At 69.7% G+C, this 56216-nt stretch carries 52 protein-coding genes (2 of these 52 cut by a window edge); 32 read left to right on the forward strand and 20 right to left on the reverse strand.

Translation table 11 applies throughout. From position 1 onward, the window contains the following. From QTI33_RS01395 to QTI33_RS01405, 3 genes are all read left to right on the forward strand, one after another. A protein-coding gene (locus QTI33_RS01395; protein ID WP_286503935.1) for an autotransporter outer membrane beta-barrel domain-containing protein crosses the window boundary here: on the forward strand, nt 1–3131 show its 3' portion. It extends 241 nt beyond the left edge of the window; only the last 3131 of its 3372 coding nucleotides appear in the window; its start codon lies off the left edge, out of view; the stop codon is at nt 3129–3131. Nucleotides 3132–3227: 96 nt separating this feature from the next. Further along, entirely contained in the window at nt 3228–3644 is a 417-nt protein-coding gene (locus QTI33_RS01400) for a hypothetical protein (protein WP_286503936.1), read from the forward strand. A 19-nt stretch (nt 3645–3663) separates the two neighbouring features. After that, complete coding sequence (locus QTI33_RS01405) at nt 3664–4461, forward strand: enoyl-CoA hydratase/isomerase family protein (RefSeq protein ID WP_286503937.1); 798 nt, start codon at nt 3664–3666, stop codon at nt 4459–4461. Between the two features lie 12 nt (nt 4462–4473). Here QTI33_RS01405 and QTI33_RS01410 read toward each other — a convergent pair whose 3' ends face one another. Next, entirely contained in the window at nt 4474–5571 is a 1098-nt protein-coding gene (locus QTI33_RS01410) for a M14 family metallopeptidase (RefSeq protein ID WP_286503938.1), read from the reverse strand. Nucleotides 5572–5598: 27 nt separating this feature from the next. Further along, complete coding sequence (locus QTI33_RS01415; RefSeq protein WP_286503939.1) at nt 5599–6885, reverse strand: MFS transporter; 1287 nt, start codon at nt 6883–6885, stop codon at nt 5599–5601. 125 nt (nt 6886–7010) lie between these two features. On the opposite strand from QTI33_RS01415, the gene QTI33_RS01420 reads away from it, so the two are divergent. Further along, the gene (locus QTI33_RS01420; protein ID WP_286503940.1) at nt 7011–7910 is read left to right on the forward strand and encodes a LysR substrate-binding domain-containing protein; all 900 of its coding nucleotides are present in this window, start codon (nt 7011–7013) and stop codon (nt 7908–7910) included. Here QTI33_RS01420 and QTI33_RS01425 read toward each other — a convergent pair. Both QTI33_RS01425 and QTI33_RS01430 read right to left on the reverse strand, forming a co-directional pair. After that, entirely contained in the window at nt 7901–8551 is a 651-nt protein-coding gene (locus tag QTI33_RS01425) for a glutathione S-transferase (protein ID WP_286503941.1), read from the reverse strand. The two genes, QTI33_RS01420 and QTI33_RS01425, sit on opposite strands and share 10 nt — an antisense overlap. 59 nt (nt 8552–8610) lie before the next feature. Then, the gene (locus QTI33_RS01430) at nt 8611–8937 is read right to left on the reverse strand and encodes a hypothetical protein (RefSeq protein WP_286503942.1); all 327 of its coding nucleotides are present in this window, start codon (nt 8935–8937) and stop codon (nt 8611–8613) included. Nucleotides 8938–9047: 110 nt separating this feature from the next. On the opposite strand from QTI33_RS01430, the gene QTI33_RS01435 reads away from it, so the two are divergent. From QTI33_RS01435 to QTI33_RS01450, 4 genes are all read left to right on the forward strand, one after another. After that, on the forward strand, nt 9048–9710 hold the full coding sequence (locus QTI33_RS01435) for an alpha/beta hydrolase (protein ID WP_286503943.1): 663 nt from the start codon (nt 9048–9050) through the stop codon (nt 9708–9710). Nucleotides 9711–9805: 95 nt separating this feature from the next. Beyond that, nucleotides 9806–11383, forward strand: a complete 1578-nt coding sequence (gene gshA / locus QTI33_RS01440; protein ID WP_286503945.1) for a glutamate--cysteine ligase — start codon at nt 9806–9808, stop codon at nt 11381–11383. Nucleotides 11384–11504: 121 nt separating this feature from the next. Continuing rightward, on the forward strand, nt 11505–11885 hold the full coding sequence (locus QTI33_RS01445) for a response regulator (protein ID WP_286503946.1): 381 nt from the start codon (nt 11505–11507) through the stop codon (nt 11883–11885). 82 nt (nt 11886–11967) lie between these two features. Beyond that, entirely contained in the window at nt 11968–12885 is a 918-nt protein-coding gene (locus QTI33_RS01450; protein ID WP_286503947.1) for an SDR family NAD(P)-dependent oxidoreductase, read from the forward strand. Nucleotides 12886–12906: 21 nt separating this feature from the next. Here the strand turns inward: QTI33_RS01450 and QTI33_RS01455 are convergent, their stop codons facing one another. After that, nucleotides 12907–15036, reverse strand: coding sequence for a hypothetical protein (locus QTI33_RS01455; protein WP_286503948.1), 2130 nt, complete (start codon nt 15034–15036; stop codon nt 12907–12909). A gap of 13 nt (nt 15037–15049) precedes the next feature. Continuing rightward, on the reverse strand, nt 15050–15409 hold the full coding sequence (locus tag QTI33_RS01460) for an HPF/RaiA family ribosome-associated protein (protein WP_286503949.1): 360 nt from the start codon (nt 15407–15409) through the stop codon (nt 15050–15052). Between the two features lie 155 nt (nt 15410–15564). Here QTI33_RS01460 and ylqF point away from each other — a divergent pair, with 155 nt between their 5' ends. The 13 genes from ylqF (at nt 15565) to QTI33_RS01525 (ending at nt 28854) form a co-directional block, all read left to right on the forward strand. Beyond that, nucleotides 15565–16527: a ribosome biogenesis GTPase YlqF gene (ylqF, locus tag QTI33_RS01465; protein ID WP_286503951.1), complete on the forward strand. Its 963-nt coding sequence runs from the start codon at nt 15565–15567 to the stop codon at nt 16525–16527. A gap of 113 nt (nt 16528–16640) precedes the next feature. Beyond that, nucleotides 16641–17684, forward strand: a complete 1044-nt coding sequence (locus tag QTI33_RS01470) for an aldo/keto reductase (protein WP_286503953.1) — start codon at nt 16641–16643, stop codon at nt 17682–17684. A 131-nt stretch (nt 17685–17815) separates the two neighbouring features. After that, nucleotides 17816–19045, forward strand: coding sequence for an ABC transporter substrate-binding protein (locus QTI33_RS01475; RefSeq protein WP_286503955.1), 1230 nt, complete (start codon nt 17816–17818; stop codon nt 19043–19045). 78 nt (nt 19046–19123) lie between these two features. Next, nucleotides 19124–19999, forward strand: coding sequence for a branched-chain amino acid ABC transporter permease (locus tag QTI33_RS01480; RefSeq protein WP_286503956.1), 876 nt, complete (start codon nt 19124–19126; stop codon nt 19997–19999). Nucleotides 20000–20006: 7 nt separating this feature from the next. Then, the gene (locus QTI33_RS01485; RefSeq protein WP_286503957.1) at nt 20007–21950 is read left to right on the forward strand and encodes a branched-chain amino acid ABC transporter ATP-binding protein/permease; all 1944 of its coding nucleotides are present in this window, start codon (nt 20007–20009) and stop codon (nt 21948–21950) included. 10 nt (nt 21951–21960) lie between these two features. Continuing rightward, nucleotides 21961–22683: an ABC transporter ATP-binding protein gene (locus QTI33_RS01490; protein WP_286503958.1), complete on the forward strand. Its 723-nt coding sequence runs from the start codon at nt 21961–21963 to the stop codon at nt 22681–22683. A gap of 131 nt (nt 22684–22814) precedes the next feature. Further along, nucleotides 22815–23771 carry a Bug family tripartite tricarboxylate transporter substrate binding protein gene (locus tag QTI33_RS01495; RefSeq protein WP_286503959.1) on the forward strand — a complete coding sequence of 319 codons (957 nt, stop codon included), beginning with the start codon at nt 22815–22817 and terminating at the stop codon, nt 23769–23771. Next, a complete protein-coding gene (locus QTI33_RS01500) occupies nt 23768–24934 on the forward strand; it encodes a CaiB/BaiF CoA transferase family protein (RefSeq protein ID WP_286503960.1) in 1167 nt (388 codons plus the stop codon). The genes QTI33_RS01495 and QTI33_RS01500 overlap by 4 nt, the downstream gene beginning before the upstream one ends. A 28-nt stretch (nt 24935–24962) precedes the next feature. Beyond that, the gene (locus tag QTI33_RS01505) at nt 24963–25736 is read left to right on the forward strand and encodes an enoyl-CoA hydratase (protein ID WP_286503962.1); all 774 of its coding nucleotides are present in this window, start codon (nt 24963–24965) and stop codon (nt 25734–25736) included. 54 nt (nt 25737–25790) lie between these two features. After that, complete coding sequence (locus QTI33_RS01510) at nt 25791–26726, forward strand: LysR family transcriptional regulator (protein ID WP_286503964.1); 936 nt, start codon at nt 25791–25793, stop codon at nt 26724–26726. Between the two features lie 79 nt (nt 26727–26805). Further along, complete coding sequence (locus QTI33_RS01515; protein WP_286503965.1) at nt 26806–27231, forward strand: ester cyclase; 426 nt, start codon at nt 26806–26808, stop codon at nt 27229–27231. Further along, a complete protein-coding gene (locus tag QTI33_RS01520; protein WP_286503966.1) occupies nt 27228–27845 on the forward strand; it encodes a TetR/AcrR family transcriptional regulator in 618 nt (205 codons plus the stop codon). Before QTI33_RS01515 ends, QTI33_RS01520 begins: the two co-directional genes overlap by 4 nt. A 73-nt stretch (nt 27846–27918) precedes the next feature. Next, nucleotides 27919–28854, forward strand: coding sequence for a M14 family metallopeptidase (locus QTI33_RS01525; protein ID WP_286503967.1), 936 nt, complete (start codon nt 27919–27921; stop codon nt 28852–28854). Nucleotides 28855–28888: 34 nt separating this feature from the next. Here the strand turns inward: QTI33_RS01525 and QTI33_RS01530 are convergent, their stop codons facing one another. Genes QTI33_RS01530 through QTI33_RS01545 form a run of 4 tightly spaced genes read right to left on the reverse strand, consistent with a single transcriptional unit; the run spans nt 28889 to nt 32243 of the window. Next, nucleotides 28889–29248 carry a HepT-like ribonuclease domain-containing protein gene (locus QTI33_RS01530; RefSeq protein WP_286503968.1) on the reverse strand — a complete coding sequence of 120 codons (360 nt, stop codon included), beginning with the start codon at nt 29246–29248 and terminating at the stop codon, nt 28889–28891. Then, nucleotides 29245–29535 (reverse strand): nucleotidyltransferase family protein, encoded by a 291-nt coding sequence (locus QTI33_RS01535; RefSeq protein WP_286503969.1) that lies wholly within the window; start codon nt 29533–29535, stop codon nt 29245–29247. Before QTI33_RS01535 ends, QTI33_RS01530 begins: the two co-directional genes overlap by 4 nt. 33 nt (nt 29536–29568) lie before the next feature. Next, on the reverse strand, nt 29569–30432 hold the full coding sequence (locus tag QTI33_RS01540) for a M23 family metallopeptidase (protein WP_286503970.1): 864 nt from the start codon (nt 30430–30432) through the stop codon (nt 29569–29571). Between the two features lie 8 nt (nt 30433–30440). Further along, nucleotides 30441–32243: a glutamine--tRNA ligase/YqeY domain fusion protein gene (locus QTI33_RS01545; protein WP_286503971.1), complete on the reverse strand. Its 1803-nt coding sequence runs from the start codon at nt 32241–32243 to the stop codon at nt 30441–30443. A 134-nt stretch (nt 32244–32377) separates the two neighbouring features. Between QTI33_RS01545 and QTI33_RS01550 the strand changes: the two genes are divergently transcribed. Beyond that, nucleotides 32378–32728, forward strand: coding sequence for a hypothetical protein (locus QTI33_RS01550; protein WP_286503972.1), 351 nt, complete (start codon nt 32378–32380; stop codon nt 32726–32728). A 77-nt stretch (nt 32729–32805) separates the two neighbouring features. Here the strand turns inward: QTI33_RS01550 and QTI33_RS01555 are convergent, their stop codons facing one another. From QTI33_RS01555 to QTI33_RS01580, 6 genes are read right to left on the reverse strand one after another with little or no spacing between them, the layout of a single operon-like run. Further along, nucleotides 32806–33627 (reverse strand): LytR/AlgR family response regulator transcription factor, encoded by an 822-nt coding sequence (locus QTI33_RS01555; protein ID WP_286503973.1) that lies wholly within the window; start codon nt 33625–33627, stop codon nt 32806–32808. Between the two features lie 4 nt (nt 33628–33631). Continuing rightward, entirely contained in the window at nt 33632–34693 is a 1062-nt protein-coding gene (locus QTI33_RS01560) for a sensor histidine kinase (protein WP_286503974.1), read from the reverse strand. Further along, nucleotides 34690–35724: an alpha/beta hydrolase family protein gene (locus QTI33_RS01565; protein ID WP_286503975.1), complete on the reverse strand. Its 1035-nt coding sequence runs from the start codon at nt 35722–35724 to the stop codon at nt 34690–34692. The genes QTI33_RS01560 and QTI33_RS01565 overlap by 4 nt, the downstream gene beginning before the upstream one ends. Further along, entirely contained in the window at nt 35721–36014 is a 294-nt protein-coding gene (locus QTI33_RS01570; RefSeq protein WP_286503976.1) for a 2TM domain-containing protein, read from the reverse strand. The genes QTI33_RS01565 and QTI33_RS01570 overlap by 4 nt, the downstream gene beginning before the upstream one ends. Before the next feature lie 24 nt (nt 36015–36038). After that, on the reverse strand, nt 36039–36560 hold the full coding sequence (locus QTI33_RS01575) for a DUF6622 family protein (protein WP_286503977.1): 522 nt from the start codon (nt 36558–36560) through the stop codon (nt 36039–36041). Nucleotides 36561–36602: 42 nt separating this feature from the next. Continuing rightward, nucleotides 36603–37016 (reverse strand): DUF2306 domain-containing protein, encoded by a 414-nt coding sequence (locus QTI33_RS01580; RefSeq protein WP_286503979.1) that lies wholly within the window; start codon nt 37014–37016, stop codon nt 36603–36605. Between the two features lie 216 nt (nt 37017–37232). Between QTI33_RS01580 and QTI33_RS01585 the strand changes: the two genes are divergently transcribed. From QTI33_RS01585 to QTI33_RS01620, 7 genes are all read left to right on the forward strand, one after another. After that, nucleotides 37233–38525, forward strand: coding sequence for an efflux RND transporter periplasmic adaptor subunit (locus QTI33_RS01585; RefSeq protein ID WP_286503980.1), 1293 nt, complete (start codon nt 37233–37235; stop codon nt 38523–38525). A gap of 10 nt (nt 38526–38535) precedes the next feature. Beyond that, a complete protein-coding gene (locus QTI33_RS01590; protein WP_286504527.1) occupies nt 38536–41649 on the forward strand; it encodes an efflux RND transporter permease subunit in 3114 nt (1037 codons plus the stop codon). A gap of 22 nt (nt 41650–41671) precedes the next feature. Further along, the gene (locus QTI33_RS01595) at nt 41672–44962 is read left to right on the forward strand and encodes an efflux RND transporter permease subunit (protein ID WP_286503982.1); all 3291 of its coding nucleotides are present in this window, start codon (nt 41672–41674) and stop codon (nt 44960–44962) included. Further along, on the forward strand, nt 44959–46416 hold the full coding sequence (locus tag QTI33_RS01600) for an efflux transporter outer membrane subunit (protein WP_286503984.1): 1458 nt from the start codon (nt 44959–44961) through the stop codon (nt 46414–46416). Before QTI33_RS01595 ends, QTI33_RS01600 begins: the two co-directional genes overlap by 4 nt. A 175-nt stretch (nt 46417–46591) precedes the next feature. Further along, entirely contained in the window at nt 46592–47236 is a 645-nt protein-coding gene (locus tag QTI33_RS01610; protein ID WP_286503986.1) for an aspartate/glutamate racemase family protein, read from the forward strand. Continuing rightward, nucleotides 47236–47913, forward strand: coding sequence for a GNAT family N-acetyltransferase (locus QTI33_RS01615; RefSeq protein ID WP_286503988.1), 678 nt, complete (start codon nt 47236–47238; stop codon nt 47911–47913). The genes QTI33_RS01610 and QTI33_RS01615 overlap by 1 nt, the downstream gene beginning before the upstream one ends. Before the next feature lie 58 nt (nt 47914–47971). Next, the gene (locus QTI33_RS01620; RefSeq protein WP_286503990.1) at nt 47972–48796 is read left to right on the forward strand and encodes an undecaprenyl-diphosphate phosphatase; all 825 of its coding nucleotides are present in this window, start codon (nt 47972–47974) and stop codon (nt 48794–48796) included. Nucleotides 48797–48820: 24 nt separating this feature from the next. Here the strand turns inward: QTI33_RS01620 and QTI33_RS01625 are convergent, their stop codons facing one another. Genes QTI33_RS01625 through mutS form a run of 3 tightly spaced genes read right to left on the reverse strand, consistent with a single transcriptional unit; the run spans nt 48821 to nt 53168 of the window. Continuing rightward, nucleotides 48821–49627 (reverse strand): alpha/beta hydrolase, encoded by an 807-nt coding sequence (locus QTI33_RS01625; protein WP_286503992.1) that lies wholly within the window; start codon nt 49625–49627, stop codon nt 48821–48823. A 35-nt stretch (nt 49628–49662) separates the two neighbouring features. Continuing rightward, nucleotides 49663–50502 (reverse strand): proteasome-type protease, encoded by an 840-nt coding sequence (locus QTI33_RS01630; protein ID WP_286504528.1) that lies wholly within the window; start codon nt 50500–50502, stop codon nt 49663–49665. A gap of 26 nt (nt 50503–50528) precedes the next feature. Then, nucleotides 50529–53168 carry a DNA mismatch repair protein MutS gene (gene mutS / locus QTI33_RS01635; protein WP_286503994.1) on the reverse strand — a complete coding sequence of 880 codons (2640 nt, stop codon included), beginning with the start codon at nt 53166–53168 and terminating at the stop codon, nt 50529–50531. A gap of 214 nt (nt 53169–53382) precedes the next feature. Between mutS and gnd the strand changes: the two genes are divergently transcribed. Beyond that, the gene (gene gnd, locus QTI33_RS01640) at nt 53383–54804 is read left to right on the forward strand and encodes a decarboxylating NADP(+)-dependent phosphogluconate dehydrogenase (protein WP_286503996.1); all 1422 of its coding nucleotides are present in this window, start codon (nt 53383–53385) and stop codon (nt 54802–54804) included. A 4-nt stretch (nt 54805–54808) separates the two neighbouring features. Here gnd and QTI33_RS01645 read toward each other — a convergent pair whose 3' ends face one another. Further along, on the reverse strand, nt 54809–55060 hold the full coding sequence (locus tag QTI33_RS01645; RefSeq protein ID WP_286503998.1) for a hypothetical protein: 252 nt from the start codon (nt 55058–55060) through the stop codon (nt 54809–54811). Between the two features lie 95 nt (nt 55061–55155). Between QTI33_RS01645 and QTI33_RS01650 the strand changes: the two genes are divergently transcribed. Then, nucleotides 55156–55362, forward strand: a complete 207-nt coding sequence (locus tag QTI33_RS01650) for a hypothetical protein (RefSeq protein ID WP_286504000.1) — start codon at nt 55156–55158, stop codon at nt 55360–55362. A 293-nt stretch (nt 55363–55655) separates the two neighbouring features. Next, nucleotides 55656–56216, forward strand: partial view of an O-linked N-acetylglucosamine transferase, SPINDLY family protein gene (locus QTI33_RS01655; RefSeq protein ID WP_286504001.1) — the 5' end (the start) only. It continues 1512 nt past the right edge of the window; 561 of the gene's 2073 nt are visible here — the first part of the coding sequence; the start codon lies at nt 55656–55658; its stop codon lies off the right edge, out of view.

The following is a 56216-nucleotide window of genomic DNA, read 5'->3' on the forward strand; positions in this document are numbered from 1 at the left end:
TCAACACCTCGGTGATCGTGAACGCCGACGCCCAGGTCAGCACCGGCAACCAGACCGCCATCAGCATCGGCGACCACTCCAGCATCGTGATCCACGACAAAGCCACGGTCGAGAACGTGGCGTTGAACGGTTCCAACGGCTTCTATGGCACGGGTGCCAACACGATCGAGATGGGCTCGAACAACACGCTGACCATCGCGCAGGGCGCCAAGGTGCTGTCGAGCGGTTCGTCGGGCACGGCCGAGGCGATCAATCCGGTCGGCAGCGACAACCTGATCATCAACAACGGCGAGATCCGCTCGAGCGCCGGCGGCGGCGCCTTCTGGTTCGAGGCGACCACCGGCCGCAACACCATCGTCAATGGCGCCACCGGCATCATCGCGTTCACCGGCGGCTCGGACAACATCCTGGGTGCATCCGGCACGATGGCCCTGGACTTCACCAACAAGGGCCAGGTGCTGGGCTCGCTGACCTTCGCCGACGGCGACGACCGGCTCACCATCCACGACGGCTCGAAGATCACCGGCAGCATCGACGGCGGCAGCGGCAACAACACGCTGGCCCTCGGCGGCACCGGGGTCGGCACCTTCGACAAGGCGTTCTCCAACTTCCAGACCCTGGTCAAGGAGGACAGCGGCACCTGGACCTACAAGAACCCGCTGCCCGGTTCGGGCATCACCAGCACCCGCGTGGCCGGCGGCACGCTGGTGCTCGGGCTCGGTTCGAACGGGAGCGCCTATGCCGGCACCATGACGGTCGACGCAGCGGGCACGCTCGAAACCCCCGCCGCCTTCGCGCCCCTGGCGATCACCGACAACGGCCTGGTGCGTTTCGCGCAGCCCATCGACGCCAGCTACACCGGCCTGCTGAGCGGATCGGGCGGCATCGAGAAGACCGGCAGCGGCACCCTGACCTTGACCCGCGACCAGGCCATCACCGGCACCACCACGATCAGCGCCGGCACCTTGAAGCTGGGCACGGGTGTCACGGGCGGCACGGCGGGCAAGGTGGACGGGCCGATCGTCGACAACGGCGCGCTGGTGATCCACCGGTCGGACGCCGTCACCTTCGGGGCGCCGATCAGCGGCAGCGGCAGCGTGACGCAGCTCGGCGCCGGGGTCACCACCTTCACGGCCGACAACAGCTACCTGGGCGGCACCACCATCGCGGCCGGCACGCTGCAGCTCGGCAATGGCGGCTTCAGCGGCGGCGTGGTCGGCGCCATCGTCAACGACGCGGCCCTGGTCATCAACCGGTCGAACGCCCTGACCCTGGCCGGCACGATCAGCGGCAGCGGCAGCGTGATGCAGCGCGGCACCGGCAGCACGACCTTCACCGCCGACAACAGCTACAGCGGCGGCACGACCATCGTCGCCGGCGCCTTGCACCTCGGCGACGGCGGCACCACTGGCAGCGTGGCGGGCAACGTCCGCAACGATTCGATGCTGGTGCTGAACCGCTCGAACACGCTGCAGTTGGCCGGCGTGATCAGCGGCAGCGGCGACCTGCTGCAGATGGGCGGCGGCACTTCGCTGCTGTCCGGCGCCAACAGCTACAGCGGCGCGACCACGGTCGCGGCGGGCACGCTGAAGGCCGGTGCGGCGGGGGCGTTGAGCATGGCGTCGGCCCACACCGTGGCGGCCGGCGCGACGCTGGACACCGGCGGCTTCGACCAGGGCGTCGCCTCGCTGCGCAATGCCGGCACGGTCAGCCTGATCGGCGCCGCTGCGGGCAGCACCCTGACGGTGAACGGCGCCTACGTCGGCAGCGGCGGCGTGCTGAGCCTCGGCACCGTGCTGGGCGGCAGCGGCAGCCTCAGCGACCGCCTGGTGCTCAACGGCGTTGGCGCCAGCGCCAGCGGCAAGACCACGGTGCGGATCACCAACCTCGGCGGCCTCGGCGGCCTGACCACCGGCAACGGCATCGAGGTGGTGAGCGCCGTCGGCGGTGCCACCACCACGGCGCAGACCACGCGCGACGCCTTCGCCCTGGCCAATGGCCATGTCGATGCGGGCGCCTTCGAATACCGCCTCTATGCGGCCGACGCCTCGGGGGCGGGGGAGAACTGGTACCTGCGTTCGACGACGACCGTGTCGCCGATGCCGCCGGCGGTGCCGCCGGTGCTCGAGGACGGCAGCACGGGCAAGACCGAGTCGCCGGTCAACAGCGTGCCGACCTACCGCGCCGAGGTGCCGCTGTTCGCCGCCCTGCCGGCCCAGCTGCGTCAGTCCGACCTGGCGATGCTGGGCAACCTGCATCGGCGCGTGGGCGATGAAGCGGCGCCGGCGGCCGGCGATCCGGCGGGCGGCCGCCAGGCCTGGGCGCGCGCGGTCTACAGCGATCTCGACATCCGGCAGGAAGGTCCGGCCTCGGCCCAGAGCCAGGGCCACGTGAGCGGCGTCCAGGCCGGCACCGACCTGCTGGCCAGCGGCGGCTGGCGTGCCGGCCTCTACGTCGGCACGCTCGACGGCAATGTCAACGTGGTCGGCAATGCGCGGGGGCTGATCGCCTCGGTCGGCAGCAACGACCTGAAGTCGCGCTATCTCGGCGGCTATGCGACCTGGATGGACGGCAACGGCCTCTACGCCGACGCCGTGCTGCAGGGCGGCCGCCACAGCTACACCGTGCAGCCGTACGGCAGCCTGAATATCGACGGCAAGGCCAGCAGCCTCACGGCCTCGATCGAGACCGGCAAGGCGTTCGCCCTGGGCGAAGGCTGGACGATCGAGCCGCAGGCCCAGCTGATCCACCAGAGCAGCCGCTTCGACAACGTGCTGATCGGTGGCGCGCTGGTGACGCAGGATGCCGGCGACGGCTGGATCGGCCGCCTGGGCGTGCGCATCAAGGGTGACGTCATGACCGCGGCCGGCCGGCTCCAGCCCTATGGCCGCCTGAACGTCTACCGCGCCAGCTCGGGCACCGACGTCGCGAGCTTCATCGGGCCGGCGGCGAGCACCCCGATCGCCAGCCCGGTCGGCTACACCTCGACCGAGGTGGCCGCCGGCATGACCCTGGCGCTGACCTCCACCACCACGCTCTACGGCGAAATCGGGCAGATCTACAGCGTCAGCGGCGACGCCAAGGTGCAGTCGACGCTGCAGGGCTCGATCGGCATGCGGCTGCGCTGGTAGGCGGGCGGTCCGCGGGGGCCGGGTTTGGGTTCAAATACGCTTCCAGCGGCCGCCCGCGCCGGGCGGCCATCCGAAGCCATCGCCAGACCGGAACCCATGGACCTTTCTCGTACCCGACTTCCCGTTTCCCTCCGGCGCATCGTCGCGCCGCTGCTGCTCGCCGCCGCTGCCTCGGGCGCGCCCGCGCAGCAGGACGCCGACCGCTTTCCCGCCGCGGCGATGAGTTTCCTGGGCGGCGAGCTGCCGGCCATGGAAGCCGCCATCACCGCGCGTGACCGCGACTATTTCGAGGACGCGATGGGCCGGATGCTCGACTTCTCCGACAGCTGGGGCTTCAAGACGCGCGACAACCCGGCGCTGGCGCGCTTCCCGATGTGCACCGACGCGGTGTCGGATTTCCTGGTGGTCGGCATGTGCCGCATCATGACCACCAACTCGGCCTGCGAACCCGGCATGGCGGCGAAGTTCAACAGCAACCTGCAGAAGTGCCGCGAGCTCGCGGCGACGCGCTGACGACCCGAGGGACTGCACCATGGACTACGGCCACTACCGCACCCTGTCGATCAGCCGCCGCGGCGCGGCCGGCGCCGTGCTCGACATCCAGATGCGCGCCGCCAACGGCAAGCTGCCGACGGCCGGGCCCGACGGCCACCGCGAGCTGGCCGAGATCTGGCGCGACGTGGCGGCCGACGACAGCGTGCGCTGCGCCGTGCTGCGCGGCGAGGGCATGGGCTTCTCGGGCGGCGGCGACCTGGCGATGGTCGAGCAGATGGCGCTCGACGACGCGGTCCGCACCCGGGTCTGGAAGGAAGCGCGCGACCTGGTCTACAACCTGATCAACTGCGACAAGCCGATCGTCAGCGCCATGCATGGGCCGGCGGTCGGTGCCGGGCTGGTGGCCGGGCTGCTGGCCGACATCTCGATCGCCAGCAAGACGGCGAAGATCGTCGACGGCCACACGCGGCTGGGCGTCGCGGCCGGCGACCATGCGGCGATCGTCTGGCCGCTGCTGTGCGGCATGGCCAAGGCCAAGTACCACCTGCTGTTGTGCGAGCCGGTGAGCGGCGAGGAGGCCGAGCGCATCGGCCTGGTCTCGCTGGCGGTGGATGATGCCGAGCTGCTGCCGCGTGCCTACGAAGTGGCCGACCGGCTGGCGGCCGGCAGCCAGAGCGCCATCCGCTTCACCAAGTACGCGCTCAACAACTGGCTGCGCCAGGCCGGGCCGACCTTCGACGCCTCCCTGGCGCTCGAGTTCATGGGCTTCGCCGGGCCCGACGTGCGCGAAGGCGTGGCCTCGCTGCGCGAGCGGCGGGCGCCGAAGTTCGCCTGACCGGGCGGCCGCTCAGGCGGCCTTCAGGCCCTGCAGCGTCTGCAGCAGCACCACGCGGGTCTGCCCCAGCACCATGCCCTTCCATTCGTCGTTGTCGCAGTAGAAGGCGTCGCGCAGGTCCTGGCGGATGGCGCGCTGCTGGTCCGCCGGCGCTTCCGGATGGCGGCGCAGCCAGGTGTCGGCGCGCAGCCGGTTCAGCACCTCCAGGTCGGGCAGGGTGCCGAACTCCAGGCCCATCAGCGAGGCCCGGGCCTGCGGGCACTCGTCGTACACCGTCGACACCACCGGACCCGAGACATCGGGCGACGCCGAATTGCCCTCGAAGGGCGCGAACACGTCGGCGCCCCACCAGGCGCGCGCGCGGGCCAGGTCGGCCGCCGCGTTGCGCCCGGGGTAGATCTTCTCGCCGTGGCCGTAGGGACCGAGGCCGGTGTGAATGTCTATCCAGGCGATGTCGGTGGCGTTCGCCGCGTACTTGCGCAGGATCGCACGGACCGTGCGGTTGCTCCACGACGGTCCGGTGCCGCCGTAGAACACGCCGTCGGGCGAGGCGTACTGGCCGGCCGTGACCGCGGTGCGGTAGGCGCGCAGCCCGTGCTGCGCGATGTAGGCGGCCATCGCGGCCTCGTCGGCGGCGCCCGGCGGCCAGCTGGCCGGCAGCACGAAAGGCTCGACCTCGGCGTAGGCCGCGTTGGCCGGCAGCGGCGCATCGAAGGGGATGTGGTTGCGGTTGAGGTCGATGTTGTCTTCGTTGGTCCGGTGCAGGTGCGAGAAGCCGTGCGGGTTCACCGCATGCACCAGCAGCAGCGCGACGCCCGCCTGCGCCAGCCGGGCCAGCAGGTCGGCATCGTGCAGCGTCGCCACCTGGCAGCCGGAGCCGCTGAAGCCCTCGGGGCCATGGGTGCCGGAGCTCACGATCAGCAGCCTGGCGGCGCCGGGCGCGCCGAGCAGCGCGACGTCGGTGGCCAGCGTCTCGCCGAGTGCGCCGCGATGGGCGTCGAGCACGAAGGATTCGACCGTGGCGCCGCTTTCGGCGGCGGCGTCGAGGAACTTGCGCCGGGCCTCGGCGTAGGTGCCCGAAAAATGGCGGGTGGCGGCGGAACTGTGCATCGTGGGTCCTTGGAGAAGCGTTCGGGTTCAGGCCGGCTGATGGGCCCCGGCCGCGTCGATGTCCTTGCCGGTGAAGTCCTTGAGCCACAGCAGGCCCAGCAGCGACACCAGCGTCATCGCGAGAAGGTACCAGGCCGGCGCCAGCCGGTTGCCGGTGACGCCGAGCAGCCAGGTGCTGATGAAGGGCGAGAAGCCGCCGAACAGCGCCACGCCGACGCTGTAGACCAGCGACATGCCGCTGGCGCGCACATGCTTGGGGAACATCTCGGGCAGCATCGTGATCCCCGGCACGGTCTGGATCACCAGCGTGACGCTCAGCAGGCCGACCACGGTGAACAGGACCGCGGGCGTCGGCGACTGGTTGAGCCAGAGAAAGCCCGGATAGATCATCAGCACCAGCGCGATCCGGCTCCAGGCGATCAGCGGCTTGCGCCCGACCCGGTCCGACCAGCGGCCGACGAATGGCGCCAGGCCGAACGACAGCAAGCCCGTCAGCGCGGCGCCGAACAGCGCCACCGTGGGCGGCAGGCCGAGTTCGCGCACTGCATAGGTCGGCATGTAGAAAGTCACGACGTAGGCCGCCGCCGTGCCGCCGACGATGCTCAGGATGGCCGCCAGCACGGTGCGGCCGTGCGCGGTGCAGACCTCCGACAGGCTGCTGCGCCGCAGCTTCGCCTGCGCCGCCGGCGCTTCCACGTCCAGCGATTCCTCGAGGTGCCGGCGGATGTACATGCCGACTGGCGCGATCAGCATGCCGAGCAGGAACGGCACCCGCCAGCCCCAGCTTTCGAGCGCCGCCGGCGCCAGGGTGGCCGAGAGCAGGCCGACCACCACGGCGCCGAGCAGGATGCCCAGGCCCTGGCTCGCGAACTGCCAGCTCGCCATGTAGCCGCGATCGGCCGGCGTGGCGTGCTCGACCAGCAGGGTGGTCGAGGCACCGACCTCGCCGCCGGCCGAGAAACCCTGGATCAGCCGCGCCAGCACGATCAGCAGCGGCGCCGCGACGCCGATCTGGGCATAGGTGGGTGCCAGCGCGATCATCGCGCAGCCCAGGGCCATCAGGAAGATGGTCAGGGTCATCGCCTTCTTGCGGCCGGCCCGGTCGGCATAGGCGCCGATCACGATGCCGCCGAGCGGCCGCATGATGAAACCGACGCCGAAGGTGGCGGCGGTCAGCAGCAGCTGGCCGTAGCCGGTGGAGGTGGGGAAGAAGAGCCTGCCGATCAGCAGCGCCATGAAGCCGTAGACCGTGAAGTCGAAGAACTCCAGCGCATTGCCGATGGTGGTGGCGACGATGGTCTTGCGCCGGGTCATCGGTCGGTTTAGAGCAGGAGCTTTCATCTGGACATGTTTCGTGAGGTTGCCGCGGCCGGATGCTAGGCAAAGCTGGTGCTTGTGAAAAGACAATAATTGTTCTTGATCGATAACTTTTGGTTTTCATGAAGCCCAACCAGCTGCTGGCTTTCGTCGCCGTGGTCGAACACCTGAGCATCCGCGGCGCGGCGCGGACCCTCGGCCTCTCGCAGCCCGCGGTCACCAAGATCGTGCGCGAGCTCGAGCGCGAGGTCGGCGCACCGCTGGTCGAGCGCAGCGTCAAGGGCGTGAGCCTCACGCCCTACGGCGAGGCCTTCGCTCCGCGCGCGCGGCTGCTGCTGGCCGACATGCGCCGGGCCCGCGACGAGATCGCGCAGATTCGCGACGGCGCCACCGGCAAGGTGGCGGTCGCGGTCAGCACGTCGGTGGCGCTCACGATCCTGCCGGCCGCCTTCAAGGCCTACCACGCGCGCCTGCCCGCGGTCGATGTCCACTTCAGCGAGGCGGTGCTGCCCTGGATGCTGGCGCGCCTGCGCGACGGCCAGATCGACCTGGCGGTGGCCCATGTGATTCCCGGCACCCTCGATGCCGCCTTCGAAGCCATCGACCTGTTTCCGGTTCAGCTGGCGGTGGGCGTGCGCGACGGCCATCCGCTCGGCGGCGCGACATCGTTGCGGGAGCTGCATTCGGCCGAATGGGTGCTGCCCGGCGACGGCGAACTGGGCCGCGAGGCGGTGGCGCCGCTCTTTTCCCCGATCGGCCTGACCGCGCCGGCGCGCGTGATCCTCGGCGACTCGGTCACGGTGGCGCTCGGGCTGGTGGGCCACATGGACCTGGTCGGCCTGTTCGTCGAGCCGCTGGTCGGGCTCGCCTTCAGGCACCACGGCATCCGGCGCGTCGCCATCCGCGAGCAGCTGCCGCCGCTGCACGTCTGCGTGGTGAAACTGCGCAGCCATCGGCTGACGCCGGCGGCACGGCACTTCGTCGAGTGCGTGCAACTGGCTGCGAGGGCGCCTCAGGCGTAGCGCGCCAGCATCGCGTCGGTGTTGGTCTTGCGGTCGGCGTTGACCGTGATCACGTGCGGCCGCTGGCCCATGCGCTTCAGGTAGTCGCGCGCGGCGGGCAGCCGCTCGGCCAGCAGGTCGCGCCCGTAGATCAGCCGGGTCGCATTGGCGACCAGCGGCAGGTGCGTGATCGCGGCGCAATCGGCCAAGGTGAACTGGTCGCCGGCGATGAAGGGCGTGTCGAAGCGCGCCAGCTGGCCGAAGGCCGGGATGTTCTTCTCGAGCTGCTGGCCGATCTTCTCCTTGAGGCCGTCGCTGACCTTGCCGCCGAAGAAGGCCTCGGGGTAGAGGTTGCGGGCCACCAGTTCGAGGTGGAGCTCGAGGTAGAGATTGAGCTCGCGCACCTTGGCGGCGGCATAGGGGTCGGCCGGCAGCAAGGGAACCGAACGGTAGGCGGCCTCGATGTACTCGTTGATCGCGGCCGACTCGCACAACATGCCCTGGTCGGTGCGCAGGTACGGCACCTTGCCGAGCGGCGAGGCCGTCAGGTCGGTCTCGCCGATCCAGGCCAGTTCTTCGTCGAAACGGACGTTCTTTTCGAGCAGCGCCAGCTTGACCTTGTTGTAGTAGTTGCTGGCGGCGAAGCCGATGAGTGTCAGCATGCATGTCTCCTTCGTGGGTTCGGCCGCCATTGTGCCGCTCGCGCCCTGGGCCGGCGCCGCTAGCGCAGCGAGCGCCCGAAGCGCCCGGCCGCCGCCGAGGCCTCGTCCTCCGAGCGGACCTCGGCCGCCAGCGGCCGTGCGCCAGCCACCACCGACACGGCGATGGCCTTCTTCGGGCAGATGCCGAGGCAGCTGCATTGCACCACCCGCAGCCGCAGCGGCAGCTTGTGCAGTTCCTTCTTGAAGATCTTGCGCACCTGCTGGGCCTTGAGCTTCGACGGGCCGTTGCTGCGCTTCTCGCATTCGCCGCAGACCAGGGCGACGCCACCGAATTTCGCCTCGACGAGCAGGTCGTCGGCGGCCGCGCGATCGTGGGAGGGGTTCACTGCTTTTCCTTGTTGGCGCGCGAATGCTAGGCCCGAACGGTGCCGGCAAGCGTCAGCCAAGTTGCCGTCCTGCCGGAACCCGGGCCGATTTCTGCGGTAACTTCGGTGCCATGTCACATCCGCCCATCGAAATCGAAACCGGCCCGAACCCCACGGCCACCGTCCTCCTCATGCACGGCCTCGGCGCCGACGGCAACGACTTCGTGCCGATCGCCAACGAACTGGACCTGTCATCGGTCGGCCCGGTGCGGTTCGTGTTCCCGAACGCGCCCGTGATCCCGGTCACCGTCAACGGAGGCTACCGCATGCCGGCCTGGTACGACATCCTGGGCGCCGACCTCGCCAAGCGCGAGGACGAGGCCGGCCTGCGCCGCTCGCAAGAGACCCTCGAGGCGCTGATCGCCAATGAAAAGGCCCGCGGCATCCCGGCCTCCCGGACCGTGATCGCCGGCTTCTCCCAGGGCTGCGCGATGGCCTTCATGACCGGCCTGCGCCACCCGGAGCGGCTGGCCGGCATCGTCGGCCTGTCCGGCTACCTGCCGCTGGCCGACCTGACGGCCGCCGAGCGCCACCCGGCCAACCAGCAGACGCCGATCTTCCAGGCCCACGGCCAGCGCGACGGCGTGGTGGTGATCGCCCGCGCGATCCAGGGCCGCGACACCCTGAAGGCGCTGGGCTACGGGCTCGAATGGCACGAGTACCCCATGGAGCACTCGGTCTGCATGGAGGAGATCGCCGACCTGAACCGTTTCCTCGTCCGGGTGCTGGGCTGAAAACAGGGCGCCGGCGGCGGATTTCAGTCCGCCTGCGCGCCTTTTCCGGTCATGCTACCTTCCGTCCCCACGAAAGAACGATGGGTGATAACTATATGAGTAACTTCAAGGAGCGCCTGGACGCGCTCTCGCCTGCGCGGCTCCGGGGGGTGCGGCGCGGGATCGAGAAGGAAAGCCTGCGGGCGCAACCCGATGGCAAGCTGGCCCTGACACCGCATCCGGCGGCGCTGGGCTCGGCGCTCACGCACCCCCACATCACGACCGATTTCAGCGAATCGCAGCTGGAGCTGATCACCGGCGCCCATGCGGACGTCGATACGGCGCTGGACGAACTGGTGCGCGTGCACCAGTTCACCTACCGCGTGCTCGACGAAGCCGGCGACGAGCGGCTGTGGGTCTCGAGCATGCCCTGCGGCCTGCCGACCGACGAAACCATCCCGATCGGGCGCTACGGATCGTCCAACGTGGGCCGCGCCAAGAGCGTCTACCGCATGGGCCTGAGCCACCGCTACGGGCGGCGCATGCAGACCATCTCGGGCATCCACTACAACTGGTCGCTGCCGGATGTGTCGAGCGAGCAGTACTTCGCGCTGATCCGCAACTTCCGCCGCCACGCGTTCCTGCTGCTCTATCTGTTCGGCGCCTCGCCGGCGCTGTGTTCGAGTTTCGTCGACGGCCGGCCGCACGAGTTGCAGCCGCTGGGCGAGGGCAGCATGCACATGCCGCACGGCACCTCGCTGCGGATGGGCCGGCTGGGCTACCAGAGCGACGCGCAGGCCTCGCTGGCAGTGAGCTACAACAGCCTGGACGGCTACGGTGCGTCCCTGCAGGATGCGCTGACCCGGCCCTGGCCGGCCTACGAAGCGATCGGCATCCGCAACCTGGGCGGCGACTACAACCAGCTCGCCACCAGCCTGCTGCAGATCGAGAACGAGTTCTACGGCACGATCCGCCCCAAGCGCGTGATCTACCCGGGCGAGCGGCCGCTGCACGCGCTGCGCGAGCGCGGCGTCGAGTATGTGGAGGTCCGCCTGATGGACCTCGACCCCTTCGAGCCGGTCGGCATCAACGCCCAGACCATGCGCTTCCTCGATGTCTTCCTGCTGCACTGCCTGCTGTCCGACAGTCCGCCCGACACCCGCGAGGAGATCGCCGACCTGGCCCACAACCAGCACCTGACCGCCGCGCGCGGGCGCGAGCCCGGCCTGCGGCTGCGGCGCGGTGGCCGCGAGGCCAGCCTCACCGAGTGGGGCGCCGAACTGCTGGAGCAGTTCGGCCCGATCGCCGCCGCGCTCGACGCCGCCCACGGCGGCAGCCAGCATGCCGAGGCGGTGCGGGCGGCCGGGCAGGCGCTGGGCGACCCGGCCGTGCTGCCGTCGGCGCGCGTGCTCGAGGCCATGAAGGCCCACGGCGACTCCTTCGTCGGCTTCCTGCGCGCCCGCTCCGAGGCCACCCGCGAGGCGCTGCTCGCGCTGCCGTTCGCCGAGGCGCAGCGCAGCGCCTTCGAGCGCATGACGCAGACCTCGATCGAGGCCCAGAAGCGGATCGAGGCCAGCGACAGCATGCCGTTCGAGATCTACCGCGAGCAGTACGTGTCGCCCGCGCGGCTGGGCTTCAAGAACCACTGGGCCGAGACGCCGGCCGAACCGGTGAGCCAGCGCGCCGCCCTGTGAGCGGCGCATGGGGGTAGGCGGCTGCCTACCCGCATTGGCCGCCATGGCCCACCCGCGGGAGCGCGGCGCCGGGGATGATGGCAACAGAGACACACACACCGTTCTTTGTTGACATCCCACCATGACTTTCAAGACCTACCTGGTCGAAGACAACCCCGTCATCCGCGAGAACCTGGTCGGCTTTCTCGAAGAGATCGTCGATGCCACCGTCGTCGCCCACGCCAGCGGTGAGGACGAGGCCGTGGCCTGGCTGCGCCAGCACGGCGAAAGCTGGGACGTGGCGATCGTCGATCTCTTCCTCGACCAGGGCAACGGGCTCGGCGTGGTCGACGCCTGCCGCCAGCGTTCCGCCCACCAGAAGGTGCTGGTGGTCAGCAACTACGCCACCCCCGACGTGCGCGCCCGCTCGAAGGCGCTGGGTGCCGATGCCTTCTTCGACAAGTCGGCGGAAATCGACCTGCTGCTCGACTACTGCGAGCGCCTGAGTCGCCGAAACGACTGATCCGCCCGCCCGGGCCGCCGGACGGCCAGCTTTCTGGGGTAAAACGCGTCGCGTCAACGACTCCTACGAAAGCACTGAAAGCATGAGCAGCATCGATTTCAAGGGCCGCGTCGCCATCGTCACCGGCGCCGGCGGCGGCCTCGGCCGCCAGCATGCCCTGGCCTTGGCGGCACGCGGCGCCAAGGTGGTGGTCAACGACCTCGGCGGTGCCCGCGACGGCTCCGGCGGCTCGGTCAGCGCCGCCCAGGCGGTGGTCGACGAGATCGTCGCCGCCGGCGGCGAGGCGATCGCCAACGGCGCCTCGGTGACCGACTTCGAGGCCGTGCAGGCGATGGTCGCCCAGGCGGTCGCCGCCTGGGGCCGGGTCGACATCCTGGTCAACAACGCCGGCATCCTGCGCGACAAGAGCTTCGCCAAGATGGACCTGGCCGACTTCCGCCTGGTCGTCGACGTCCATCTCATGGGCGCGGTGAATTGCACCAAGGCGGTCTGGGCGCTCATGAACGAGCAGAAGTACGGCCGCATCGTGATGACCACCTCGTCCTCGGGCCTGTACGGCAACTTCGGCCAGAGCAACTACGGCGCCGCCAAGCTGGCGCTGGTGGGCCTGATGCAGACACTGTCGATCGAGGGCGCGAAGAACGACATCCGGGTCAACTGCCTGGCGCCGACCGCCGCCACCCGGATGACCGAGGACCTGATGCCCGAGGCCGTGCTGGAGGCCCTGAAGCCCGAGGCCGTGGTGCCCGCAATGCTGGTGCTGGCGGGCCAGGAGGCACCGAACCGCACCATCCTGTGCGCCGGCGCAGGCAGCTTCGAGGCGGCCCACATCACCTTGACCAACGGCGCCTGGATCGGCCTCGGCGACGATGCGCCGGAGCGGCTGGCCGCGCGGCTGGCCGAGGTGACCGAGCGCAGTGGCGAGATCGTCCCGCAGAGCGGCGCCGCGCAGGGCAGCAACGAGGTCGGCAAGGCGATGGCGAACGCCGGCCGGCCCTGAGGCCGGACCCGCGGCCCGCCGTCAGCTGAGCCTGAGCCAGCCGGACTCCCAGGCCAGCAGGGTGATGGCCGCCATCAGCGCGAGCGCCGCCAGCGCGGTCGCGACGCCACGCCGGTCGGCGTAGGGGTCGCGACCGAAGCGAAGGGCATGACGCGGCACCTGCGCCGTCTTCGACAGCGAGGCGCCGAGCCGCACGTTGACCTTCATGCGGCCGTTGATCGCCCAGCCGCTGGCGTCGAGGATCGGTCCCAGGCTGCGCTGGCGCAGCTTGAGCCAGGCGATCAGCATGCTGGGTCCCGAGATCGCGCAGACCATGCCGAGGATCGCGATCGGAATCCACTGCCCGAGGTCGATGAACTTGCTGAACAGCGCCACCAGCACCGCGCTGATGCTGCCCATCGCCACTCCGATCGCGGCCACGGTGCCGACGTCGATCCGGCTGCCCGCGGCCAGGCGCGCCGTCGCGGGCGCGGCCGCGCCCGGCACGGCGGCCTTGTCGGCGTTGGCCAGCGTGCTGGCCAGGGTGCCCAGCGTGCCCTGGGCCCCGGCCTCGCTGGCGGCCGCGCGCTTGGCGACCTGTTCCTCGATCAGGCGAACGAATTTCTTGTAGGGCGAGAAGAAGGCCTGCGCGACGCTGGTCGGGTTCTCGATCAGGCGCGTGATGGTGGCGTCCCAGTCACGCCCCTGGCGGTCGTAGAAGAGGCCGTTGCGGCCGACGAACAGGAAGTCGACGTCGCCCGCGGTGAAGGCCGCCACGATGCCCATGGTCCGCCCCTCGCGGCGGCACTCGCAGTAGGCCAGGCAGGTCTTGGCCAGGCCGGCCAGCACGGCGTGCTGCCTGGCGTCCGCCACCTGCACCGTGAGCTCGCAGCTGCGGCCGTCGAGGTAGAGCGTGCCGGCCTGGAAGATCGCCCCCTCGCGCCGGTAGAAGGCCTTGAACGACACGAAGTTGTCCAGCAGCCGCACCAGGTCGCGCTGGAAGCGCAGCAGGCGCTCGAGGTCGACCAGCCGGGCGTTGTGCTGCTCGACGCTCTCGTCCTCGTCGACCAGGGCCATCAGCGCGGCACGGCTGGCGAGCAGCGCCTCGATGCCGGCGCCGTCTTCGGCGGCCAGGGCGTTGGCGGGCTTGCGCGCCAGCCAGTTGCGGCAGGGCGCCAGGCGTTGCTGCAGGGCGACCCACTGGGCTTCGTCCAGGGCATCGGGCGCTGCGCCCAGCAGCGGTGCCAGGGCCTTGCGGCGCAGCTGCTCGAGCGCCGCGGCCCAGGCCGGATTCGCGCCTTCGCGCAGCGGCAGGCTGCGCCCGGGGCGGATCGCTGCCAGGGGCAGCGCCGCCAGGCCGTCGGCCTGCAGGCTCAGGGCCTGCGCCGCCAGCGCCTCGTAGGTCTCGCTGGAGGCGTTGAGCGCGGCCACGGCCTGGATGTCGTAGGCGGCCACGCGGCAGCGGGCGAAGAAGTCGTCGACCTTCTCGCGCACCGCGTCGACGGCCTCGGCCGCCTCGAGCATGCCGCCGCCCAGGCAGGCCGATGCATCGTCGCCGGCCTGCCAGGCGCGCATCGCCTCGGCGTCGGCGAAGAAGGCCTCGGCGCGCTGGCGGTCGATGCCGTCGCGGCCGTTGCGGTCCTTCAGGCTGCCGTGGGTCTGCATGATGCGCAGCAGGGTCCGCTGCACCGCGGCGTCGTCCTTCGCGGTCTCGGGCGTGACCACGCCGTCGCCGTTGAAGCGCATGGCGGCCAGGTGCTCGCTGCGCTCGGTCACCTCCTGCAAGGAAATCCGGCTGGCGCCTTCCCGTCCTGCCAGCGCCAGCACTCGGCGGGCTTCGTCGACCAGCTGGATCGATGCCGCCGGGTCGTCGGCCAGCGCCTCCAGCGCCAGCGTGTCGCCGCCCGCGAGCAGCAGGTCGGGATCGCGCAACTGGGCGCATGCCCATTCGCAGGCGGCGATCAGTTCGGGCGGGCGGATGCGGCCGTCGTGGTCCGTGTCGACCAGGTCGAGGGTGCGGGCATCGAACTCGATGCCGCGCGTGGGGCAGGCCAGCGCGACCCAGAGCTTCTGGTCGAGTTCGCCGATGTGCGCGATGTCGGCACCGCTGCGGATCACCACCTGGTCGACCCCGCCGGCGCTGAAGAATTGCCAGTGATGCGGCTCGGGCATGCGCGCGCCGCCCTTATTCGACCACCGCGTCGCCGTCCTTGCGGATCGAGTCGCGGTGGCGGTGGCCATAGAGGCGGCCCAGGGTGCTGTCGAGCGCGCGCTTGAGCTTCTCGGCGGCGCCGCGGAAGGCCTCGTCGAGGCCACCCGCATGGTGGCTCACGGCCAGCGGCTGGTGGCCGGCGAGGCGGGCTTCCATCGCGCAGCGCTTGTCGGCGCCGCCGCTGGCGGTGTGGTTCTCGTCGCTCAGGTGGATCTCGACGCGCGTGACCTCGGCCGCGAAGCGGGCCAGGGTCTGACGCATCTCGGTGTCGGCCCAGCGCTCCAGGGCCTCCTTGTTCTCGATGCCGTTGCTGGTGTTGATCTGGATCTGCATGGTGAGCGGTCCTTTTCTCGCAAAACCCTACTGTGCCCCGATCGGGGCGGGCGATACGTAAGCATTTGGGCAACGTGGTCGAGGTCGGAATGACCACACGCGCGGCGCGGCGACAATGGCGGGCCGCATCTCGCAGACAGAGAAAGAAACCCCCGATGGCCATCCAGTGGTTCCCCGGTCACATGCACCTGACCCAGAAGGCCATCGCCGAACGGATCAAGGACATCGACGTCGTCATCGAGCTGCTCGACGCCCGCCTGCCCGGATCGAGCGCCAACCCGATGCTGGCCGAGCTCACCGGCCACAAGCCGGGGCTCAAGGTGCTCAACAAGCAGGACCTGGCCGACCCGGCCGGCACCGCGCTCTGGCTGGCCCACTACAACGCGCTGCCCGAGACGCGCGCGATCGGCCTCGACGCCAGCCAGACCACGCCGGCGCGCCAGCTGATCGATGCCTGCCATGCGCTGTCGCCGGCCCGCGGCGGCATGGCCAAGCCGATGCGGGTGCTGATCTGCGGCATTCCCAATGTCGGCAAGTCGACGCTCATCAACACCCTCACCGGCAGCCGCAAGGCCAAGACCGGCGACGAGGCCGGCATCACCAAGCTGGAGCAGCGCATCACGCTGGCCGACGACTTCTACCTGTGGGACACGCCGGGCATGCTGTGGCCGCGCATCATCGTCGCCAAGAGCGGCTACAACCTGGCGGCCAGCGGCGCCGTCGGGCGCAATGCCTTCGACGAGGAAGAGGTGGCGCTGGAACTGCTCGACTACCTCAAGGGGCACTACGCCGGCCTGGTCGAGGCGCGCTTCAAGATCGATCCGATCGGCGCGCTGAGCGACGAAGAGGTGCTCGAGGCGATCGGCCGCAAGCGCGGCGCGCTGCTCGGCAAGGGCCGCGTCAACCTGCAGAAGGCGGCCGAGATCGTGATGAGCGAATTCCGCAGCGGCAACATCGGCCGCATCACGCTGGAGACGCCCGCGGAGTTCGCCGAGTGGCTGGCGGCAGGACAGCTGCTCGATGCCGAACGCGCCGCGAAGAAGGCGGCCCGGGGGCGCAAGAAGGGGTCGGGGCGGCGCGAGGATCCGCTGCCGGATCCGGCGGACGACGCGGCCTGAGCAGCGCTGCGCTCAGGGGAGCGAGCACGAGGGCGGCGTCGCTTCGCGCGGCCGCCTGCACGATCGGCGGGACCCGCCTATGCTCGGCCGCTTCGACACAAGGAGTGTTTTCGATGCGCAACCATCCCCTGGGCCGCACCGGCCTATTCGTCTCCGAGCTCTGCCTCGGCACCATGACCTTCGGCGGCAGCGACGGCATCTGGAGCCAGATCGGCGACCTGCAGCAGGCCGACGCCGAGCGCCTGGTCGGCCAGGCGCTCGACGCCGGCATCAACTTCATCGACACCGCCGACGTCTATTCGGGCGGGCTGTCGGAACAGATCACCGGCCAGGCCCTCAAGAACCTCCAGGTGCCGCGCGACAGCGTCGTGGTCGCCACCAAGGTGTTCGGCGAGACCGGTCCCGGGCCGAACGCCCGCGGCGCCTCGCGCAGCCACATCATGGACGGCCTCAAGGCCAGCCTGAAGCGGCTGCAGCTCGACCATGTCGACCTCTACCAGATTCATGGCTTCGACCCCGCCACGCCGATCGAGGAGACCGTGCGGGCGCTCGACCAGCTGGTGCGCCAGGGCCATGTGCGCTACGTGGGCGTCTCCAACTGGGCCGCCTGGCAGATCGTCAAGGCGCTGGGCATCGCCGAGCGCTGGGGGCTGGCGCGCTTCGAATCGCTGCAGGCCTACTACACCGTGGCCGGCCGCGACCTGGAACGCGAACTGGTGCCGATGCTGAAGAGCGAAGGCGTGGGCCTGATGGTCTGGAGCCCGCTGGCCGGCGGCCTGCTGAGCGGGAAGTACGGGCGCGAGCAGCAGGCCGAGCAGGGCAGCCGGCGCGTGAGCTTCGACTTTCCGCCGGTCGACAAGGACCGGGCCTGGGACTGCGTCGATGCGATGCGCCCGATCGCTGCGGCGCACGGCGTCTCGGTGGCCCAGGTGGCGCTGGCCTGGCTGCTGCACCAGCCCCAGGTCACCAGCGTGATCGTCGGCGCCCGCCGCGCCGAACAGCTGGCCGACAACCTGGCGGCGACCCAGGTGGCGCTGAGCGCGGCCGAGCTGGCGCAGCTCGACCAGGTCAGCCGGCTGCCGGCCGAGTACCCCGGCTGGATGTTCGCGCGGCAGGGCGAGAACCGCCGCAAGCAGCTGGCCGGCGCGCCGGGTTGAGGCGCCGTCCGGCAGGTCCGGAGAAGGATATTTCCTATAGCGGTTTTAGGGTTGTCACTCTCTCCGGAAAACGTCTGTAACGGTATGTTCTGCAGACTACTTTTTCTCGACCCCTATTGGAGACATTCCCGATGCTGTTTCGATTCAAGCTTCTTGCCGTGGCAGGCGCCGTGGCCTTCAGCGCTGGCGCGTTCGCAGCCGACCCGATCAAGATCGGCGTCGACGGTCCGTTCACCGGCGGCTCGTCTTCGATGGGCGTCAGCATGCGCGACGGCGTGCGCCTCGCCACCGAGGAAATCAACAAGAGCGGCGGCGTCCTGGGCCGCCAGATCCAGCTGGTCGAACGCGACGACGAGGCCAAGAACGAGCGCGGCGTGCAGATCGCGCAGGAGTTCATCAACAAGGAAAAGGTCGTGGCCGTGGTCGGCTACATCAACACCGGCGTGGCCCTGGCGTCGCAGCGCTTCTTCCAGGAAGCCAAGATCCCGGTGCTGAACAACGTCGCGACCGGCTCGATCATCACGCACCAGTTCGACAAGGAGCCCGAGAACTACGTGTTCCGCAACGCGGCCCATGACAGCATCCAGGCGCCGATGATCGTCGAGGAAGCGGTCACCCGCCGCGGCTTCAAGAAGGTGGCGATCCTGGCCGACTCGACCAACTACGGCCAGCTGGGCCGCGAAGACCTCGAGAAGGCGCTCAAGGCCAAGGGCATCACGCCGGTGGCGGTCGAGAAGTTCAACATCAAGGACGTCGACATGACGGCCCAGCTGCTGAAGGCCAAGGAAGCCGGCGCCGAGGCGGTGCTGACCTACGGCATCGGCCCCGAGCTGGCGCAGATCGCCAACGGCATGACCAAGCTGGGCTGGAAGGTCCCGATGGTCGGCAGCTGGACCCTGTCGATGGCCAACTTCATCGACAACGCGGGCCCGGGCGGCGACGGCGCGCGCATGCCGCAGACCTTCATCCAGGAGCCCACCACGCCCAAGCGCAAGGCCTTCATCGCCAGCTACCTGGGCACCTTCAAGCCGAAGAACAACCGCATCGATTCGCCGGTCTCGGCGGCCCAGGGCTACGACTCCATCTACCTGCTGGCCGCCGCCATCAAGCAGGCCAACAGCACCGAGGGGCCGAAGATCCTGGCCGCGCTGGAAGACCTGAAGGCGCCGGTCGAGGGCGTGGTCACCACCTACACCAAGCCCTTCGCCAAGGGCGACCACGACGCCATCACCGCCAACATTCCGGTGTTCGGCGAGGTCAAGGGCGGCCGCGTGAACTACGCCAACGCCGACGACATGAAGAAGGCGGCCACGGTGCAGCTGAAGAACAACGCAGCCAACGACGCCCTGCTGAAGCCCTGATCCGCGCCTGCCTGACGGCGCCGCCCCGGATCGCTCCGCGGCGGCGCCTTTTCATGCCAACGCCTCCCGAAAGCCGTCATGCAAATCCTGACCCAACTCATCTTCAGCGGCATCGCGCTGGGCATGATCTACGCCGTCATCGCCTTCGGCTACCAGCTCACCTTCGCCACCTCGGACACCCTCAACTTCGGCCAGGGCGACGCGCTGATGCTCGGCGCCCTGGTGGGGCTCACGCTGGTCACGCTGGGCGTCAACTACTGGCTCATGATCCCGCTGGTGTGCCTGTTCGGCGCCGTGCAGGGGGCCGTGGTCGAGCGCATCGGCGTGCGGCCGGCGATCAAGATCAAGTCGGAATTCGGCTGGATCATGTCGACCATCGCGCTCGGCATCATCTTCAAGAACGTGGCCGAGAACGTCTGGGGCCGCGACGACCTCAAGTTCCCGTCGCCGCTGCCCGAGGCGCCGATCAAGTTCCTCAACGCCAACGTGCTGCCGATGGAGATCCTGGTGGTGGTGGGCGCCATCCTCATGATGCTGGCGGTCGAGCTGTTCAACCGCCGCTCGATCTACGGCAAGGCGGTGGTCGCGACCTTCAACGACCGCGATGCGGCCAAGCTGATGGGCATCAACACCGGCCTGGTCATCACCTTCTCGTATGCGCTGTCGTCGCTGACCGCGGCCTTCGCGGGCGTGCTGATCGCGCCGCTGACCCTGACCGGCGCCACCATGGGCGCGGTGCTGGGCCTGAAGGCCTTCGCGGTGGCGATCATCGGCGGGCTGACCAGCGGCATGGGCATCATCCTCGGCGGCATCATCCTGGGCATCGCCGAGACCACCACCGGCTTCTACCTGAGCACCGGCTACAAGGACGTGCCGGGCCTGGTGCTGCTGCTGATCGTGCTGGCGGTGCGCCCGGCCGGCCTGTTCGGCAAGACCGCGATCAAGAAGGTCTGACGCCCACATGAATACCAAAATCGGACGCTTTCTCCTCGCCCTCGTCGGTTTCGCGGCGCTGCTGCTGTTCCCGATCGGCATCGACAACCCGTACTACATCCACCTGCTCGAGACCATCATGATCTACGCGATCCTGCTGTTCGGGCTGGACATCGTGGTCGGCTACACCGGCCAGGTCTCGCTCGGCCATGCGGGCCTGTTCGGGCTCGGCGCCTACACCGCGGGCGTGCTGGTCTACAAGCTGGGCGCGCCGCTGATGGTGGCGCTGATCGCCTCGATCGGCGTCACGGCGCTGTTCGGCGCGCTGCTGGCCTTGCCGGCGCTGCGCGTCACGGGGCCGTACCTCGCGATGGTCACGCTGGCCTTCGGCACCATCATCCAGATCCTCATCAACGAGATGAGCTTCATCACCGAAGGGCCGATGGGCATCAAGCTCACCAAGCCGCCGCTGTTCGGCCACAAGCTCGACGAGCGCGAGTTCTACTGGCTGGTGGTCGTGATGCTGGTGCTGTCGCTGGTGGTGGTGCACCGCATCCTGCGCTCGCATCTCGGGCGCGCCTTCGAGGCGCTGCGCGGCAGCCCGGTGGCGTCGGACTGCATGGGCGTGTCGGTGTACCGCTACAAGGTCTATGCCTTCGTGATCAGCGCCGGCTTCGCCGGACTGGCCGGCAGCCTGTATGCCTATTCGGAGCAGTACATCTCGCCGAACACCTACAACTTCGAACTCACCGTGCTGTTCCTGCTGGCCGTCATCATGGGCGGGCGCAAGAGCCGCATCGGCGCCATGCTGGGCGCGACCATCATCGTGCTGCTGCCCAAGCTGCTCGACGACGTGGAGCTGTTCCGCTACGTGTCGGTGGCGCTGGCGGTGCTGGTCATGGTGGTGGCGGTGGTGGGCGTGCAGATGAAGCGCGTCACGCCGAAGCAGATGGCCATCCCGGTGGTCGGCAGTATCGCGCTCGCCGGGCTGGCGTTCTGGCTCCAGACCATGACCGACTGGCGGCTCTCGATCTTCGGCGTGATCATGCTGTTCGTCGTCTACTACCTGCAGGACGGCATCGTGGGCTTCGTGCGCAACGCGCTGAACCTGCGCCGGCCCAAGGCCCGGCTCGAGGTCGAGGGCGCCGGCATCGCCCCGTCCGATGCCGTGTCGACCGCCGCCATGGCCGGCGGCCAGCCCGAGGTGCTGCAGGCGGCGGGCGTGCTGATGCAGTTCGGCGGCTTGAAGGCGCTCAACAACGTCGACCTCGTGGTCAAGCGCGGCACCATCCACGGGCTGATCGGTCCGAACGGCTCCGGCAAGAGCACGATGATGAACGTGCTGACCGGCATCTACGTGCCGACCGCCGGTGCGATCAGCTTCGGCGGCCGTTCGCTGGTCGGGCGCACCTCGGCCGACATCGCGCTGTCGGGCATCGCGCGCACCTTCCAGAACGTGCAGTTGTTCGGCGAGATGACGGCGCAGCAGAACGTGCAGGTCGGCCTGCACCACACCTTCCGCAGCAACCTGTTCGATGTCGCGGTCCACACGCCGCGCTACAAGCGCGAGAGCGCAGCGGCGGCCAACCGGGCGCTGGGCCTGCTGAAGTTCGTCGGCCTCGAGGCCTTCGCGGCCGAGGAGGCGCGCAACCTGCCGTACGGCAAGCAGCGGCTGCTCGAGATCGCCCGCGCGCTGGCGCTCGACCCGCAGCTGCTGCTGCTCGACGAACCGGCGGCCGGCCTGACGGCGCCGGACATCAAGGAGCTGATCGCCATCATCCGCAAGATCCGCGAGCACGGCGTGACCGTGATCCTGATCGAGCACCACATGGACGTCGTGATGAGCATGTGCGACACGGTCTCGGTGCTCGACTTCGGCCAGAAGATCGCCGAAGGCGAGCCGGCCGCGGTGCAGGCCGACGCCAAGGTGATCGAAGCCTATCTGGGCGGCCAAGAAGCCGAGCCTGCCTGAGGACATCACGATGCTGACCATCCAGAATCTATCGGCCGGCTACGGCAAGGTGCAGGTGCTGCACGGCGTCTCGATCGAGGTGCCCAAGGGCAAGGTCGTGACCCTGATCGGCTCCAACGGCGCCGGCAAGACCACGACGATGCGCGCCGTGTCCGGCATGATCCAGCCGACCGCCGGCGAGATCACGCTCAACGGCAAGCGCATCGATGGCCTCGAGTCGTACCACATCGCCAAGCTCGGGCTCGCGCATTCGCCCGAAGGCCGGCGCGTGTTCGCCACCATGACCGTGACCGACAACCTCACGCTGGGCGCGTTCCCCCGGCTCACGGGCAGCCGGCCGCGCGGCGACGTCGCGGGCGACCTCGAGCGTGCGCTCGACCTGTTCCCGCGGCTCAAGGAGCGGCGCACCCAGCTGGCCGGCACCTTGTCGGGCGGCGAGCAGCAGATGCTCGCGATGGCCCGTGCGGTCATGCTGAACCCCGAGGTGGTGCTGCTCGACGAACCCTCGATGGGCCTGGCGCCGATCCTGGTGGCCGAGGTGTTCCGCATCATCGAGCGGCTCAAGCAGGAGGGCGTGACCATGCTGCTGGTCGAGCAGTTCGCGGCCGCCGCGCTCGGCGTGGCCGACTACGGCTACGTGCTCGAGAACGGCCGCATCTCGCTGCACGGGCCGGCCGAGAAGCTGCGCAACGATCCGGGCGTGAAGGCGGCGTACCTGGGCAGCGGGCACTAGGTTTCCCGCGGTGGCGGCGGCAGGCATCCATTCCATTCGGAAATGGATGCATGCGAAGCATTCGTTTGTGGGGCGCGGGGGGCGCCACTAGCATCGTTTCCATTCGAGCTTTGCAGAAATGGAGACAGACAATGCAGTGGATCACCGGTTCTCTCCTGGCCGTTGCGCTGGCCTGCCAGCCCGCGCTGGCCCAGTCGCGCGGCGACTACCCCAGCCAGCCCATCAAGATCGTGGTGCCGTTCGGCGCCGGCAGCGCATCCGACACCGTGGCGCGGGTTCTCTCCGAAGAACTGCGCCCCCGGTTCGGCACCATCGTGGTCGACAACAAGCCGGGCGCCAACGGCATCATCGGCGCTTCGTACGTGGCCAAGGCCGCCGCCGACGGCCACACGCTGGTACTGACCAGCAGCGCCACGCACTCGGGCATCGGCGCGCTCTACAAGCAGCCGGGCTACGACCCGATCGCCGACTTCGCGCACATCTCGCGCATCGCGACCATCCCGATGGTGCTCGTGGCACGGCCCGGGGCGCCGTTCAAGTCTGCGAAGGAACTGGCCGCCCAGGCGCGCAAGGCGCCGCTGCGCTACGGCTACGGCAGCGGTTCGGCGCAGATCGCCGCCGCCACCTTCAGCACCATCGCCGATGCACCGTCCGACGCGATTCCCTACAAGAGCCAGCCGCCCGCGATCACCGACCTGCTGGGCGGGCAGATCGACTACGTGCTGGCCGATGCGTCGGTCGTGACCTCGTTCCTGCAAGGCGGCCGCCTCGGCGGGCTCGCCATCACCGGAGCGCGTCGCCTGCCCGAGCTGCCCGCCGTGCCGACGATGGCAGAGGCGGGCTACAAGGACTTCGACCTGGTGGTCTGGGTCGGCCTGGCCGCGCCCGCGAAGACGCCGGCGCCGATCGTCGCCGAATGGAACCAGGAGATCCGGCGGGCGCTGCAGCGTCCCGGCGTGATGGCCAAGCTGTCGCGCCTGGGCATGGTGGCCAGCCCCAATACGGTGGACGAGCACCGGGCGTTCACGGTCGCGCAGCGCGACGTTTGGGTTTCGCGCGCCACCAAGGCGGGCATCGAGCAGCAATGACGGCCGCATCGCCTTTGCCTGCCGCAGCGGCAGGCGCGCTGGACGGCGTGCGCGTGCTCGACCTCACCTCGGTGATCATGGGGCCGGTCTGCACCCAGGTGCTGGCCGACTACGGCGCCCAGGTCGTCAAGGTGGAGCCGCCCGAGGGTGACGTCATGCGCCATGCGGGCGCCAAGGTCGAGGCCGCCATGGGTGCCATGTTCCTCCATGCCAACGAAGGCAAGCAGTCGGTGGTGATCGACCTCAAGTCGCCGGCGGCCCGGGCCCGCCTGCAGGCGATGCTGCCGTCCTTCGACGTGCTGATCCACAACATCCGGCCGCAGGCCATCCGCCGCCTCGGGCTGGACGAGGCCGCGGTGCGCGCGCTGCATCCGTCGGTCGTCTACGTCGAACTCACGGGCTACGGCGACGCCGGCCCGTGGGCGGGGCGGGCGGCCTACGACGACATCATCCAGGCACAGGTCGGGCTGGCCGACCTGCTGGGGCGCCAGTCGGGCGGCGCGCCGATGTACGTGCCGACGCTGATCGCGGACCGCGTGACCGGCCTCACCGCCGCCCACGCGACGCTGGCCGCGCTCTACCGGCGGCGCAGCACCGGGCAGGGCGAGACGGTCCGGGTGTCGATGTTCGAGACCATGGCGGCGTTCGTGCTGGGCGACCACCTCGGCGGCGCCTCCTTCGAGCCGCCCGCGGGGCCGATGGGCTACAGCCGCCTGCTGACCCGGCATCGCCGGCCCTACCGCACGCGCGACGGCTACCTGGCCGTCGTGGTCTACAACGACAAGCACTGGCGCTCGTTCTTCGAACTCGCCGGCGACCTGCAGACCTTCGAGTCCGATCCGCGCTTCCAGACCGCCGCCGCGCGGGCCGACCACTACGACGCCATCTACGCCCACCTCGCCGCCGTGCTGGCGACCCGCCCCAGCGCCGAATGGCTCGCACTGCTGCAGACGGCCGACATTCCGTGCGGCCCGGTCAACGCGATCGAGGACCTGCCGGACGATGCCCAGCTGCGCGCCGTCGGCTTCTTCGACGAGAGTCGCCACATGGCCGGCCACGCGCTGCGACGCATCGCGCCGCGCTTCCGGGCGCCGGGCCCACGGCGTGCCAGCGCGCTGCCCGCCCCCTCGATCGGCGCGCAGACCGCCGAACTGATCCCCTGACCGCCGCTTCCACCGGACACCCGCCAAGATGCCTCCTCTTCAGTATTCCTCCCTCTCCATCTCCGAACATGGCGTTGCCACGCTGCAGGTCGCGAACGGCAGCGCGCTGAACATTCTCGACAGCCCGACCATCCTCGAACTGACGCAGGCGCTGCGTAGGCTCGGCCGCGATCAGGCCGTGCGCATGCTGGTGCTGCGCGGCACGGGCGAGAAGACCTTCATCGGCGGCGCCGACATCAAGGAGTTGGCCGCGCTCGAGCCCGACACGGCGGTCGCCTTCATCACGCGGCTGCATGACCTGTGCGAGGCGGTGCGCGACTTTCCGGTGCCGACCCTCGCGCGGCTGCCCGGCTGGTGCATGGGCGGCGGCATGGAACTGGCCGCTGCCTGCGACCTCCGGATCGGCTCGACGGCGGCCCATTTCGCGATGCCGGAAGTGCGCATCGGCATCCCGTCGGTGATCCACGCCAACCTGCTGCCGCGCCTGATCGGCGAGGGCAACACCCGCTGGCTGCTGCTGAGCGGCAGCGCCATCGACGCGGCCAGGGCCCTGCAGTGGGGCTTCCTGAACGAGATGACGCCGGTCGACGGCCTCGATGCCGCGATCGACCATGCGGCCGCCGAGATCCTGCAATGCGGCCCCGCTGCCGTACGGGCGCAGAAGGCGCTGCTGCGCGGTTGGGAAGCGCCGACAATCGAACGCGGACTGAAGGACAGCATCGCCGCCTTCGGATCCATGTATGCGCAATCCGAGCCGGCCGAGTACATGCAGCGCTTCCTGGACCGCAAGCGCGCTGCCTGAGGCGCCGGGCGGCTGCGCGCAACGAGCCGAACCTTTCGCCCCCGAGGCGCCGTCATGAACCTCACCCTGAGAGAGCTGCGCGTCTTTCGCGCCGTCTACGAACTTCGCAGCTTCAGCACCGCCTCCGGCGCCATGCACATGACGCAGTCGGCCGTGAGCAAGGTGTGCCAGGAAATGGAAGCCAAGGTCGGCGGCGTGCTGTTCGAGCGCTCGTCGCGCAAGATGGCGCCGACCTCCCTGGCCGACCACCTGTACGGCTACGCCTGCGAGATCCTCGGCACCATGGACGCCGCCGAGCGCAGCCTCCGCAGCCTGCTGGACCTCGACGTCGGCGAGCTTCGCATCGCGGCCTCGCCGATGATGATGCACGGCCTGCTGACCGGGCCGGTGCGGACCTTTCACGGCCGCCATCCGGGCGTGCGCATCGGGCTGCACGAATTGTCGACCGACGAGACGGTGGCGCACGTGATCAGCGGCCAGGTCGACTTCGGCCTCGCGTCGATCCGCCAGCCGCACCCGAAGCTCAGCATCGAGCCGCTGTACGAGGAGCGCATGCAGCTGGTCTGCGCCGGCGATCACGTGCTGGCTTCGCAGGCCGAGGTGAGCTGGGAGCAGGCGGCTGCGCATCCGCACATCTCGCTGCACCGCAGCTTCAGCGTGCGCAGCACGGTGGACGGCATCCATGCGCTCAAGGGGCTCGAGGTCGCCTCGGTGATCGAGGCCGGCAGCGTGCTGTCGGTGCTCGCGCTGGTGCAGGCGGGCCTGGGTGTGGCCGTGCTGCCGGGCTACATCGAAGCTTTCGCGACCGATCTCGGGCTGGCCTGCCGCGCGCTGCCGGCCGCCGACTGCAGCCATCCGATCGCGCTCATCCAGCGCTGGAACGCGCGGCCGTCGATGGCTGCGGATCTGATGATCTCGCTGTTGAAGGCGTCGCTGGCCGGGCGCCGTGCTGCGCTCGCCGCCATAGATTTCATCAATGAACCGGGTTGAGGCCATCGAGACTGAGTTCTTGTAATGAGATTTTTGTCTCACTAGAGTTCAAGAACCGTCACCCCCGGAGGACCTGAACATGGCGCTCACCCCGACCGAGATGGACCGCAAGATCGACCAGCATTTCCGCTTCGAAGCCACGGACGATGTCGAAGGCGTGCTGGCGACGCTGTCGCCCGACGTGCTGCACGACATCGTCGGCGCTCCGTCGGGGCCGACGCACGGGCGCGACGGCGCCCGGCCTTTCTACGAAGCGCTGTTCCGGGACCTGTCCGACAGCCGTGTCGAATGCCTGCGGCGGCTCTACGGCGCCGATTTCCTGGTCGACGAATCGATCTGGCGCGGCAGGGCGCCCGGGCGACCCTTCGGCCTCGAAGGCCGTGGCCGGCCGCTGGAATTCAGGCTGCTCCATGTGGTCGAGTTCACCGACGCCGGGGACATCCGGCGCGAGAACGTGTGGCTCGATCTGGCGGCCATCGTGCAGCAGCTCCCACAGGATCCATGAGCGAAGACTCCAGCGGGAAAGCCGGCCGTCCCAACCAGCGCCGTCGCACGCGCAAGGACCTGCTGCAGGCCGCCGCGCGGCTGATGCAGGCGGGGCGCCAGCCCAGCCTCGAGGAGATCGCCGAGGCGGCGGCCGTGTCGCGGGCCACCGCCTACCGTTACTTTCCCAGCATCGAGGCGCTCCACCGCGAGGCCTCGCTCGACATCGCGGTGCCCGAGGCCGCCGCGGTGCTCGGCGACGCGCGCTCGCAGGACCCGGTGCAGCGGCTGGAACTCGTCGATGCGGCACTCAGCGGGATGATCGCCGCCAACGAGGCGCCCTTGCGCATGATGCTGGCGCAGTCGATGGAACGCGCGGTCCGCGGCGGGCACGACGCCGAATGGCCGGCGCGCCAGAACCGGCGCAGCCCGCTGATCGAGGCCGCGCTGGCCCCGGCCCGCGGCCAGTTCAGGCCGGCGGCCGTGAAGACGCTCGAGCAGGCGCTGGCGCTGGTGATCGGGACCGAATCGATGGTGGTCTGCAAGGACGTGTTGCAGCTCGACGACGCTCAGGCGCAGAAGGTCCGGCGCTGGGCGATCCGGGCGCTGGTGGAGGCGGCAAAGAAGCCTGGCTGACGCCGCCCGCCGTGCCGGATCGGCGCGCTTGTAGCAAACTGCTGCAATTCCGTCCCCTACCGAACCACCCCTCATGACCGACCCCCAACCCGCCCTCGAAGTCCTGCCGCGCGACATTTCCGCCTACCGCGAGGGCAACACGGGCATCGACTACGTACACCGGTTCGAATCCGGCCAGCCCGGTCCGCACGTGCTGATCAACGCGCTGACCCACGGCAACGAGATTTGCGGCATGGTGGCCGCCACCCATCTGCTGGACAGCGGCGTGCGGCCCCGGCTCGGCACGCTGACGGTCAGCTTCGCCCATGTCGAGGCTTACAACGCCTTCGATCCGGCCAAGCCTTTCGACAACCGGCAGATCGTCCACAACCTCAACCGCGTCTGGTCCGACGAATGGCTCGACGGCCCGGAGGACAGCCCCGAACTGCGGCGCGCCCGCGAACTGCGGCCGGTGGTGGCGGCGGCGGACCACATCCTCGACATCCACTCGACCAGCCAGGACGTGGTGCCGTTCTGGGTCTACCCGGACTTCGAGCGCAACGCGCGGGTGGCGATGGCGATCGGCCTGCCGCCGGTGCACCTGGTGATGCCGAGCGGCCTGGGCTCGGGCACGCCGCTGATCCAGCACGGCCTGCATGCCGGCGCCGATGCGCCGGGCGCCGCGATGGTGGTCGAGTGCGGCCAGCACTTCAAGCAGAGCGCGGCCGATCTGGCGACCGAAGTGACGCTGCGCTTCCTGGCGCACTTCGGCTTGATCGACAGGGCAGGGGCGAGGCCCGAAGCCGACACACAGCGCCGCTTCGAACTGCTGCAGACCCATGTGATCCAGTCCGAAGACTTCCGCTTCGTGCGCCCGCTGATCGGCTTCGAGACCTTCGCCAAGGGCGAGCTGATCGCGACCAACGGACCGGACGAGATCCGCGCGCCCTGCGACGACTGCACGATCTTCATGCCGGCACAGCGGGTGATCGTGGGGCGTGAGGCGGTGTATCTGACCAAGCCGCTCTGAGTCGGATGCGCCGCGGGCCGGCGAAGCGGGCGTTCTACGAGGACTGCAGCAGCTTCACGACCTGCACCCTGAGCGGAGGCAGATCGCGCAGGATGGTTTGCCAGACGATCGTGTGATCGACCGTGAAGTAGCCATGCGACAGCGCGTTGCGCATCTCGTACGCGAAGCGCCATGGCACATCTGAATGCGTCGCGGCAAACGCCGCGTGGTGCTTGACGATCTTGTTGCTGGCCTCACCGATCACTTCGAGGTTGCGCAGCACGGCATCCTGCGTCTTGCGGTCAGCAAGATAGCTGTCGAGAGTGGCACCGTGCGTGTAGTCGCGAATGCTGTCGATGGCCTGAAGGACGTGGCCCAGGTAGTCCGGCAGCCGCTGGGAGCCGCCGTGCTTCATACCGGCACAGCCTCGCGCAGCACCTGATCGCGAAACTTGCTTGGCAAGCCGTTGGGCGTAAGCACGTCCACCTCCATGCCCAGCAGAGTCTTCAGTTCGTGGCGGATGGCGCCGATGTCCATGAGCGTGGTCTGCGCGGTGGGCTCGACCAGCAGATCGAGATCGCTGTCGGGCCCATCGTCACCACGCAGAGCGGAGCCGAACACCCGAACGTCGCTGACATGATGGCTCAGCGCGATCTCGCGAATGCGGTCGCGATGTCGGGACAGAGCTTCTGAAGGGCGCATGCCGCCAAGTGTAGTGCGGCGGGTTCCGCGGCCTCAAGCCGCAATGAACAACGCCGGATCCACCATCGCCTGGTTCAGCATCACGCCCCAGTGCAGGTGGGGCCCGGTCACGCGGCCGGTGGCGCCCACGGCGGCCAGCCGCTCGCCGGTCTCGACCACGTCGCCGGCCTTCACGTCGATGCGGCTCAGGTGGCAGTACATCGTGAGCAGGCCGCCGCCGTGGTCGATCCAGACGGTGCCGCCGTTGAAGAAGTAGTCGCCGGTGTCGATCACCCGGCCCGGCAGCGGCGCCAGCACCGGCGTGCCGGTGGCGGCCGCGATGTCCATGCCGCTGTGCGGATTGCGCGATTGCCCGTTGAAGACGCGGCGCAGGCCGAAGGAACTGGAGCGCCGGCCCGGCACCGGCACCCGCATCTGCAGCGCCTGCGGCGCGGGTTCGCTGAAGGTGGCGATCACGGTCGCCTGGTGCGCGCGCTCGCGTTCGTAGCGCGCCTGGTCCGCGGGCGACAGGTCGACCGTGCCCGGCGCCACTTTCAGGCGCTGCTCGCTGTATTGCTTGGGTCCGATCGTGTAGTCGATCGGTCGCTCGGCGCCATCCCCCGCGCGCACCATGATGCGGGCCTTGCCCGGTACGGCCGCCAGCGGAATGCCGGCCAGCGCGGTCCATTCGATCGGGTCGCCCAGCACCAGCAGCAGGATGCCGGCCTCGGTGCGCGCCTGCGGCCGGGTCGCGGCGGGGCCGAGCGACAGCCGCGCCACGCCGCCCGGGACCTGGGCGCCATGCGGCCAGACCTGGGGTGTCTTAGCCGCGGTGCTTGCGGCCGGGGCGGCCCGGACCAGCGTCGCCGGCAGCGCCAGCAGGCCGGTCGAGCCGAGCACGAAGAAGCGGCGCTGCATGGCGTACCTCACTTGCCCCAGCTGTCCCGCATGCCCGCCGCGCGGTTGAACACGCGCTGGCCGGCGGCCGCCGCCTTGGCGTCGACCACGAAGTAGCCGTGGCGCTCGAACTGGAAGCCGGCCCCGCCCGGCGCAGCACTGGCCAGCGACGGTTCCACGAAGGCCTGGCAGGTGACCAGGCTCTCGCGGTTGAGCTCTTCGAGCAGCTCGCCGCTGCCCGGCTGGGCCGCCGCGAACAGGCGTTCGTAGAGGCGCACCTCGGCCTGCAGCGCATCGGCCGCCGCCACCCAGGTGATGTTGCCCTTGACCTTGATCGCGTCCGCGCCGGGCGTGCCGCTCTTGGTGTCGGGCACCAGCGTGGCCTGCACTTCCTGCAGCTTGCCCGAGGCGTCGCGGGTGCCGCCCGTGCAGACGATCGTGTGACCGTACTTCAGGCGCACCTTGTTGCCCGGGAACAGGCGGAAGAAGCCCTTGGGCTGCACGTCCTCGTAGTCGGTGCGCTCGATCCAGACCTCGCGCCCGATCTTGAAGCTGCGCTGGCCGCGCTCGGGGTGGTGCGGGTGTACCGGCGCCGTGCAGTCGTCGAGGAAGCCGGCGCCCATCAGCGCATCCCAGTTCGTGATGACCAGCTTGACCGGGTCCAGCACCGCCATCGCGCGCGGCGCGATCGGGTCCAGCGTGTCGCGCAGCGCAGCCTCGAGGCTCGCGTAGTCGATCCAGCCGCCGGACTTGGTGACGCCCGAACGCTCGCAGAACAGCTTCAGCGCCTCGGGCGTGTAGCCGCGGCGGCGCAGGCCGGCCAGGGTCGGCATGCGCGGGTCGTCCCAGCCGTCGACGTGGTTCTCCTCGACCAGCTGGCGCAGGCGGCGCTTGCTGGTGATCACGTGCGTGACGTTGAGCCGCGCGAATTCGTACTGCCGCGGATGCGGGGTGGCGACCAGGCCGCCTTCGGCCAGCCGGTCGAGCAGCCAGTCGTAGAAGGGCCGCTGGTCTTCGAACTCCAGCGTGCAGAAGCTGTGCGTGATCTGTTCCAGCGCGTCCTCGATCGGATGCGCGAAGGTGTACATCGGATAGATGCACCACTTGTCGCCGGTGTTGTGGTGGGTGGCGCGGCGGATCCGGTACAGCGCCGGGTCGCGCATGTTGATGTTGGGGCTCGCCATGTCGATGCGGGCCCGCAGCACGGCGGCGCCGTCGTCCAACTGGCCGTCGCGCATGGCGCGGAAGCGCGCCAGGTTGTCCTCGGGCGTGCGGTCGCGGAACGGGCTGTCGGTGCCGGGGGTGTTGAAGTCGCCGCGGTTGGCGCGGATCTGCTCGGCGCTCTGCTCGTCGACATAGGCCAGGCCGGCGCCGATCAGGTACTCGGCCGCCCGGTACATGAAGTCGAAGTAGTTACTCGCAAAGTACACATGGTCGTTGGCCTCGCCCGGCTTGGCGGGGTTGTCGGCCAGATGGGTGTCGTAGCCCAGCCATTGCACGGCGTCGCGGATGGCGTCGACGTATTCCTGCTCTTCCTTTTCGGGGTTGGTGTCGTCGAAGCGCAGATGGCAGACGCCGCCATATTCCTTCGCCAGCTCGAAGTTGAGCCAGATGCTCTTGGCGTGGCCGATGTGCAGGTAGCCGTTGGGCTCCGGCGGAAAGCGCATGCGGACCCCGGCCGGATCCTGCATGCCTTCGGCGTGATGGGCCGCGTCGCCCGGGGAGCCGCCCCATTTGCGGGTGGAATAATTGCCCTGTTCGAGGTCGCTTTCGATCACGTGGCGCAGGAAATTGCTCGGCTTGGTGCTGTCGTTGTCTGCAGGGGAAGTCATCCATCCATTCTAGGTGGGCCCCCAGGGGCGTTACCTTTGGCAACGATCTTCACGCAAGGTCGTGCACCGGGTACACACCTCGCGCGTTCAATACATACATGGGCGGCCAACACCCGCTTCACAGGAGTTTCACGATGAGCTTTACCCGCACCACCTTCTTCAAATGGGCTGCCGCCGGCGTTGTCGCCGCTGGCGCCTTGTTCGCCACGGCGTCGGCCAGTGCGGCCGTCGGCTGGTCGGTCGGCGTCAACGTGCCCGGCGTCGCGATCGGTGTCGCTACCCCGCAGCCCTACTACGCACCCGCCCCGGTGTACGTGGCGCCGGCGCCGGCCTACTACCCGCCGCCCCCGGTCTACTACCGTCCGGCCCCGGTCTACTACGCGCCGCCTGCCGCCTACTACCGTCCGGCACCAGGCTACTACCGTCCCGCCCCCGGCTACTACCGCCATCACGGGCACGGGCACGGGCACGGGTACAACCGCTGAGCGGCCGATAGCCCCTTTTTTCCTGCTGTCACCATGAAGAACCGGCCCCGTCGAACGGGCCGGTTTTTTCATGCCCGTCACATGGCACGGAACAGGTGGGCGTAGAGCCGGCTGACCGGGATCCGCTCGTCGCGGCCCCGCAGGCTGAGGTGCTGCCGGCCGGCCTCGTCTCGGTGCACGGCCTCGATCGCACTGCTGCGCACGACCACCGCGCGATGCACCTGCCAGAAGACATCGGCGTCGAGTTGCGGCAGCAACTGCTTCAGCGGCGTACGGATCAGGTATTCGTGCGCGGCGGTCAGGACGCGGACGTACTTGTCGGCCGCCTCGAAGTACAGCACCTCGTCCATCGGAACCATGCGCACCGTGGCGCCGCCGGCCTCGCTGGCGGCGATGAACCTGAGCGGTGCGCCGGCCGCGGGCGCGGCCGCTGCGGCGCCGGCCAGCAACTGGCGCCATTGGGCCAGCGTCCGCTCCAGGGCGGCCGGCTCGGAGCCGGCCGCGGGCGCCTGGGCCGCCAGCGCCTGCTGGAGCCGGGCGACGGTCTTGCGCAGCCGTTCGGCCTGCACCGGCTTGAGCACGTAGTCGATCGCCTGGGTCTCGAAGGCGCGCGCCGCGTATTCGTCGTAGGCGGTGACGAACACCAGCTGCGGCATCGGCGCCTCGTCGGCCGGCCAGGTGTCGGCCAGTTCGGCGGCGGCGCCCAGGCCGTCCTGGCCCGGCATCCGGATGTCGAGGAACAGCACCTGCGGCAGCCGCTGCAAGGCCTCCCGCACGGCGCTGGCGCCGTCGCCGACGCAGGCGACGACCTCCAGGTCGGGCCAGGCGGCGGCCAGTTCGGCGCGCAGGGCCTGCGCGAGCAGTGGTTCGTCTTCGGCGATGAGGGCGGTGGCTTTCATGCGATCAGATGGGGAATACGACGGTGGCAAGGGTTCCGCCCGCGGCCGTGGCTTCGAGCGTCAGGCGGCCGCGCGCGCCATAGACCGTGGACAGGCGCTCGCGGACCTGCGTGACGCCGAAGCCGCCGCCGTCGGACGGCGGCGCGGCGCCGAGCCCGACGCCGGTGTCGAGGATCTCGATGCGGATCTGCGGCAGGCCGTCGGAGGCGCTGTTCTCGCGCCGCGCCCTGACGCTGATCTCGCCGCCTTCGACCTTCGGCTCGAGGCCGTGGCGGATGCTGTTTTCCACCAGGGGCTGCAGCAGCAGCGGCGGCACCGGCAGCTCGCGCAGGGCCTCGGGCAGGTCGAGCGCGAAGCGCAGGCGCGGACCCATGCGCACCGACATCAGTTCGAGGTAGTCGCGCAGGCGATCGAACTCGCAGGCCAGCGGATGCGCCGTGGCGCGCGAGGCGGCGAGCGTGACGCGCAGGTAGTTGTTGAGGTGGTCGAGCATCTCGACCGCCCGCGGCGGATCGACCGTGATCAGCGCCCGCAGGTTGGCCAGTGTGTTGAACAGCATGTGCGGCTCGAGCTGGGTCTCGAGCAGCTTGAGCCGGGCCTCGCCGGCGTCGCGCTCGGCGGTGGCGATCTTGGCGATCAGGGCGGCGGCCTTGCCGCGGGCGTGGAAGTAGAAGCTGGCGGCGGCGCCGGCGACCACCGTGATGACCAGGCTGATGGTGTTGTCGCGCGAAGACGGGACGTTGCGGTAGTTGAAGAGAAAATCGCCCACCCGGTCGCCCGCCAGGAAGCCGCAGGCGATGCCGATGGCCGTCAGCAGCAGGCCGCGCCAGCCTTGCGGCCAGCCATGGCCGCGGCCGGGGCCGCCGCCTTCGCAATGGCGCTCGTCGACCAGGTAGCGGCCGAATTCGATGACGCTCCAGGTGATGGTCCCGACCGACAGGGCATAGCCGACCTGCACCAGGTAGGTCTTGTTCGGCCAGATGGCGGTGGTCAGCACCGCCACCACGCAGCAGAACGCGATGACTTGCAGGTAATGCCGGCCCGCGCTGGACCAATGGATCTTCATGGCGCCAGATTCTGGACGAAGAAGCGGGCGATGGCGCCGTAGACGGCGGGGAGGCTGGCCCGGTCGAAGCCCGGCGGGTCGTCCAGCAGCCGGGCCGCGCGCGGCGGCAGGTCGGGCGGCTGCGGCGACAGGATCGAACCGTGGCCGGCCGTCGGCATGTCGGCGATGAGCACGCAGGTCGTGCAGGCGGCGCGCACCGCGTCGATGTGCCAGGGCGGCGCCAGCCATTCGTCCTTGCCGGCACGGACCAGGCCGAGCGGGATCCGCGGCGTCGCGATCGAGCCCATGTCGATCACTGCGGCCATGGGAACGGCGGCCACGGCGGCCGTGATGCGCGGATCGGTCCAGGACTCGAGCGTGGTCTGGCTGCCCAGCTTGAACTGGATCACGCGGCGGGCGACCGCCAGGCGCATGCCGTCGAGCAGGCCGCCCGTCAGGGCGGTCGCGAGGCCGACGCAGGCCGGGAAATCCTCGGCCAGGTGGGCCTGGCAATGGGCGTCCAGCAGGGCCGGCGACCAGCGGGCGCCGGCCAGCGTGAGGGCGGTCAGCCCACCCGCCGACATGCCGTAGACGCCGACGTGGCGGAAGTCCAGCAGCGGCGCGAAGCGCGCATCGGCGGCCATCGCGTCGATCGCCTGCGACACCTCCCGGGGCCGGTGGCGCCAGGTGGCGGGACCGACGTCGCGCATGTCGCGGTAGTTGTCGCCGGCGTGTTCCGGCATCGCCACCGTGAAGCCGGCGTCGACCAGGGCGATCGCCAGGTCGGCCTGCGGCCAGGGCGAGCCGCCCGAGCCGTGCGACATGACGATCAGGTGGCCGTTGCCGCGCAGCGCAGGCGCGTCGGACGCCAGCTCGAACGAGAACGGGCCGCGGACGAAGCGGGCGACCGGCGCGGCCGTCGGGTAGAACACCGTGACCGGGCCGGTGTCCGGCGGTGCCGGCAGCACGGAGACGCCGGTGGCGGCCGAGGCCGCGTGGCCCAGGGCGCCGAGCAGCGCCAGCGCCAGCAGACGCCGCAAGCCCGCCGTCACCATGGGTCCCCCTTGGCGCCGGCGGCCAGCTTGGCGCGCTCGCGCTCGACCATGCGGCCGAGCAGCGCGCCGCCCGGCGGCAGCATCCAGACCGACAGGCCGTGGGCCAGCAAGCCGACGCCCCAGCCGAGCAGCGGGTAGATCGCCCAGCTGCGGCCGTTGGCCAGCGACAGGGCGATCAGCCCGAAGTTGACGAGGGCGTAGATCGCCGCATGGGCGAACCAGCCCAGCTTGGCCTTGGCCCGCCGCCGGGCGAGTTTTTCGATCCGTGCTTGATCGGTGGACAACATGTGGAACTCCCGGGTCGAGTGGAATCAGGCGCCGCCGACGTTGTACAGCGCGCGATCCTCGCGCATTGCCAGCTTCCAGAGCCGGAGCGAGCGGCCGGCGAAGATGCCGCTGAAGCAACCGTACATCAGGGGGACCGCGAGCGCGAAGGCGGCGTCGTGGCGGACCCCGGGATGCATCGCGAGCGTGGCTCCGACGGCGTACTTGGTGAAGAAGATGCCCATCATCAGCGCCAGCGGCACCGCGCTGCCGGCCAGGTGGAAGGTGCGCGATGCCGGCATGTAGCGGGTGCCGGGCGGCAGCCCCCGCTGGAGCACCAGCGTCAGGGCCACGAGGGCGGTGGCGGCCCAGGCCAGCAGGGCGGTCGGCGAATCGCCGAAAGCCGAGGTCACGCCGAAGATCGACAGGCCGGTCATCACGATCGGCATGACCGTCACGCGGCCCAGTCCGACTGTATTGGCGAACAGCTGCTTGGCGCCGAGCCACACCAGGGTGGCGAACAGGACGAACACCCACTTGGGCGTGTGCAGGAAGATCTGGGTCAGCATGGCGGTTCTCCGAGGGAAGGTTGAAGGAAGGACGGTTCCGGCTCAGGCGATGCCCAGCCATTGGCCCCAGACGATCTGGCCGAGATAGCGGCTCGGCAGCAGCGTGAAGGCGCCGGCGACGATGCAGGCGCTGAGGTAGGTGGCCTGCATGGCGATGCGGTGGCCGCGGATGTCGCCCTTGGCGAGCTTCCAGAAGGCGCGCGACAGGCCGAAGAAGGTGGCCGGCACCAGCAGGTGCACCAGCGTGTAGCCGCCGATGTTCGGCAACCTGAAATCGCGGATGAACAGCGCCGACAGCGCGGCCATGACGATCAGCGTGACCCAGGCGTAGCCCAGCGCGCGGTGCAGGCGCGGGCGTTGGGTCCGGCTCTGGCGGGCCCAGAGCACCACCGGCCCGAGGGCCAGGGCGGAGGCGGCGGCGGCGAGGTGGACGGCGATCACGGGGGACATCTGCATGGCGGGCTCCTGAAGGCGATGGGCGGACTGTGCCGAGGGGGCAAGGCGCCCGCCATGGCCATGCGACGAGCTGCAGCCGGGCGGCGCCAGTTGCATTCCGAGATCGCCGGACGCACGCGGTCAACGCCGGCTTTACCGCGGCTTTACGGTTCGTAGGGGCTGGGCGCTACGATTCGGCGATCCACTACGGGCTGCCGAATCCATGCCCATTCACCGATGTCGTCCCCCATTTCCGAGCCCGCAACCGACCACCTCCCCGCGATCCGCCCCGTTCCCTCTCGACGGCGGCGCTGGCTCGGCAGCCTGGTGGCGCTGGCCGTGGTGGCGGGCCTGGCCGGGGGTGCCTGGTACCTGATCAAGCGCTCCGGCGAGCCGACCGGCGGCCGGCCGAACTTCGGCGGCGCCAGTTCCACGGTCGGCCACGCGGCCGCCAAGCGCATGCAGATGCCGATCGTGATCGACGCCCTCGGCACCGTGACGCCGCTGGCCACCATCACGCTCAAGCCGCAGGTCGGCGGCGTGCTGACCGAGGTGCTCTACACCGAGGGCCAGTCGGTCGCCAAGGGCCAGCTGCTGGCCCGCATCGACCCCCGTCCCTACGAGCAGGCGCTGATGCAGGCCCAGGGCACCCGGGTGCGCGACGAAGCCCAGCTCGAGGCCGCCCGCGTGACCCTGGCGCGCTACCGCACGCTGCTGACCCAGGACTCGATCGCCCGCCAGGACGTCGACACCCAGGCGGCGCTGGTCAAGCAGCTCGAGGGCGCCGTCATCAGCGACCGCGCCGCCGAAGCGGCCGCCAAGCTCAACCTCGACTACACCCGGATCACCGCGCCGGTGGCCGGCCGCATCGGGCTGCGCACGGTCGATCCGGGCAACAACGTGGCGGCCAACGCCAGCACCGGCATCGCGGTGATCACCCAGATGAACCCGATCGACGTCCAGTTCGCGGTGCCGCAGGACCGCGTGCCCGACATCCAGGCCCAGCTCGCCAAGGGCGAAGCGCTGCAGGTCAAGGCGCTCGACCGGGTGCGCAGCGCGGTGCTCGACACCGGCGTCTTCTCGACCCTCGACAACGTGGTCGACACCAGCACCGGCACGGTGCGGGCCAAGGCGCGTTTCGCCAACAACGGCACGCCGCTGTTCCCGAACCAGTTCGTCAACGTGCAGATGGTGCTGCGCACCGTCGATGCGCTGGTGGTGCCGGTCACCGCGGTGCGCATCGGGCCCAACGGCAACTTCGTCTACGTGGTCAACGAGGACCGCACGGTGTCGGTGCGCAACGTCAAGCGTGGCGACGCCACGGTCGACGTGGTGGCGATCCTCGACGGCCTGCAGGCCGGCGAGGACGTGGTCACCGAAGGCGGCGACCGCCTGAAGGACGGCGCCCGCGTGGCGCTGCAGGGCGACAAGCCGGCGACGGCGCCGCGGCCGGGCGCTTCCGGTCCGCGCGGCCCGCGCGCACCCGGCAGTCCGGGCGGCGAGGGCAGGCGCCAGCGGCCGCCGCAGTGAGGCCTACGTGCTGAGTCCTTCACGCCCCTTCATCGAGCGGCCGGTCGCGACCGCGCTGCTCATGGTCGCGATCGTGCTCGCGGGCCTGGTCGGTTTCCGATTTCTTCCGCTGGCGGCGCTGCCGCAGGTCGACTACCCGACCATCCAGGTGCAGACGCTCTACCCGGGCGCCAGCCCCGAGGTCATGAGCCGCACCGTGACCGCGCCGCTGGAGCGCCAGTTCGGCCAGATGGCGGGCCTGGACCGCATGAGCTCGACCAGCGCCACCGGTGTCTCGATCGTCACCCTGCAGTTCGCGCTCGACCAGACCCTGGACGTCGCCGAGCAGCAGGTGCAGGCGGCCATCAACGCCGGCGGCTCGCTGCTGCCGGCCGACCTGCCGGCGCCGCCGGTGTACGCCAAGGTCAACCCGGCCGACGCGCCGATCCTGACCCTGGCCGTGAGCTCCGAGACCATGCCGCTGACCGAGGTGCAGAACCTGGTCAACACCCGGCTGGCGCAGAAGATCAGCCAGGTCGGCGGGGTCGGGCTGGTGTCGCTGTCGGGCGGGCAGCGTCCGGCGGTGCGCATCCAGGCCAACACCAATGCGCTGGCCGCGGTCGGCATCGGCCTGGACACCCTGCGCACCGCGATCGCGGCCGCCAACGCCAACAGCGCCAAGGGCGGCTTCGACGGCCCGAAGCGGGCCTACACGATCAACGCCAACGACCAGCTGGTCACCGCGGCCGACTACAAGAACCTGATCGTCGCCTGGAAGAACGGCGCGCCGGTGCGCATGACCGACGTGGCGCGCGTCATCGACGGCGCCGAGAACACCCAGCTCGGCGCCTGGGCCGGCGCCCATTCGAGCGCCCGGCAGGGCGAGCAGGACGGCAAGCTCTATCCGGCCATCATCCTCAACGTGCAGCGCCAGCCCGGCGCCAATGTGATCGGCACGGTCGACGGCGTCAAGAAGCTGCTGCCCGAGCTCGAAGCCTCGCTGCCGGGCGCGCTGAAGGTCGAGGTGCTGAGCGACCGCACCACCGGCATTCGCGCGTCGGTGTACCACGTGCAGCTCGAGCTCGCGCTGGCGGTGGTGATGGTGGTGCTGGTGATCTTCTTCTTCCTGCACAGCCTGCGCGCCACCGTGATCGCCAGCATCGCGGTGCCGATCTCGCTGATCGGCACCTGCGGCCTGATGTACCTGCTGGGCTACAGCCTCAACAACCTGAGTCTGATGGCGCTGACCATCGCCACCGGCTTCGTGGTCGACGACGCGATCGTGATGATCGAGAACATCGCGCGCTACCTCGAAGAGGGCGAGCCGCCGTTCCAGGCCGCGCTCAAGGGCGCGACCCAGATCGGCTTCACCATCATCTCGCTGACGGTGTCGCTGGTCGCGGTGCTGATCCCGCTGCTGTTCATGGGCGACGTGGTGGGGCGGCTGTTCCGCGAGTTCGCCGTGACCCTGGCGATCACGATCCTGATCTCGGCCGTGGTCTCGCTGACCCTGGTGCCGATGATGTCGGCGCGCTGGCTCAAGCCGCAGGCCGAGGAGGGCGGGCGCTTCGGTGCGGCGGTGCAGCGCTTCTTCGACCGCGTCATCGCGCGCTACGACACCTGGCTGCAATGGGTGTTCCGCCACCAGCCGCTGACCCTGGTGGTGGCGCTGCTGACGCTGGCGGTCACGGTGGCGCTGTACGTGCTGATTCCCAAGGGCCTGTTCCCGACCCAGGACACCGGGCAGCTCAAGGCGCGGGTGCTGGCGGCGCAGGAAGTGTCCTATGCGCGGATGGCCGAGCTGCAGCAGTCGGCGGCCAACCTCGTGCTGGCCGACCCGGACGTGCAGAGCCTGAGTTCGGTGGTCGGCGTCGACGCCGCCAACAACATGGCGCTCAACACCGGCAGCATGCTGATCAACCTGCGGCCGGGCCACGACAGCCAGGCCGTGGTGATGCAGCGGCTGCGCGACCGGGTGCGCGACGGCGTGGCCGGCGTGTCGCTCTACCTGCAGCCGACGCAGGACCTGACCATCGATGCCGAGACCGGTCCGACCGAGTTCCGGGTCTCGCTCGAGGGTGCCGACACGGCGACGGTCAACACCTGGGCGCAGAAGCTGGTCGAGCGCCTGCGCAGCGAGCCGCAGGTGCGCAATCCGACCACCGATGCCGGCGCCAAGGGCCTGTCGGCCTACGTCGACATCGACCGCAACACGGCCTCGCGGCTGTCGGTGACGGCCAGTTCGGTCGACGATGCGCTCTACAGCGCCTTCGGCCAGCGGATCGTCTCCACCATCTTCACCGAGACCAACCAGTACCGCGTGATCTTGGAGGCCGACCGCGAGTCCCTGTCTTCGCCGGAGGGGCTGGGCACGCTGCAGTTGCGCACCGGCGCCGGCACGGCGACGCCGCTGTCGGCGCTGGCGACGGTGCGCGAGCAGTTCGCGCCGCTGCAGGTCACGCGCGTGGCCCAGTACCCGGCCGCCACCATCGGCTTCGACACGCCGCCGAACGTGGCGCTGGGCAAGTCGGTGGCGGCGATCCGCGCCGCGGCCAAGGACATCGCGCTGCCGCCGAGCGTGAGCATGCGCTTCCTCGGTGCCGCCGGGGCGTACGAGAAATCGCTGACCAACCAGCTGTGGCTGATCCTGGCGGCGGTGGTGTGCGTCTACATCGTGCTGGGGGTGCTCTACGAGAGCTACATCCACCCGCTGACCATCCTGTCGACCCTGCCGTCGGCCGGCGTCGGCGCCTTGCTGGCGCTGATGGTGACCGGCAACGACCTCGGGGTGATCGGCATCATCGGCATCATCCTGCTGATCGGCATCGTCAAGAAGAACGCGATCATGATGATCGACTTCGCGATCGACGCCGAGCGCAACCAGGGCAAGGGGCCGCTCGAGGCGATCCATCAGGCGGCGCTGCTGCGCTTCCGCCCGATCCTGATGACCACGCTGGCGGCGCTGTTCGCGGCGCTGCCGCTGATGCTGGGCTGGGGCGAGGGCGCCGAGCTGCGCCGTCCGCTGGGGCTGGCGATCTTCGGCGGGCTGGTGGTGAGCCAGGTGCTGACCTTGTTCACCACGCCGGTGATCTACCTGGGCTTCGACCGCCTGGGGCGGCGCTTCGGGCAGAAGGCTGCGGCATGAGCTTGCTGGCTGTTTTCTTCGTATGAACCTCTCCAAGCCCTTCGTAGAGCGCCCCATCGCCACGATGCTGCTGACCATCGGCATCGCGCTGGCCGGCATCGTCGCCTTCTTCGTGCTGCCGGTCTCGCCGCTGCCGCAAGTCGACTACCCGACCATTTCGGTGCAAGCCAGCCTGGCGGGCGCCAGCCCGAGCACCATGGCCTCCAGCGTCGCCACGCCGCTGGAGCGCAGGCTGGGCATCATCCCCGGGGTCAACGAACTGACCTCGACCAGCTCCAACGGCTCGGCCCGGGTCACGCTGCAGTTCGACCTGAGCCGCAACATCGACAGTGCCGCGCGCGAGGTTCAGGCGGCGATCAACGCCGCCCGCGCCGACCTGCCGGCCACGCTGCGCAGCAACCCGACCTACCGCAAGCGCAACCCGACCGCGGCCCCGGTCGTGATCCTGGCGCTGACCTCGAAGACCCGCACGCCGGGCCAGATCTACGAGGCGGTCTCGAACATCGTGAGCCAGCGGCTGTCGCAGGTCGAGGGCGTCGGCGAGGTCGAGATCGGCGGCGGTTCGCTGCCCGCGGTGCGGGTCGAGCTAGAGCCCTTCGCGCTGAACCGCTTCGGCATCAGCACCGAGGACGTGCGCGCCGCGATCCAGGCCAACAACGCCAACCGGCCCAAGGGCGCGATCGAGACCGCCGACCGCCGGCTGCAGATCTACACGCCGGCGCCGGGGCGCTATGCCGCCGAGTACCGCGACATGGTGATCGCCTGGCGCAACAACGCTGCAGTGCGCCTGGGCGACGTCGCCCGCGTGGTCGACAGCGTCGAGAACACGCGCACGCTGGGCCTGTTCAACGGCGAACCCGCGGTGATCGTGCTGGTGACGCAGTCGCCCGGCGCCAACATCATCGAGACCGTCGACGGCGTGCGCCAGCTGCTGCCCGAGCTGCGCGCGCAGCTGCCGCAGGACATCGACGTCCAGGTGGCGTCCGACCGCACCAACACCATCCGCGCCTCGCTGCGCGAGATCGAGATCACGCTGATGATCTCGGTGGCGCTGGTCGTGCTGGTGGTCGGCCTGTTCCTGCGCAAGGCGCGCGCCACCATCGTGCCGGCGGTGGCGACCGTGGTCTCGCTGCTCGGCACCTTCGGCATCATGTACCTGCTGGGCTACAGCCTCAACAACCTGAGCCTGATGGCGCTCACGGTCGCCACCGGCTTCGTCGTCGACGATGCGATCGTGGTGCTCGAGAACACCACCCGCCATGTCGAGGCCGGCATGAACCGCGTCGAGGCCGCGCTGCGCGGCGCCCGCGAGGTCGGCTTCACGGTGCTGTCGATCAGCCTGTCGCTGGTGGCGGTGTTCATCCCGCTGCTGTTCATGGGCGGGCAGGTCGGCCGGCTGTTCCGCGAGTTCGCGGTCACGCTGTCGGCCTCGGTGCTGATCTCGCTGGTGATCTCGCTCACCACCACGCCGATGCTGTGCGCCATGCTGCTGCGCAGCGAGGCCGATGAAGCCAAAGGCAAGCCGCCCGGGCGCCTGCGCGCCTGGTTCGGCCGGCAGGCCGAGCGGGCCTGGAACGGCACGCTGCGCACGTACGCCCACAGCCTCGACTGGGCCCTGGCCAGCAAGGGCGTGGTCGTGGTGGTGCTGCTGGCGGTGATCGGCCTCAACGTCTACCTGTTCAACGCCATTCCGAAGGGCTACTTCCCGCAGCAGGACAACGGCCAGCTCAACGCCGGGCTGCGTGCCGACCAGAGCATTTCGTCGGCGGCCATCGCCGACAAGCTGCGCCAGGCGGTGGACATCATCCGCAAGGACCCGGCGGTCGACACCGTGGTCGGCTTCTCGGGCGGCGGGCGTTCGGGCGGCGGCTTCATGTTCGTCAACCTCAAGCCGGTGTCGCAGCGCAGCGAAAAGACCCAGGCGGTGATCGACCGCCTGCGCCCCCAGCTCAACCAGCTGACCGGGCTGCGCGTGTTCCTGAGCCCGGTGCAGGACCTGCGCATGGGCGGACGCTCGAGCAACTCGAGCTACCAGTACACGCTCAAGAGCGACAACCTGGGCGACCTGCGCGCCTGGTCGACCAAGCTCGCCAACCGGCTGCGCGAAGAGACCGCGCTCACCGACGTCGACAGCGACGATGCGGACAACGGCGTCGAGACCTTCGTCGACGTCGACCGCGATGCCGCCGCCCGCCTCGGCGTGAGCTCGTCGGCCGTCGACAGCGCGCTCTACAACGCCTTCGGCCAGCGATCGGTGGCGACCATCTACGACGAGCTCAACCAGTACTCGGTGGTGATGGAATGGGCGCCGCGCTTCCAGCGCTCGCCGATCGTGCTGAAGGACCTGTACGTGCCCTCGACCTTGCAGACCAGCACCGACGCCAACGGCCAGTCGATCACCAGTTCGATCAAGAACACGACCGACGCCAACACCGGCACCTCGACCACGGTGTCGGCCAATCCGGCCCTCCGCACCGCTTCCACCGGGCAGCAGATCGCCACCGACACCACGCTCATGGTGCCGCTGTCGGCCTTCGCCAAGCTCAGCGAGCGGGCGGTGCCGACCTCGATCGACCACCAGGACACCGAGCTCGCGAGCACGGTCTCGTTCAGCCTGGCCGACGGCGTCAGCCTGTCGGACGCCAAGCGCATCGTGGCCCAGGCCGAGGCCGACATCGCGATGCCGATCAACGTGCGCGGCAGCTTCCAGGGCACGGCGCTGGCGGCCCAGCAGTCGCAGGGCCAGCAGTGGTTCCTGATCGTCGCGGCGCTGGTCGTGATCTACATCGTGCTCGGCGTGCTCTACGAAAGCCTGGTGCATCCGATCACCGTGCTGACCACGCTGCCCTCGGCCGGGGTCGGCGCGGTGCTGGCGCTCCTGATGTTCCGCATGGAGTTCTCGATCATCGCGCTGATCGGCGTCTTCCTCTTGATCGGCATCGTCAAGAAGAACGCGATCCTGATCATCGACTTCGCGCTCGAGGCCGAACGCTCGCGTGGTCTCAGCGCCGTGGAAGCGGTGCGCGAGGCCTGCCTGCTGCGCTTCCGACCGATCCTGATGACCACGCTGGCGGCCGCCCTCGGTGCGCTGCCGCTGGCGATCGGCTTCGGGCTGGGCTCGGAGCTTCGCCAGCCGCTGGGCGTCGCGATCATCGGCGGCCTGATCGCCAGCCAGCTGCTGACCCTCCTGACCACGCCGGTCGTCTACGTGTTGCTCGACAAGCTGCGCCGGCGGCCCGCCAACGAAAAGTCCCTGAGCCGCGATGCCGATTCCTCCCCGCCCGGCACGCCCGATATCGCCTTGAATCCATGATTGCAGCTACACGTTCCTTCCCCCGCCTTCCCCTGGCACTGGCTTTGGTGGCGCTGCTGGCCGGCTGCGCCGTCGGCCCGACCTACGAACGGCCGCCGGTGGCGGCGCCGGCGGCCTGGAGGTCGGCCCCGGCCGCCGCCGGCTGGCAACCCGCGGCCCCGGCCGATGCCTTCGACCGCGGCGAATGGTGGAAGCTTTTCGGCGACGCCACGCTCGACGACCTGGCGGCGCGCGTCCAGATCTCGAACCAGAACATTGCCGCCGCGGTCGCCAACCATGCGCAGGCCCAGGCACTGGTGCGCGGCCAGCGCGCCGCGCTGTTCCCGCAGGTCACGCTCGACGGCAGCGCGCGCCGTACCGGGGGCCGCGACATCTCGGCCGCCACCGCCTCCGCGGCCGCGCTGGGCGTCGACTGGCAGCCGGACGTCTGGGGCCGCCTGCGCCAGGCGGTCGACAGCGCGCAGGCCAACGCACAGGCCAGCGAGGCCGACCTGGCGGCGGCGCGGCTGTCGGCCGTGGGCGACCTGACCACCAACTACTTCTCGCTGCGCGAAGCCGATGCCGAACTGCAGATCCTCGACGACACGCTCGAGGGCTACCAGCGCAGCCTCCAGATCACGCGCAACCGCTATGCCGCCAGCATCGCCGCCCAGAGCGACGTGCTGCAGGCCGAGACGCTGTATGCCAATACCCAGGCCGAGCGCGCGGCGCTGAAGCGCAACCGCGATGCGCTCGAGCATGCGATCGCGGTGCTGGTCGGGGTCGCGCCGGCCGACTTCAGCCTGCCGGTGGCCGAGTGGAAGATGACGGTGCCCGGCGTGCCGGCCGAGCTGCCCTCGACCCTGCTCGAGCGCCGGCCCGACATCGCGGCGGCCGAGCGGCAGGTGGCGGCGGCGAACGCGCAGATCGGCATCGCCCGCTCGGCCTACTACCCGAACTTCAGCCTGAGCGGTGGCATCAGCAGCAGCGCATCGCGCATCGGCGACCTGTTCAATGCCTCCAACACGCTGTGGTCGCTCGGCCTGTCGGTCGCCCAGGTGGTGTTCGACGGCGGTGCGATCGGCGCCAGCGTCGATGCCGCCAAGGCCGGCCACGAGGCCACGGTGGCGCGCTACCGCCAGACCGTGCTGGCCGCCTTCCAGAGCGTCGAGGACCAACTGACTGCGGGCGGCAGCCTGGCGCAGCAGGAGGACCTGCGCCGCCAGAGCTCGGCCGCGGCCGACCGCACCGAGCAGCAGTTCCTGAACCGCTACCGCGCCGGCACCATCGACTACACCAGCGTGGTGGTGGCGCAGGTGTCGGCGCTCAACAGCCGGCGCGCGCTGCTGCAGGTGCAGGTCAACCGGCAGGTGGCGGCGGTCACGCTGATCCAGTCGCTGGGCGGGGGGTGGCATGCGGAGTGGATGGCGCCGGCGCCGCAGCCGGTCTCGGCGGCCGCGTTGCCCAAGTCCTGACTCAGGCGCCGCGCAGCCGCGGCGGCAGGGGGGCGCTGTGGACCGGGTGGTCGGTGGCATGATGAAATCGGGCGCGATGGAAAAGCTCTGCAACCGCTGGTTCATGTCGCCCATTCCACCGATGAACATCAACATCCAACTCCCCGCTCAACGCCAAGACCCCTGAGCACCGCCGATGACCCGTATCGCACTCATCCACGCCCTGGCGCATTCGGTCGCGCCGATCAACGAAGCGCTGGCGCGCGACTGGCCCGAGGCCCTGCGCATGAACCTGCTCGACGACAGCCTGTCGGGTGACCTCGCTCGCGGCGGGCGCGGGCTCGACGAAGCCATGCACGAGCGCTTCCAGCGGCTGGCGCAGTACGCGGTCGACTGCGGCGCGCAGGGCATTCTCTTCACCTGCTCGGCCTTCGGTCCGTGCATCGAGGCCGTGGCGCGGCGCCACGCTGGCATGCCGGTGCTGAAGCCGAACGAGGCGATGGTCGAGGAGGCCGCGGCCGGCGCCGGCCCGCTGGGCCTGATCGCGAGCTTCGGGCCCACGCTCGAATCGATGCCGGCCGAATTCCCGCCCGGCGTAGCGCTCGAACTGGCACTGGCCGAGGGCGCCCTCGAGGCCCTGAATGCCGGCGACGGCGAGCGCCACGATGCGCTGGTCGCCGCCCAGGCCCGGGCCCTGCGCGCGCGCGGCTGCACCCGCATCGCGTTGGCGCAGTTCAGCCTGGCACGCGCCCGGGCGGCCTGCGTAGCGGCATCGGGGCTGCCGGTGCTGACCACGGTCGACGGCGGGGTGCGCGCCCTGCGGCGGCGACTGGAGTCGTGATGAACGCGCTGCTCGACAACATCGCCTGGAACACGCTCTCGGGCCCGCATGCCGGCTTCGCCACCGGCACCGACCGTGCCCGCCGCTATGCGCCCGGCTTTTCTCCGATCGTCGGCTTCGCCAATGCCGCGCAGCCCGCGCTCGACGACCTCACGCCGTTCTGCGCGCCCGGCGATCATTTCTACTGCATGGACTGGTCGGGCAGCGCACCTGCGGGCTGGCGGATCGATCTGGACGCGACCATGTTCAGGATGGTGTGGCAGGGCGCGCTGCCGGACGAGGATCCGGCCCTCGACGCCAGGCCCTTGCGGCCGGAGCATGCGGCGCAGGCGGTCGAACTCGCCACGCTGACCCGCCCCGGCCCCTTCGGCCCGCGGACACCCGAGCTCGGCGACTACTTCGGCTGCTTCGAGGGCGAGCGCCTGATCGCCATGGCCGGCGAACGCATGTGCGCCGGCACGCTGCGCGAGATCAGCGGCATCTGCACCCATCCCGACTTCCAGGGGCGCGGGCTGGCGCGCCGGCTGGCCGCGAAGTTGATCCGCCGCCAGCTGCAGCGCGGCGAGACGCCGTTCCTGCATGTCATGCGCGACAACCAGGGCGCCCACGGGCTCTACCAGCGGATGGGCTTCCGGGACCACCGCGAGGTGGTGGTGCGTGTCATCTCGCCTTGCTGACCTGAACCCAACCTGACCGCCGCGATCGCGATAATCGACGCTCTTTCAAGGAGCGCGCGTGGATATCGTTTTGCTGGCCAAGGCCGCCATCATGGGCATCGTCGAGGGCCTGACCGAATTTCTTCCGATCTCGTCGACCGGCCACCTGATCCTCGCCGGCTCGCTGCTCGGCTTCGACGACGACAAGGCCAAGGTCTTCGACATCGCGATCCAGACCGGTGCCATCTTCGCGGTGGTGCTGGTCTTCTGGCACAAGATCCATTCGACCATCGTCGCGCTGCCGCGCCAGCCGAAGGCGCGGCGCTTCGTGCTCAACGTGCTGATCGCCTTCCTGCCGGCGGTGGTGCTGGGCCTGCTGTTCGGCAAGGCGATCAAGGCCCACCTGTTCACGCCGACCGTGGTGGCGAGCACCTTCATCCTCGGCGGCTTCATCATCCTGTGGGCCGAGCGGCGTCCGCCGGGCTCGGTTCGGATCGAGAACGTCGACGACATGACGCCCTGGGATGCGCTCAAGGTCGGCCTGGTGCAGTGCTTCGCGATGATCCCCGGCACCAGCCGCAGCGGCGCGACCATCATCGGCGGCATGCTGCTCGGGCTGTCGCGCAAGGCGGCGACCGACTTCTCCTTCTTCCTCGCGATCCCGACCCTGATCGGCGCCGGCGCCTACAGCCTCTACAAGGAGCGCGCGCTGCTGTCGGTGGCCGACATTCCGCTGTTCGCGGTCGGCCTGGTGTTCTCGTTCCTGAGCGCCTGGCTGTGCGTGCGCTGGCTGCTGCGCTACATCAGCACCCACGACTTCGTGCCCTTCGCCTGGTACCGGATCGCCTTCGGGATCGTGGTGCTGGCAACCGCGTGGAGCGGGGTCGTCACCTGGGCCGACTGATCGCCGGCCGCCGCCCGAAGGCGGCTAGGCCAGCAGGTTGCGCAGTGCCGCCTCGACCGCCGCGGCGGTGGCGATCGGTTTTTCCATCGGGAACAGGTGGGTGCCGTCGAGCATCATGATCCGGCCCTTGGTGACCTGCTGGGTCATCGCCATGCCGACGCGCTTCATCTCGACCGACTGGCGGCCGCCGACGAAGGCCGCGCGGCACTTGAGCGGATGGGCGCGCAGCAGGGCGCCCAGGTTGTGCGGGAGGGTGTCGTAGATCGCGGTCTCGACGTCGCGATCGAAACTCAGGGCCCGCGCATCGTCGACGTCAAAGGTGCCGTGCTCGATGTAGTCGCGCAGCACGCGCTCGTCCCACTTGGCGAAGGCCTTCTTGCTGCGGAAATGCTCGAACACCGCCTCGCTGTGCGCCCAGGTGTTCCTGCGCTTGCGGCTGATGGTGCCCGGGGACACGCTCTTCATCAGCGGCGTGCGCTTCATGAGGTTGATCGTGCCGGCGCGCCAGCCGCCGATCAGCGGCGAGTCGAGCAGCACCACGCCGCGGGCCAGCGCCGGATGCCGCGCTGCGCACATCAGGCTCAGGAAGCCGCCGAGCGAATGGCCGACCAGCAGCACCGGCGCGCCGGCCCGGTCGGCCCGCGCCTGGGCGAAGTCCGCCAGCTGCTGCACCAGGTGCGGCCAGTTGTCGGTGACCGGGTACTTGGGGTCGTGGCCGAATTTCTCGACCGCATCGATGTCGAACCCGCGATTGCGCAGGCTGTCGAGCATCACGCGATAGGTGCTCGCGGGAAAGCTGTTCCCGTGCGAGAAGATGACTGGAGGGAGCATGGCAAAGGGGCGCCGGCGGGCGGCGCCGGGCACGGTCAGATCAGCTTTTCTTCGGGCGTCGAGATCTTGCGCAGCGGGCTGTGCCGCGTGGCGGGCATCTTCAGCGGATGCTCGGTGTAGGCGTCGTCCCAGACCGGGTCCTCGATGCTGTCGAATACCTCGCGCAGCTTCTGGCCCCAGCTGTTGTGCATCATCCGGTAGTAGGGGTTGTCGGCGTCGATGCAGATCACCTTGTCGGTGCGCAGGGTGTTGGCCTCGTACACCACCAGGTCGAGCGGCAGGCCGACCGACAGGTTCGACTTCATGGTCGAGTCCATCGACACCAGCGCGCACTTGGCGGCTTCGTCGAGCGGGGTCTCGGGCGTCAGCACGCGGTCGAGCACCGGCTTGCCGTATTTCGATTCGCCGACCTGGAAGTAGGGCGTCTCGGTGGTCGCCTCGATGAAATTGCCGGCGGCGTAGACCAGGAACAGGCGCATGCCCTCGCCCTTGACCTGGCCGCCGAAGACGAAGGAGACGTTGAAGTCCAGCCCGGCATGCTTGAGCGCCTCGGCGTCGCGGTCGTAGACGTGGCGCACGGCCGAGCCGAGCACGCGGGCGGCGTCGAACATGCTCTTGGCGTTCCAGATGGTGATCGGCGGGCTTTCCTCGCCGTTCTCCTTGGTTTCGCGCAGCTCTTCGATCTGGAGGATCTCGCGCACCGACTGCGAGATGCTCAGGTTGCCGGCCGACAGCAGCACCATGACGCGGTCGCCGGGCTGCTCGTAGACGATCATCTTGCGGAAGGTGCTGATGTGGTCCACGCCCGCATTGGTGCGCGAATCGGACAGGAACACCAGTCCGGCGTTGAGTTTGATGCCGACGCAGTAGGTCATGAGTTCTTCTTGCACGAATCGAGCCATCAGCCCTGCTCGCGCGTCTGGAGTTTCTTCAGTGTGTAGAGGGCCTCGAGCGCTTCGCGCGGGCTCATCGCGTCGGGGTCGATCGCACTCAGCGCGGATTCTACGGCGCTCGCCAGCGGCGCCTCGGCCGCCGGCGGCGGCGCGAACAGGTCGACCTGGGCGCGGGTCTGGGTCTGCTGCGATTCCAGCGCCTCCAGCGCCTGCCGCGCGTGGTTGACCACAGCCGCCGGCATGCCGGCCAGCCGCGCCACCTGGATCCCGTAGCTCTTGCTCGCCGGGCCGGGCTGCATCTCGTGCAGGAACACGATGTCGCGGCCGGCCTCGGTGGCGCTCACGTGCATGTTGACCGCCCCGTGGTGCGTGGCCGGGAATTCGGTGAGCTCGAAATAGTGGGTCGCGAAGAGGGTGAAGGCGCGCGTGCGGTCGTGCAGCTGGGCGGCGATGCCGGCGGCCAGCGCCAGCCCGTCGAAGGTGCTGGTGCCGCGGCCGATCTCGTCCATCAGCACCAGCGAATGGGCGGTGGCGCCGTGCAGGATCTGCGCCGCCTCGGTCATCTCGAGCATGAAGGTCGACTGCGCGTTGGCCAGGTCGTCGGCCGCGCCGATGCGGGTGTGGATGGCGTCGATCGGCCCGAGCCGGCAGGCCGCGGCCGGCACGTGCGAGCCGATGGACGCCAGCAGCACGATGATCGCTACCTGCCGCATGTAGGTCGACTTGCCGCCCATGTTGGGGCCGGTGATGACCTGCATGCGCTGCTGGGGACCCAGGCGGGTGTCGTTGGCGATGAACGCGCCCGATGATTTTTCGGCCAACCGGGCCTCGACCACTGGATGGCGACCCTGCTCGATCTCGATACAGGGATGGGCGACGAAGCTGGGCGCGCGCCAGTGCAGCGCATGCGAGCGCTCGGCCAGCGCGCAGAGGGCGTCGAGCGTGGCGATCGCGCCGGCCAGCCGGGCCAGCGCGGCCACCGAGGGCTGCAGGGCGTCGAGCAGCTGCTCGTACAGCCACTTCTCGCGCGCCAGGGCGCGGTCCTGCGCCGACAGGGCCTTGTCCTCGAAGGCCTTGAGCTCGGGCGTGATGAAGCGCTCGGCGTTCTTCAGCGTCTGGCGCCGGCGGTAGTTGTCGGGCACCTTGGCCAGCGCGCTCTGCGTGACCTCGATGTAGAAGCCATGCACGCGATTGAACTGCACCCGCAGGTTGCTGATGCCGGTGCGCTCGCGCTCGCTGGCCTCGAGCTGGAGCAGGAAGTCGTCGCAGTTCTCGCTGATGGCGCGCAGCTCGTCGAGCTCGGCGTCGTGGCCGCTGGCGATCACGCCGCCGTCGCGCACCAGGGCCGATGGCTCCGGGATGATCGCGGCGACCAGCAGTTCGGCGCAGCCGGCGGGTGGCGCCAGCTGGTCGGCCAGCTGCGCCAGCAGCGCGGCCGCAGCGGGCAGCGCGGGCGCCAGCTGCTCGGCCTTGGCCAGCGCCATGCGCAGGGCCAGCAGCTCGCGCGGGCGCACCTGCCTGAGCGAGATGCGGGCCGCGATGCGTTCGACGTCGCTGGTGTTCTTGAGCTGGTCGCGCAGGGTGCGCCAGGGTACCGCGGTGCCGCCGGGCGGCGGCGCCTGCAGCGCGGCGATCGCTTCGAGCCGGGACTGGGCCGCGCCGCGGTCGCGCCGGGGCGCCAGCAGCCAGCGCTTGAGCAGCCGGCTGCCCATCCCGGTCATGCAGGTGTCGAGCAGCGAGAACAGGGTCGGCGACTCTTCGCCGCGCAGGGTCTGGACCAGTTCGAGGTTGCGCCGGGTGGTCGGCGGCAGCTCGATCAGTTCGCCGTCGCGCTCGACCGCGAGCCGCTGCACGTGGGCCAGCGCCCGGCCCTGGGTGTGCTCGGCATAGCCCAGCAGCGCGGCGGCGGCGGCGTGCGCGTTGGCGAGCGATTCGGCATTCCAGGCCGCCAGGTTGGTGCTGCCCATCTGTTCGCACAGCTTGCGCTCGCCGAGGCCGCCGTCGAACTGCCAGGCCGGCCGCAGCGACAGCGTGAAGGGGGTGGCGCTGCGCGCCGCCTTGAGGCGCTGCTCGAAGGCGGGCGTCACCTCGGCGCTGTAGAGCAGTTCGCTGGGCGCGATCCGCGCGATCCAGGCTTCGAGGGCGTCGGACGGGCATTCGGCCAGCCGCAGCTCGGCCCCGGTGACGCTGAGCCAGGCCAGGCCGCAGAAATTGCGCGCGCCCGCATGCACGGCCAGCAGCAGCGATTCGCTCTTGTCGTTGAGCAGTTCGGCGTCGGTCAGCGTGCCGGGCGTGACGACCCGCACCACCTTGCGCTCGACCGGGCCCTTGCTGGCCCCGACTTCGCCGACCTGTTCGCAGATGGCGACCGATTCGCCCAGCTTGATCAGCCGGCCGAGGTAGGTGTCGACGGCGTGAAAAGGCACGCCGCACATCACGACCGGCTGGCCGGCCGACTGGCCGCGCTGGGTCAGCGTGATGTCGAGCAGCCGGGCGGCCTTCTCGGCGTCGGCGTAGAACAGCTCGTAGAAGTCGCCCATCCGGTAGAAGAGGAGGGTGTCCGGGTGGTCGGCCTTGAGGCCGAGGTACTGCGCCATCATGGGCGTGTGGCCGGAAAGGTCAGGCTTCGCGGGCGCTTTCGCGGACATGCCTTTGGGCGCTATCCCATTGATTTCATTGGGGATATCGCGGTCTTCGACGATCTGGTTCAACTTGCGGGCACCTAACAATACTTGGCCGTTGCAGCCGGGCCCGCACATTATGGTGGACGGTCGTCCCGGGCCTTCTCCCGCCGAGGCGTACGCACAATCTGTATCAATTGCCCCCCAAGCACACTTTCCACCAGCCCCCGAGAATCCCCCAATGAACGAAAAAAGCGATTTCGGATTGATCGGCCTGGCCGTCATGGGCCAGAACCTAGTGCTGAACGTGGAAAGCCATGGCTTCCAGGTCAGCGTCTACAACCGCACCGAGGCCACCACCGAGGCCTTCGTCGCCGCCAACCCCGGCAAGAAGCTGGTGGGCGCCAAGACGCTCGAGGACTTCGTCCAGAGCCTGGCCCGGCCGCGCAAGATCCAGATCATGGTGAAGGCCGGCGCGCCGGTCGACCAGGTGATCGAGCAGCTCATCCCGCTGCTCGACAAGGACGACATCGTCATCGACGGCGGCAACAGCCTCTACACCGATACCGAGCGCCGCGACGCCTACCTGGCGAGCAAGGGCCTGCGCTTCATCGGCGCCGGCGTCTCGGGCGGCGAGGAAGGGGCCCGCAAGGGGCCTTCGATCATGCCGGGCGGACCGCTCTCCACCTGGGAAGTGATGAAGCCGATCTTCGAGAGCATCGCGGCCAAGGTGGACGGCGAACCCTGCGTGATCCACATCGGGCCGGGCGGCGCCGGGCACTACGTCAAGATGGTCCACAACGGCATCGAGTACGGCGACATGCAACTCATCTGCGAGGCCTACAGCCTGTTCAAGGCGGCCGGCTTCACGACCGACGAGATGGCCGCGATCTTCGACGAATGGAACGAGGGCGAGCTGCAGAGCTACCTGATCCAGATCACCGCCAAGGCGCTCCAACAGAAAGATCCGCAGACCGGCCAGCCGATCGTCGACGTCATCCTCGACAAGGCCGGCCAGAAGGGCACCGGCCAGTGGACGCTGATCAACGCGGCCGAGAACGCGGTGGTCATCAGCACCATCAACGCCGCCGTCGAGGCGCGGGTGCTGTCGTCGCAGAAGAAGCAGCGCGTGGCGGCCAGCCGGCTGCTGCAGGGCCCGAAGATCGCGCTGTCGATCGACAAGCAGGCGCTGGTGGCCAAGGTCCACGACGCCCTCTATGCGTCGAAGGTCATCAGCTACACCCAGGGCTTCGATCTCATCAAGACCATGGGCGACAAGAAGGCCTGGGGCCTCGACCTGGGCCGCATCGCGGCGATCTGGCGCGGCGGCTGCATCATCCGGGCGCGCTTCCTGAACCGCATCACCGACGCCTTTCGCACCGACCCCGCGCTCGGCAACCTGATGCTCGACCCCTTCTTCAAGGACCTGCTGAACCGGACCCAGCAGAACTGGCGCGAAGTGGTCGCGCTGGCGGTGGGCAACGGCATCCCGGTGCCGGCGTTCAGCGCCTCGCTGGCCTACTACGACAGCTACCGCACCGAGCGGCTGCCGGCGAACCTGCTGCAGGCGCAGCGCGACTTCTTCGGCGCCCACACCTACGAGCGCACCGACCAGCCCGAAGGCCGGTTCTTCCACACCGAATGGCCCGAAGTGATCGGCTGAACCACTAGGCGGAGTTTCGCCAGATGCGCCCGATCACGACCTGGTTGTTCAAGCTGAAGTCGTTGTAGGCGTCCAGTTCCTCTTGCGAGCGGTTCGCACGCCGGAGGGCTTCCGCGACCTCGCGGGCGTTGGTCTCGTGCCGCGCGTACAGCGTGCGCAGCGTTTCCACCGGCAATGCCTGCAGCAGGCTTTCCAGCAGGACGTTGCCGGCGATGAACTGGCCACGCAACTGCGCGAGCGACATCTCGTTCTTCACGTCGATCCCCTTCAAGAGTGGGTGGCACGGGCCGGTGACATTTTGCTTCGGAATGAATGCGGCGAGGGTCGAGCTTTTGCGCTACCTTTGCGGTCATGAGCAGCAAGTCCGCCCGCCGCGAATACCTCCAGGCCGTCGCCGAGTTCGACGCCGGCTGCGAGCGCTTCGCGCGGCGCATGGCCCGGATCCTCGAGACACCCCTGCCGACGGCGGTGAGCCTCGTTCAGTTGGGGCCGAGAAAGCCGGCGAAGCGGGCGCCGCGCCCCGAGCCAGCGCGTGACGGCGGCATCCGCAGGGCCTGATGCGGCGCCTCCCAAGAAATGATGAGGCGAGTCGCGAGGGCTGCAGTAAGCTGCCGGCGTGAAGCACCTCCAACCACTCCTCCTTTTCGGTGCCGTCGTCTTCGCTGGCCTTGCCTGGTCGGCGGAGCCTTCGACCCCGGCGCCGAAGTCCAATCGGGCCTGCCACTGGGACCGTCAGACCGGCCGGATGATCTGCCAGCGGGTCCGCGCACCCGGCACCGGCGCGCCGCCGCCGGTGGCGGAGCCGAAGCCCAAGCAAGGCGGAACGCCCTGACGATCTGCAGGATCCGCAGATGCAACTGGTGGCCCAGGCCGAGCGCCACTTCCGTGCCGGCCAGGTCGCACTGGCGGAGACCCTGCTGCGCCAAGCCATCGAGCGCGATCCCCGCCAAGCCAAGGCCTACGAACTGCTGGCCTACATCTGCGGCAACCGCCAGGACCTGGCGGACTGCGAGGATTTCCTGCAGAAGGCGGCCGCGCTCCCCGGATGTTCCGCCGAGGCCCTGTTCTACCTCGGGCGCGTCCAGGCCCAGCGCGACCGGCCGGTCGAGGCCGCCGCCGCCTTCGCCCGCTCGCTCAAGCTCGCGGGCCCGTATTTCGAGGGCCTGCACGAACTGGGCGTCGCCTATGGTGCCCTGTCGGCGCACGACCAGGCGCTGGACGCCTTCCGCCGCGCCGAGCGCCTGAACGCGCAGATCCCCGAACTGCAATCCAACCTGGCCGGCACGCTGGCCGCCCTGCACCGGTTCGGCGACGCGCTGCCGCACTACGACCGCGCCCTGGCGCTCGATCCCCTGCGCGTCGACGACTGGACCGACCGCGGCGCCGCGCTGACCGAACTCGGCCGCGGCGCC

The organism is Variovorax davisae, from assembly GCF_030316845.1.
Classification (GTDB): domain Bacteria; phylum Pseudomonadota; class Gammaproteobacteria; order Burkholderiales; family Burkholderiaceae_C; genus Variovorax; species Variovorax davisae.

Excerpts from the sequence above, each read along its gene's own strand:
- QTI33_RS01400 (WP_286503936.1), top strand. The coding sequence starts at position 3,228 with ATGGACCTTTCTCGTACCCGACTTCCCGTTTCCCTCCGGCGCATCGTC.
- QTI33_RS01405 (WP_286503937.1), top strand. The coding sequence starts at position 3,664 with ATGGACTACGGCCACTACCGCACCCTGTCGATCAGCCGCCGCGGCGCG.
- QTI33_RS01410 (WP_286503938.1), bottom strand. The coding sequence starts at position 5,571 with ATGCACAGTTCCGCCGCCACCCGCCATTTTTCGGGCACCTACGCCGAG.
- QTI33_RS01415 (WP_286503939.1), bottom strand. The coding sequence starts at position 6,885 with ATGACCCGGCGCAAGACCATCGTCGCCACCACCATCGGCAATGCGCTG.
- QTI33_RS01420 (WP_286503940.1), top strand. The coding sequence starts at position 7,011 with ATGAAGCCCAACCAGCTGCTGGCTTTCGTCGCCGTGGTCGAACACCTG.
- QTI33_RS01425 (WP_286503941.1), bottom strand. The coding sequence starts at position 8,551 with ATGCTGACACTCATCGGCTTCGCCGCCAGCAACTACTACAACAAGGTC.
- QTI33_RS01435 (WP_286503943.1), top strand. The coding sequence starts at position 9,048 with ATGTCACATCCGCCCATCGAAATCGAAACCGGCCCGAACCCCACGGCC.
- gshA (WP_286503945.1), top strand. The coding sequence starts at position 9,806 with ATGAGTAACTTCAAGGAGCGCCTGGACGCGCTCTCGCCTGCGCGGCTC.
- QTI33_RS01445 (WP_286503946.1), top strand. The coding sequence starts at position 11,505 with ATGACTTTCAAGACCTACCTGGTCGAAGACAACCCCGTCATCCGCGAG.
- QTI33_RS01450 (WP_286503947.1), top strand. The coding sequence starts at position 11,968 with ATGAGCAGCATCGATTTCAAGGGCCGCGTCGCCATCGTCACCGGCGCC.
- QTI33_RS01455 (WP_286503948.1), bottom strand. The coding sequence starts at position 15,036 with ATGCCCGAGCCGCATCACTGGCAATTCTTCAGCGCCGGCGGGGTCGAC.
- QTI33_RS01460 (WP_286503949.1), bottom strand. The coding sequence starts at position 15,409 with ATGCAGATCCAGATCAACACCAGCAACGGCATCGAGAACAAGGAGGCC.
- ylqF (WP_286503951.1), top strand. The coding sequence starts at position 15,565 with ATGGCCATCCAGTGGTTCCCCGGTCACATGCACCTGACCCAGAAGGCC.
- QTI33_RS01470 (WP_286503953.1), top strand. The coding sequence starts at position 16,641 with ATGCGCAACCATCCCCTGGGCCGCACCGGCCTATTCGTCTCCGAGCTC.
- QTI33_RS01475 (WP_286503955.1), top strand. The coding sequence starts at position 17,816 with ATGCTGTTTCGATTCAAGCTTCTTGCCGTGGCAGGCGCCGTGGCCTTC.
- QTI33_RS01480 (WP_286503956.1), top strand. The coding sequence starts at position 19,124 with ATGCAAATCCTGACCCAACTCATCTTCAGCGGCATCGCGCTGGGCATG.
- QTI33_RS01485 (WP_286503957.1), top strand. The coding sequence starts at position 20,007 with ATGAATACCAAAATCGGACGCTTTCTCCTCGCCCTCGTCGGTTTCGCG.
- QTI33_RS01490 (WP_286503958.1), top strand. The coding sequence starts at position 21,961 with ATGCTGACCATCCAGAATCTATCGGCCGGCTACGGCAAGGTGCAGGTG.
- QTI33_RS01495 (WP_286503959.1), top strand. The coding sequence starts at position 22,815 with ATGCAGTGGATCACCGGTTCTCTCCTGGCCGTTGCGCTGGCCTGCCAG.
- QTI33_RS01500 (WP_286503960.1), top strand. The coding sequence starts at position 23,768 with ATGACGGCCGCATCGCCTTTGCCTGCCGCAGCGGCAGGCGCGCTGGAC.
- QTI33_RS01505 (WP_286503962.1), top strand. The coding sequence starts at position 24,963 with ATGCCTCCTCTTCAGTATTCCTCCCTCTCCATCTCCGAACATGGCGTT.
- QTI33_RS01510 (WP_286503964.1), top strand. The coding sequence starts at position 25,791 with ATGAACCTCACCCTGAGAGAGCTGCGCGTCTTTCGCGCCGTCTACGAA.
- QTI33_RS01515 (WP_286503965.1), top strand. The coding sequence starts at position 26,806 with ATGGCGCTCACCCCGACCGAGATGGACCGCAAGATCGACCAGCATTTC.
- QTI33_RS01520 (WP_286503966.1), top strand. The coding sequence starts at position 27,228 with ATGAGCGAAGACTCCAGCGGGAAAGCCGGCCGTCCCAACCAGCGCCGT.
- QTI33_RS01525 (WP_286503967.1), top strand. The coding sequence starts at position 27,919 with ATGACCGACCCCCAACCCGCCCTCGAAGTCCTGCCGCGCGACATTTCC.
- QTI33_RS01530 (WP_286503968.1), bottom strand. The coding sequence starts at position 29,248 with ATGAAGCACGGCGGCTCCCAGCGGCTGCCGGACTACCTGGGCCACGTC.
- QTI33_RS01535 (WP_286503969.1), bottom strand. The coding sequence starts at position 29,535 with ATGCGCCCTTCAGAAGCTCTGTCCCGACATCGCGACCGCATTCGCGAG.
- QTI33_RS01540 (WP_286503970.1), bottom strand. The coding sequence starts at position 30,432 with ATGCAGCGCCGCTTCTTCGTGCTCGGCTCGACCGGCCTGCTGGCGCTG.
- QTI33_RS01545 (WP_286503971.1), bottom strand. The coding sequence starts at position 32,243 with ATGACTTCCCCTGCAGACAACGACAGCACCAAGCCGAGCAATTTCCTG.
- QTI33_RS01550 (WP_286503972.1), top strand. The coding sequence starts at position 32,378 with ATGAGCTTTACCCGCACCACCTTCTTCAAATGGGCTGCCGCCGGCGTT.
- QTI33_RS01555 (WP_286503973.1), bottom strand. The coding sequence starts at position 33,627 with ATGAAAGCCACCGCCCTCATCGCCGAAGACGAACCACTGCTCGCGCAG.
- QTI33_RS01560 (WP_286503974.1), bottom strand. The coding sequence starts at position 34,693 with ATGAAGATCCATTGGTCCAGCGCGGGCCGGCATTACCTGCAAGTCATC.
- QTI33_RS01570 (WP_286503976.1), bottom strand. The coding sequence starts at position 36,014 with ATGTTGTCCACCGATCAAGCACGGATCGAAAAACTCGCCCGGCGGCGG.
- QTI33_RS01575 (WP_286503977.1), bottom strand. The coding sequence starts at position 36,560 with ATGCTGACCCAGATCTTCCTGCACACGCCCAAGTGGGTGTTCGTCCTG.
- QTI33_RS01580 (WP_286503979.1), bottom strand. The coding sequence starts at position 37,016 with ATGCAGATGTCCCCCGTGATCGCCGTCCACCTCGCCGCCGCCGCCTCC.
- QTI33_RS01585 (WP_286503980.1), top strand. The coding sequence starts at position 37,233 with ATGTCGTCCCCCATTTCCGAGCCCGCAACCGACCACCTCCCCGCGATC.
- QTI33_RS01595 (WP_286503982.1), top strand. The coding sequence starts at position 41,672 with ATGAACCTCTCCAAGCCCTTCGTAGAGCGCCCCATCGCCACGATGCTG.
- QTI33_RS01600 (WP_286503984.1), top strand. The coding sequence starts at position 44,959 with ATGATTGCAGCTACACGTTCCTTCCCCCGCCTTCCCCTGGCACTGGCT.
- QTI33_RS01610 (WP_286503986.1), top strand. The coding sequence starts at position 46,592 with ATGACCCGTATCGCACTCATCCACGCCCTGGCGCATTCGGTCGCGCCG.
- QTI33_RS01615 (WP_286503988.1), top strand. The coding sequence starts at position 47,236 with ATGAACGCGCTGCTCGACAACATCGCCTGGAACACGCTCTCGGGCCCG.
- QTI33_RS01625 (WP_286503992.1), bottom strand. The coding sequence starts at position 49,627 with ATGCTCCCTCCAGTCATCTTCTCGCACGGGAACAGCTTTCCCGCGAGC.
- QTI33_RS01630 (WP_286504528.1), bottom strand. The coding sequence starts at position 50,502 with ATGACCTACTGCGTCGGCATCAAACTCAACGCCGGACTGGTGTTCCTG.
- mutS (WP_286503994.1), bottom strand. The coding sequence starts at position 53,168 with ATGTCCGCGAAAGCGCCCGCGAAGCCTGACCTTTCCGGCCACACGCCC.
- gnd (WP_286503996.1), top strand. The coding sequence starts at position 53,383 with ATGAACGAAAAAAGCGATTTCGGATTGATCGGCCTGGCCGTCATGGGC.
- QTI33_RS01650 (WP_286504000.1), top strand. The coding sequence starts at position 55,156 with ATGAGCAGCAAGTCCGCCCGCCGCGAATACCTCCAGGCCGTCGCCGAG.